The organism is Bradyrhizobium sp. NAS80.1 (assembly GCF_001908205.1).
GTDB lineage: Bacteria > Pseudomonadota > Alphaproteobacteria > Rhizobiales > Xanthobacteraceae > Bradyrhizobium.
Genome location: NZ_LGHL01000211.1, coordinates 1 through 57671, shown reverse-complemented (window position 1 = coordinate 57671; position 57671 = coordinate 1). Strand labels below are relative to the sequence as shown.

47 protein-coding genes, 1 other RNA gene and 1 pseudogene (1 of these 49 running past the window's edge) are annotated in these 57671 nt (G+C 65.3%); 14 read left to right on the top strand and 35 right to left on the bottom strand.

Annotated features, from left to right (window positions below; genetic code table 11):
- From recN to rsmH, 18 genes are all read right to left on the bottom strand, one after another.
- Nucleotides 1–20 carry the beginning of a DNA repair protein RecN gene (recN, locus tag AC629_RS36760; RefSeq protein WP_084809632.1) on the bottom strand. It extends 1654 nt beyond the left edge of the window, so 20 of the gene's 1674 nt are visible here — the first part of the coding sequence; its start codon is at nt 18–20; its stop codon lies off the left edge, out of view.
- Nucleotides 21–33: 13 nt separating this feature from the next.
- Nucleotides 34–936 carry an outer membrane protein assembly factor BamD gene (locus AC629_RS36755; protein ID WP_084809631.1) on the bottom strand — a complete coding sequence of 301 codons (903 nt, stop codon included), beginning with the start codon at nt 934–936 and terminating at the stop codon, nt 34–36.
- Between the two features lie 253 nt (nt 937–1189).
- Nucleotides 1190–2152, bottom strand: a complete 963-nt coding sequence (lpxC, locus tag AC629_RS36750) for a UDP-3-O-acyl-N-acetylglucosamine deacetylase (RefSeq protein ID WP_084809630.1) — start codon at nt 2150–2152, stop codon at nt 1190–1192.
- Nucleotides 2153–2514: 362 nt separating this feature from the next.
- Nucleotides 2515–4302: a cell division protein FtsZ gene (gene ftsZ / locus AC629_RS36745; protein ID WP_084809629.1), complete on the bottom strand. Its 1788-nt coding sequence runs from the start codon at nt 4300–4302 to the stop codon at nt 2515–2517.
- Between the two features lie 87 nt (nt 4303–4389).
- Complete coding sequence (gene ftsA / locus AC629_RS36740) at nt 4390–5712, bottom strand: cell division protein FtsA (protein ID WP_084809628.1); 1323 nt, start codon at nt 5710–5712, stop codon at nt 4390–4392.
- Nucleotides 5709–6731, bottom strand: a complete 1023-nt coding sequence (locus tag AC629_RS36735; protein WP_084809627.1) for a cell division protein FtsQ/DivIB — start codon at nt 6729–6731, stop codon at nt 5709–5711. The genes ftsA and AC629_RS36735 overlap by 4 nt, the downstream gene beginning before the upstream one ends.
- A gap of 349 nt (nt 6732–7080) precedes the next feature.
- The gene (locus AC629_RS36730; RefSeq protein WP_084809626.1) at nt 7081–8067 is read right to left on the bottom strand and encodes a D-alanine--D-alanine ligase family protein; all 987 of its coding nucleotides are present in this window, start codon (nt 8065–8067) and stop codon (nt 7081–7083) included.
- Nucleotides 8068–8189: 122 nt separating this feature from the next.
- Nucleotides 8190–9110: a UDP-N-acetylmuramate dehydrogenase gene (gene murB, locus AC629_RS36725; RefSeq protein ID WP_084809625.1), complete on the bottom strand. Its 921-nt coding sequence runs from the start codon at nt 9108–9110 to the stop codon at nt 8190–8192.
- Nucleotides 9111–9297: 187 nt separating this feature from the next.
- Nucleotides 9298–10701: a UDP-N-acetylmuramate--L-alanine ligase gene (murC, locus tag AC629_RS36720; protein ID WP_084809654.1), complete on the bottom strand. Its 1404-nt coding sequence runs from the start codon at nt 10699–10701 to the stop codon at nt 9298–9300.
- A 121-nt stretch (nt 10702–10822) separates the two neighbouring features.
- Entirely contained in the window at nt 10823–11908 is a 1086-nt protein-coding gene (gene murG, locus AC629_RS36715) for an undecaprenyldiphospho-muramoylpentapeptide beta-N-acetylglucosaminyltransferase (protein ID WP_084809624.1), read from the bottom strand.
- A gap of 188 nt (nt 11909–12096) precedes the next feature.
- Entirely contained in the window at nt 12097–13248 is a 1152-nt protein-coding gene (gene ftsW / locus AC629_RS36710; RefSeq protein WP_084809623.1) for a putative lipid II flippase FtsW, read from the bottom strand.
- Nucleotides 13249–13439: 191 nt separating this feature from the next.
- On the bottom strand, nt 13440–14840 hold the full coding sequence (gene murD, locus AC629_RS36705; protein ID WP_084809622.1) for a UDP-N-acetylmuramoyl-L-alanine--D-glutamate ligase: 1401 nt from the start codon (nt 14838–14840) through the stop codon (nt 13440–13442).
- 10 nt (nt 14841–14850) lie between these two features.
- A complete protein-coding gene (gene mraY, locus AC629_RS36700; RefSeq protein ID WP_084809621.1) occupies nt 14851–15954 on the bottom strand; it encodes a phospho-N-acetylmuramoyl-pentapeptide-transferase in 1104 nt (367 codons plus the stop codon).
- A 192-nt stretch (nt 15955–16146) separates the two neighbouring features.
- Nucleotides 16147–17526: a UDP-N-acetylmuramoyl-tripeptide--D-alanyl-D-alanine ligase gene (locus AC629_RS36695; RefSeq protein ID WP_084809620.1), complete on the bottom strand. Its 1380-nt coding sequence runs from the start codon at nt 17524–17526 to the stop codon at nt 16147–16149.
- On the bottom strand, nt 17523–18980 hold the full coding sequence (locus AC629_RS36690; RefSeq protein WP_084809619.1) for a UDP-N-acetylmuramoyl-L-alanyl-D-glutamate--2,6-diaminopimelate ligase: 1458 nt from the start codon (nt 18978–18980) through the stop codon (nt 17523–17525). Before AC629_RS36690 ends, AC629_RS36695 begins: the two co-directional genes overlap by 4 nt.
- Before the next feature lie 83 nt (nt 18981–19063).
- Nucleotides 19064–20818: a peptidoglycan D,D-transpeptidase FtsI family protein gene (locus tag AC629_RS36685; RefSeq protein ID WP_084809618.1), complete on the bottom strand. Its 1755-nt coding sequence runs from the start codon at nt 20816–20818 to the stop codon at nt 19064–19066.
- Nucleotides 20815–21207: a cell division protein FtsL gene (ftsL, locus tag AC629_RS36680; protein WP_084809617.1), complete on the bottom strand. Its 393-nt coding sequence runs from the start codon at nt 21205–21207 to the stop codon at nt 20815–20817. Before ftsL ends, AC629_RS36685 begins: the two co-directional genes overlap by 4 nt.
- A gap of 3 nt (nt 21208–21210) precedes the next feature.
- Nucleotides 21211–22200 (bottom strand): 16S rRNA (cytosine(1402)-N(4))-methyltransferase RsmH, encoded by a 990-nt coding sequence (gene rsmH / locus AC629_RS36675; protein ID WP_084809616.1) that lies wholly within the window; start codon nt 22198–22200, stop codon nt 21211–21213.
- Nucleotides 22201–22651: 451 nt separating this feature from the next.
- Here rsmH and AC629_RS36670 point away from each other — a divergent pair, with 451 nt between their 5' ends.
- Nucleotides 22652–23512 (top strand): N-acetylmuramoyl-L-alanine amidase, encoded by an 861-nt coding sequence (locus AC629_RS36670; protein ID WP_210419156.1) that lies wholly within the window; start codon nt 22652–22654, stop codon nt 23510–23512.
- Between the two features lie 113 nt (nt 23513–23625).
- Here the strand turns inward: AC629_RS36670 and AC629_RS36665 are convergent, their stop codons facing one another.
- Entirely contained in the window at nt 23626–24861 is a 1236-nt protein-coding gene (locus tag AC629_RS36665) for an RNA polymerase sigma factor (RefSeq protein WP_084809614.1), read from the bottom strand.
- Nucleotides 24862–24883: 22 nt separating this feature from the next.
- Nucleotides 24884–25237 carry a YciI family protein gene (locus AC629_RS36660; protein ID WP_084809613.1) on the bottom strand — a complete coding sequence of 118 codons (354 nt, stop codon included), beginning with the start codon at nt 25235–25237 and terminating at the stop codon, nt 24884–24886.
- A gap of 150 nt (nt 25238–25387) precedes the next feature.
- Here AC629_RS36660 and rnpB point away from each other — a divergent pair.
- Nucleotides 25388–25818: RNase P RNA component class A (gene rnpB / locus AC629_RS36655), an RNA gene on the top strand.
- A gap of 186 nt (nt 25819–26004) precedes the next feature.
- Here rnpB and AC629_RS36650 read toward each other — a convergent pair.
- The gene (locus AC629_RS36650; protein WP_084809612.1) at nt 26005–26469 is read right to left on the bottom strand and encodes a DUF983 domain-containing protein; all 465 of its coding nucleotides are present in this window, start codon (nt 26467–26469) and stop codon (nt 26005–26007) included.
- Between the two features lie 49 nt (nt 26470–26518).
- Between AC629_RS36650 and AC629_RS36645 the strand changes: the two genes are divergently transcribed.
- Nucleotides 26519–27889, top strand: a complete 1371-nt coding sequence (locus AC629_RS36645; protein WP_084809611.1) for an aminotransferase-like domain-containing protein — start codon at nt 26519–26521, stop codon at nt 27887–27889.
- A 4-nt stretch (nt 27890–27893) separates the two neighbouring features.
- Here AC629_RS36645 and AC629_RS36640 read toward each other — a convergent pair whose 3' ends face one another.
- The gene (locus tag AC629_RS36640) at nt 27894–28154 is read right to left on the bottom strand and encodes a hypothetical protein (protein ID WP_084809653.1); all 261 of its coding nucleotides are present in this window, start codon (nt 28152–28154) and stop codon (nt 27894–27896) included.
- 231 nt (nt 28155–28385) lie between these two features.
- Here AC629_RS36640 and AC629_RS36635 point away from each other — a divergent pair, with 231 nt between their 5' ends.
- Nucleotides 28386–29129 (top strand): sulfite exporter TauE/SafE family protein, encoded by a 744-nt coding sequence (locus tag AC629_RS36635; protein WP_084809610.1) that lies wholly within the window; start codon nt 28386–28388, stop codon nt 29127–29129.
- Between the two features lie 88 nt (nt 29130–29217).
- On the opposite strand, the gene AC629_RS36630 is transcribed toward AC629_RS36635, so the two are convergent.
- The 4 genes from AC629_RS36630 to AC629_RS36615 form a co-directional block, all read right to left on the bottom strand.
- Nucleotides 29218–30624 (bottom strand): MATE family efflux transporter, encoded by a 1407-nt coding sequence (locus AC629_RS36630; protein ID WP_084809609.1) that lies wholly within the window; start codon nt 30622–30624, stop codon nt 29218–29220.
- Between the two features lie 60 nt (nt 30625–30684).
- On the bottom strand, nt 30685–32484 hold the full coding sequence (locus tag AC629_RS36625) for an ABC transporter ATP-binding protein (protein WP_084809652.1): 1800 nt from the start codon (nt 32482–32484) through the stop codon (nt 30685–30687).
- A 478-nt stretch (nt 32485–32962) separates the two neighbouring features.
- Nucleotides 32963–34546 (bottom strand): DHA2 family efflux MFS transporter permease subunit, encoded by a 1584-nt coding sequence (locus AC629_RS36620; protein ID WP_084809608.1) that lies wholly within the window; start codon nt 34544–34546, stop codon nt 32963–32965.
- A 31-nt stretch (nt 34547–34577) separates the two neighbouring features.
- Nucleotides 34578–35900, bottom strand: a complete 1323-nt coding sequence (locus AC629_RS36615) for an HlyD family secretion protein (protein WP_084809607.1) — start codon at nt 35898–35900, stop codon at nt 34578–34580.
- A gap of 197 nt (nt 35901–36097) precedes the next feature.
- Here AC629_RS36615 and AC629_RS36610 point away from each other — a divergent pair, with 197 nt between their 5' ends.
- The 4 genes from AC629_RS36610 (at nt 36098) to AC629_RS36595 (ending at nt 39289) form a co-directional block, all read left to right on the top strand.
- Nucleotides 36098–36733: a TetR/AcrR family transcriptional regulator gene (locus AC629_RS36610; protein WP_084809606.1), complete on the top strand. Its 636-nt coding sequence runs from the start codon at nt 36098–36100 to the stop codon at nt 36731–36733.
- Between the two features lie 62 nt (nt 36734–36795).
- Nucleotides 36796–37137 (top strand): DUF6665 family protein, encoded by a 342-nt coding sequence (locus AC629_RS36605; protein WP_084809605.1) that lies wholly within the window; start codon nt 36796–36798, stop codon nt 37135–37137.
- A gap of 254 nt (nt 37138–37391) precedes the next feature.
- Entirely contained in the window at nt 37392–37826 is a 435-nt protein-coding gene (locus tag AC629_RS36600; protein WP_084809604.1) for a hypothetical protein, read from the top strand.
- A gap of 80 nt (nt 37827–37906) precedes the next feature.
- Entirely contained in the window at nt 37907–39289 is a 1383-nt protein-coding gene (locus AC629_RS36595) for a Dyp-type peroxidase (protein ID WP_143199725.1), read from the top strand.
- A gap of 35 nt (nt 39290–39324) precedes the next feature.
- Here AC629_RS36595 and AC629_RS36590 read toward each other — a convergent pair whose 3' ends face one another.
- Nucleotides 39325–43239, bottom strand: a complete 3915-nt coding sequence (locus tag AC629_RS36590; protein WP_245332108.1) for an ATP-binding protein — start codon at nt 43237–43239, stop codon at nt 39325–39327.
- 540 nt (nt 43240–43779) lie between these two features.
- Between AC629_RS36590 and AC629_RS36585 the strand changes: the two genes are divergently transcribed.
- The gene (locus tag AC629_RS36585; RefSeq protein WP_143199724.1) at nt 43780–44037 is read left to right on the top strand and encodes a hypothetical protein; all 258 of its coding nucleotides are present in this window, start codon (nt 43780–43782) and stop codon (nt 44035–44037) included.
- A 101-nt stretch (nt 44038–44138) separates the two neighbouring features.
- Here the strand turns inward: AC629_RS36585 and AC629_RS36580 are convergent, their stop codons facing one another.
- Nucleotides 44139–45341, bottom strand: coding sequence for an extensin family protein (locus AC629_RS36580; protein WP_084809600.1), 1203 nt, complete (start codon nt 45339–45341; stop codon nt 44139–44141).
- A gap of 560 nt (nt 45342–45901) precedes the next feature.
- Between AC629_RS36580 and AC629_RS36575 the strand changes: the two genes are divergently transcribed.
- Entirely contained in the window at nt 45902–46705 is an 804-nt protein-coding gene (locus tag AC629_RS36575; RefSeq protein WP_084809599.1) for a DUF2147 domain-containing protein, read from the top strand.
- Nucleotides 46706–47014: 309 nt separating this feature from the next.
- Nucleotides 47015–48526 (top strand): FecR domain-containing protein, encoded by a 1512-nt coding sequence (locus tag AC629_RS36565; protein WP_084809597.1) that lies wholly within the window; start codon nt 47015–47017, stop codon nt 48524–48526.
- Nucleotides 48527–48805: 279 nt separating this feature from the next.
- Here the strand turns inward: AC629_RS36565 and AC629_RS36560 are convergent, their stop codons facing one another.
- Together AC629_RS36560 and asd are read right to left on the bottom strand one after the other, a co-directional pair.
- Nucleotides 48806–49375, bottom strand: coding sequence for an NUDIX hydrolase (locus AC629_RS36560; RefSeq protein WP_084809651.1), 570 nt, complete (start codon nt 49373–49375; stop codon nt 48806–48808).
- A gap of 66 nt (nt 49376–49441) precedes the next feature.
- Entirely contained in the window at nt 49442–50305 is an 864-nt protein-coding gene (gene asd / locus AC629_RS36555; protein ID WP_084809596.1) for an archaetidylserine decarboxylase, read from the bottom strand.
- Nucleotides 50306–50340: 35 nt separating this feature from the next.
- Here asd and AC629_RS36550 point away from each other — a divergent pair, with 35 nt between their 5' ends.
- Nucleotides 50341–52005, top strand: a complete 1665-nt coding sequence (locus AC629_RS36550) for an aminotransferase class III-fold pyridoxal phosphate-dependent enzyme (RefSeq protein ID WP_084809595.1) — start codon at nt 50341–50343, stop codon at nt 52003–52005.
- A gap of 302 nt (nt 52006–52307) precedes the next feature.
- On the opposite strand, the gene AC629_RS36545 is transcribed toward AC629_RS36550, so the two are convergent.
- The 3 genes from AC629_RS36545 to AC629_RS36535 form a co-directional block, all read right to left on the bottom strand.
- Complete coding sequence (locus AC629_RS36545; protein WP_084809594.1) at nt 52308–52967, bottom strand: hypothetical protein; 660 nt, start codon at nt 52965–52967, stop codon at nt 52308–52310.
- Nucleotides 52968–53092: 125 nt separating this feature from the next.
- Nucleotides 53093–53782 carry a class I SAM-dependent methyltransferase gene (locus AC629_RS36540; protein ID WP_084809593.1) on the bottom strand — a complete coding sequence of 230 codons (690 nt, stop codon included), beginning with the start codon at nt 53780–53782 and terminating at the stop codon, nt 53093–53095.
- A gap of 33 nt (nt 53783–53815) precedes the next feature.
- On the bottom strand, nt 53816–54868 hold the full coding sequence (locus AC629_RS36535; RefSeq protein ID WP_084809592.1) for a glycosyltransferase family 4 protein: 1053 nt from the start codon (nt 54866–54868) through the stop codon (nt 53816–53818).
- Between the two features lie 271 nt (nt 54869–55139).
- On the opposite strand from AC629_RS36535, the gene AC629_RS36530 reads away from it, so the two are divergent.
- Nucleotides 55140–55847, top strand: coding sequence for a L,D-transpeptidase (locus tag AC629_RS36530; RefSeq protein ID WP_084809591.1), 708 nt, complete (start codon nt 55140–55142; stop codon nt 55845–55847).
- Nucleotides 55848–55913: 66 nt separating this feature from the next.
- Here AC629_RS36530 and AC629_RS36525 read toward each other — a convergent pair whose 3' ends face one another.
- Entirely contained in the window at nt 55914–56186 is a 273-nt protein-coding gene (locus AC629_RS36525) for a hypothetical protein (RefSeq protein ID WP_084809590.1), read from the bottom strand.
- Nucleotides 56183–56977: a DUF899 domain-containing protein gene (locus AC629_RS36520; protein ID WP_084809589.1), complete on the bottom strand. Its 795-nt coding sequence runs from the start codon at nt 56975–56977 to the stop codon at nt 56183–56185. The genes AC629_RS36525 and AC629_RS36520 overlap by 4 nt, the downstream gene beginning before the upstream one ends.
- 150 nt (nt 56978–57127) lie before the next feature.
- Here AC629_RS36520 and AC629_RS36515 point away from each other — a divergent pair.
- Nucleotides 57128–57671 (top strand): annotated as a pseudogene (locus tag AC629_RS36515) (helix-turn-helix domain-containing protein); the annotation flags it as partial.

The window sequence follows — 57671 nt, the reverse complement described above, 5'->3', positions numbered from 1 at the left end:
ATCGACAGACGCGCCAGCATGGAATCAGATTTCCTAGCCGAGGCCCATCTTCTTGAAGGTCCGGCTGATCCATGACCCCTGATTCTCGCTCGGTTCGAGACCGCCGGATTTTACAAGATTATATGCGTCCTTGTACCAGCGGCTGTCAGGAAAATTGTGCCCGAGCACGGCCGCCGCCGTCTGCGCCTCGCCGACGATGCCGATCGCCATATAGGCCTCGGTGAGCCGGAACAACGCCTCCTCGACATGGCGCGTGGTCTGGTACTGCGTGACCACAGCCTTGTAGCGGTTGATCGCCGCCGTGTAGTCGCGCTTCTGCGCGTAATAGCGGCCGATGTTCATTTCCTTGCCCGCGAGCTGGTCGCGCGCACCCTCGATCTTGGCCTTGGCGGAGGTCGCATATTCCGAGTTCGGATATTTGCGCACCACCTCTTCGAGCGCGGCGATCGCCTTCTCGGTGCGGCTCTGGTCCCGGCTGATGTCCGGGATCTGGTCGTAGTGGGATGCCGCGATCAGATACTGAGCATAGGCTGCGTCCGGGCTGCCGGGATGCAGCGTGACGTAGCGCGTGGCGGCGCCGATGCAGCCGTCATAGTCGCCGCTCTGGTAGGACGCATAGGCCGACATCAGCAATGATTTGCGGGCCCACTCGGAATAGGGATGCTGGCGGTCGACCTCCTCGAACTTCTTGTTCGCCGCCTTCATGTCCTTCTTCTCGTTCATGAGGTACAGGCCCTCATTGTAGATCTTGTCGGCGGGCTCCTCGACGAAGGTGTCGTCCTTGGCGGTGAACTTGTCCCAGAGCGAGCCGGTACCGCAGCCGGCCAGCGGCAGCGCCAGCACGATGAAGGTGGCGGCCTGAAGAAGCCTACGGGCACCGATCGAAGCCCTTGGCGAAACCGAAAGATATCCGCGCGTCATACGCTGTGCCGACATGAATTTAAGACCTGACGCCCTGTGATGCGGTGCCCGCCAGCCCATGAGCCATGGCGTGAGTCATGAACGCGAAATGTAACCGTGGTGCCTGCCAAGCGACCACGCAGGTGTAACCGAAAAACGATCGTCAACCCACCGGATAGGCAGGCATTCCGCCCGGATTAAGGCGAAATTGCCGCAATGCTAGCGGATCATGGTTACCAGGAGTTTCCCCGGGGGGTAAGTCGCGACCGACGCCTGCGACAACAGTCTGTCAGGATACGTCCGGTCCATAAGCCGCGGCGATCCGGCCGCCGACGATGCCGCGACCGACTTCGCCCACGGGACGCGCGCTACGGCGGGCCGCCTCGCCCTCGACCACCCGCCAGGCTGTACGGTCGGCCAGCAGCGCGGTCAGGACAGCGTGGTTGAGCTTGTGGCCGCCGCGCACCGAGCGATAGGCGCCAAGCAGCGGCAGGCCGGCCAACGCGAGGTCGCCGATCACGTCGAGCACCTTGTGGCGGGCACATTCGTCGGCGTAGCGCAGCCCTTCGGTGTTGAGCAGCCGCTCGTCGTCGAAAACGACCGTGTTGTCGAAGGAGGCGCCGAGTGCGTAGCCCGCGCTCCAGAGCCGGGCGACATCGCACATCAGGCCGAAGGTCCGGGCGCGGCCAACCTCGCGGCGGAAACGCTCCGGATTGAGGTCGAAAGTGTAGCTCTGCTGGCCGATGACGGGATTGGTGAAGTCAATCTCGACCTCAGCGCGGAACCCGGTGGCATAGGGCCGGATCTCACCGAAGGAGTCGCCGACCTTGGCCGAAACCGGCTTCAAAACCTGAATGAAGCGGCGCTGCGCCGGCTGGCTGACGATGCCGGCCTGATCGATCGCTGCAACGAAGGCTGCGGCGCTGCCGTCCATGATCGGCACTTCCGGCCCGTCGATTTCGATTGTGGCGTTGTCGACGCCCATGCCGCGCAGCGCAGCAAGCACATGCTCGGCGGTGGAGACCAGCGGCCCGTCGCGATCGCCGAGGACGGTGGCAAAGTCGGTCGCGACCACCTGCTCGGCGGTCGCCTGAACTTCGCGGTCGCTTCCCTCAAGGCCGGTGCGGACAAAAATAAAACCCGCGTCGACAGGCGCAGGCCCAAGCGTGAGTGTAACGGGAAGACCGGAGTGAACGCCTACGCCTGCCACAGAGGCTTGCGCACGAAGCGTTGTTTGCCGGCTAAACTTCATCAGGAACCGCCCCACTACGACCATCGCGACTTATACTGAACCCGCTTGGCCGGCCACTGCCGACGGTTGCGAATCTCCGTATCCCCAAGTCACGGCAGACCATAGTCACTGCCTCAAACAGCGCCAACTCACGCTTTTTTACCGATTGTTACCCCAAACCTGCCGTATTCGCGCCAAGGCTTAACCAAATTGCGCCGAAGTTCAGGGACCCTGTCGGCAGCTTTACTGAACCACCGAATATATAATTAATGATTTAAAATCAGTTGCTTGACCGCACCGTTCGGGCATTCCCGGGCCAAAAGGAAAGGTCCCGGCAAGCTTCCCGCCGGGACCTTTTTGCGTCTGCCTTATTGTAACAATCCTCAGGTCGCCTGACGCCGCAGGAAGGCCGGGATATCAAGATGGTCGTCGCCCTGTGGCGCCGGCGCAACAGGTGCCGGGCGGCCATGCATGTCCAGACCCTGCGGCGCGGGACGGCGGGCATACTCCGATACCGGTTCGCTGGCCGCGATCTGCTGCGCCACGGTCTTCTGCGGGCGGCGATCAGGCAGTGGCGGCATCGCGGGACCGGCGGCGCGGGTTGCGACCGGCGGCTCGCTCTCCTCTTCGCGACGGCCGAGGCCGACATTGGCGAGGCGTTGCAGTAGCGACAGGCGAGTCTTCTGGGGGGTCTCCTCCTCGACCTCGCCGCGGGCCTGGCGAAGCTCGGCCTGGGCCGGCATCGGCAGTTCCTCGAGACGCGGCATCCGCGGCGCACGAACCGGCGGACGCTCGGCCTGCGGCGGGATGAAGTTTTCGGGCGTCATCGGCTCTTGCATCGCGACCGAGGCCTGCTCCGGCTCCGGGAACAGGGTCGGCTTCTGTGCGATCGGGCGCACGGTGACGTCGCCGTAGGTCTGCATCGGCGCAGGCGCCTGCGGGGCGTCCGAGACGGCCGCGGCGATGGCGGCGAGCGCGGCGCGCTCAACGTTGGGGCGCGGCGCGGCGGCAGGAGCGCCGGCCGGGATCTGCGCTTCCAGCTTCTGGGCACGTTCGGCCAAACGCTGGTTGTCGGCACGAAGCCGCGCAGTCAGGTCGGCGAGACGGCTCTCGGCGGCAGCGGCCGGAGCAGCGGGAGCCTGTTGCACCTGCGGCGCGGCGTTCGCAACCGGGGCGCTGGAGGCCTGGCTGTTGCGGGCGATCGCGGCCTGCTCGATGCCGGTGGCGACGACCGACACGCGGATCAGGCCGTCGAGCGCTTCGTCGAAGGTGGCGCCGACGATGATGTTGGCGTCCTGGTCGACCTCCTCGCGGATGCGGGTCGCGGCTTCGTCGACCTCGAACAGGGTGAGGTCCTTGCCGCCGGTGATGGAGATGAGAAGGCCCTTGGCGCCCTTCATCGAGCTGTCGTCTATCAGCGGGTTGGCGATCGCAGCTTCAGCGGCGGTCAGCGCGCGCTTGTCGCCGGAGGCTTCGCCCGTGCCCATCATCGCCTTGCCCATCTCGCGCATGACGGCGCGGACGTCGGCGAAGTCCAGGTTGATCAGGCCTTCCTTGACCATCAGGTCGGTGATGCAGGCGACGCCCGAGTAGAGCACCTGGTCGGCCATCGCGAAGGCGTCGGCGAAGGTAGTCTTTTCGTTCGCGACCCGGAACAGGTTCTGGTTCGGGATGATCAGGAGCGTGTCGACCACCTTGTGAAGCTCGTTGATGCCGGCTTCAGCGGTGCGCATGCGACGGCCGCCTTCGAAGTGGAAGGGCTTGGTGACGACGCCGACGGTGAGGATGCCCATCTCGCGCGCGGTCTTGGCGATCACCGGAGCTGCACCGGTGCCGGTGCCGCCGCCCATGCCGGCGGTGACGAACACCATGTTGGCGCCGGAGAGATGGTCGCGCAGCTCGTCGATCACCTCTTCCGCCGCCGCCGCGCCGACGTTCGGCTGCGAGCCGGCGCCGAGGCCCTGCGTGACCGCCGTTCCCATCTGCACGATGCGCTGCGCCTTCGACATCGTCAGCGCCTGCGCGTCGGTGTTGGCGACCACGAAATCGACACCCTGGAGGCCCGCCGTGATCATGTTGTTGACGGCGTTGCCACCGGCGCCGCCGACGCCGAACACGGTGATCCGGGGCTTCAGTTCGTGAATATCAGGAACATTGATGCTGATGGTCATGGTTGCCTCTCGATCACGCGCGCGTGGGTTCGCCCCGGCCGGCGGCCGCGGGAGTTGGTGAAAATCGGGAATTGCGGAAAGGAGTCATCAGAAGCCCTCGCGTAGCCATCGTCCGACCTTTCCGAAATAACCGCCGGTCCCTGTCCTGACCTGCTGCCGCGTATGCCGCGGTTCGACATGTTCGAGGTGAACATATTGCGGGTAGACGAGGAGTCCGGCCGGCACCGCGAAGGCGGCGTTCTTCGCCTCATTGGGCAACCGGCCGAAACCGAGCGGGCGTCCGACCCGCACGGGCCGGCCGAGAATTTGCGTACCGAGTTCGATGAGGCCGGTGAGCTGCGAGGCGCCGCCCGAGAGCACGACGCGGCCGTTGGGCTCTGAGGCGAAGGGCGAATCCTTCAGCTTGTCCCGAATCATTTCGAAGACTTCCTCGGCACGGTGCTTGACGATATTGGCGATGGTAGCGCGGGAGACGATCTGCGGCAGATCCTGCTCGTCACCGGCTGTCGGTACAGACATCAGCTCACGCGAGTCCGATCCGCCGGTGATGACGGTACCGTATAACGTCTTGATTCGCTCGGCATCGGCAATGGTCGCGGAGAGTCCGCGCGCGAGATCCATCGTGATGTGTTGCCCGCCGACCGCAAAACCCGCCGCATGCACGAAGCGACCGCCGGAATAGACCGCGATCGTGGTGGTGCCAGCGCCCATCTCGACGACAGCGGCGCCGAGATCGGCTTCGTCGTCGGTCAGCACCGACAGGCCCGCCACATAGGGGCTCGCCGCCATGGCTTCGACATTGATGTGGCAGCGCTCCACCGCCAGCATCAGGTTCCGCGCCACCGTGGCGTCACAGGTGACGACATTCATGTCGACACCGAATTGATGCGCGACCATGCCGCGAGGATCGCGGATGCCTTTGACTCCGTCGAGCGTGTAGCCGACCGGCAGCGCGTGCAGCACGGTGCGGCCCTCGCCGGTGGCGTGGCGCATGCCGGTGGAGGTGACCCGGCTGACATCGGCCGGGGTCACCGCCCCGCCGCGGATGTCTGCTGCGGCTTCGACCAACTGGCCGGTAATCCGGCCGCCGGACACCGACAGCAGCACGGACTCGACCCGCACCTTGGCCATTTTCTCCGCAAGCCCGACGGCCTGACGCACCGCCTGCTCGCATTCGGCGAGATCGACCACCGCGCCGGCCTTCATGCCGCGCGACTGGATCTGGCTGTAGCCGATCAGTTCCACCGCGTGGGTGCGGCCGCGCAGGGCCTCACTCGGCGCCGACGGCTTCAGCCGTGCGATCATGCAGGCGATCTTGCTGGTGCCGATATCGAGGCAGGCGACGATGCCGCTGCGCTTGTGCGGCATCGGGCGCGTCTTCGGCGTCTGGGTGCGATCGATGCCGGTCATGCGGAATCCCCGGCCTTCTTCTTTTTCTTGTCCTTGAACTGATCCTCGCGCGCCTTGGCGGCGTCGTCGGACAGCTGCACCACCAGCCGATCGGGCAGGCGCATGTCGACGGCGACGATGTCGCGGGAGAACAGCTTGTCGTCCTTGTCGAGCTTGGAGAGCATCGCGAGCGCGTTGCCGACGTCCTGCTCGGGCAGGCGGATGTCGAGGCCATCCTTGAGCCTCAGGTTCCAGCGCCGCTCGCCGACGAAGATTGCAGCCTTGGTCACCGAATTGACCTGCGGATAGCGGGCCAGCAGGGCGAGGAAGTCGCGGGCCTGGGTTTCGGCGCCCTTGCCGACCACGAGCGGCAACGACAGGAACCGGCGGGAGACATAGGGTTCGAGCACGGCGCCGTCGTCGGCGATGACGGAGAGCCGGCCGGCCTCCTGCCACAGCGCGAACGCCTTGCGCTCGGTGAGTTCGATCATGAGCTGGCCCGGATAAAGCTTCAGCACGGTCGCATCCACGATCCATGGATTGGCCTTGAGCTTGTCGCGCACGGCGTCAGCATCGAGGAAAAGCAGCGAGGAGCGGCCGCTGACGCCGCCAATCGCGAGGATCTCGTCCTGAGTGAGCTGCTTGCGGCCGTTGATCACGACCGAGGTGATGCGGAAGCCGGCGGAATTGGCCATCGCGTTCCGGGCGTCGCTGACCGCGGTGATGAAGTCCTGGAGATGGCCGCCCTTGACGATGCCGAAGCCGCAGCTTCCGATCAGCAGCAGCACGGTCATGCTGATTCCGACCCGGCGCGGCAGATAGCGTTCGACCAGCGCGACGACGCGCGGCGGCGGCTCGCGTTCGATGACGGCTTTGGCCCTGGCCTTGGTCCTGGCCTGGGCGGCAGCGCGCGCCTCAATGCGCTTGTCCTGCACCCACTCGCGCAGAAGCACGACCGCTCCAATAGCGGCCGCCTTCAGGTCAGCTTGGGGCCTCAGCGATCTGAAAAGCGACCGGGGGAGGCTTCCTGCACGATCCATTGCACGAGCTCGTCAAGAGTTTGCCCGCGACATCGCGCGGGACCTGGCGAACATGACGTGTCGAACTTGCCGGGCCGGGTGCTGGTCTTCAGCAGAAGAAGCCACTCCCCTTCAAAGCGTGCGCTGGAGGTGACATCACCCACGACAGCTCACGCGCCGGCAGCCAAAACGCCATATGCGCCGCCAGCGTTAACCTTCGGACGTCCTGGTAAACAAAAGGTAAACTTCGTTAACGTCCGGCGCTTTTTGCCCCGCAATTTGAGGCCTTTATGCCGCGATGACCGGCATTTTCCCGGTTTTGGGCCCCAAAGCGGGCCCTTTCCCCCGTTTGGCCGTTAACCAGTCCTAATTATTTCCGCACCCGCTGTTCCGCGAGTTCGACCAGGCCGCGCAGGAAGTCGACGAACTCGATGCCCTCGGCTTTCAGCGCCTTGGGGTAGAGCGAGGACTTGGTCAGCCCGGGCAGCGTGTTGGTTTCGAGATAGACCAGGCCCTTGTCCGAGACGATGAAGTCCGAGCGGGAGTAGCCGATGCAGGACATCGCGCGATGCGCCAGCATCGCGTGCTCCTTCAGCGCGGCGGTGATCTCGGGCGCGAAACGGCCGGGGCAGATCTCCTGGGTGGACTTCAAAAGATATTTCGCCGCGTAATCGAAATTGCCCTCGCCCGGAATGATCTCGATCGGCGGCAGCGAGACGATCGATCCATCAGGCCGCTCCAGCACGCCGCAGGTCGCCTCGACGCCGGCGATGTAGGGCTCGATCACATACTCTTCGTGCTTGGCCGCATTGCGGACGGCGACGAGATCCTGCTTCGCATTGACGAAGATCAGGCCATAGCTCGACCCGTCGCGCGCCGGCTTTGCGATCAGCCGCCCGTATTCGGCGAAGGCCTCGTCGATCTTGTCCAGAGCAACGTTTGCCGGTGGCGTCACGCCGCCGAGCGCGGCGAACCGCTTCGCGGCGATCTTGTCGAAGGCGAGATGCGAGGAGGCCGAGCCCGAGCCGGTGAAGGGCACGCCGCGCGCCTCGCACATCACCTGCAATTCGCCGTTCTCAGCACGGCCACCATGCAGGCCAAGCACCAGCACGCGGTCTTCCGCCTTGGCCCGGTCAAGCGCCTGCTCCAGCGGAATGCCTGATGTGCCGGGCTTGAACTCGTCCTCGAACGGACGGGCGTGTTCGAGCAGCTGCCTGGACTGAACGACATGCACCTTGTCTTCGACGTCCCACCACCAGAGCTCAGCCTCAGGCAGCGCCTGATGCAGCGCCTGGGCTGACGCGACCGAAACCAGACGTTCGCGGTTGGAGCCGCCGAAGAGGATGGTGATGCCCATGTTCTCAGTTACCTATCTGCTTCGCCATTCCGGGATGCGCGTAAGGCGCAGGCCCGGAATCCAAAACCACGATCGTGAGTATGGATTCCGGGCTCTCGCTTCGTGAGCCCCCGGAATGACACTCACGCGGAAACCCCGATCCGCTTGATTTCCCAGTGTAGCTCAATTCCGGAATTCGCCTTGACGCGTTCGCGCACGGTCTCGCCGAGCGTCTCGATGTCGTGCGCGGTGGCCTCGCCCGTGTTGATCAGGAAATTGCAGTGCATCTCCGACACCTGAGCGTCGCCGACGCGCAGGCCCCGGCAGCCAGCGGCGTCGACCAGCTTCCAGGCGGAATGGCCGGGCGGATTCTTGAAGGTCGAGCCGCCGGTCTTTTCGCGGATCGGCTGCGCCGTCTCGCGATGATTTTGCACTTCGGCCATGCGCGCGCGGATCGCCTCCGGATCCCTGATCTCGCCGCGGAAGCGCGCGGAGGTGAAGATGATCGAGGGATCGACGCCGCTGTTGCGGTAGACGAATTTCATGTCGGCGTTGGAGAAGACGTGCTTCGTGCCGTCGCGCCCGACGCCTCGCGCCTCAATCAGCACGTCCTTGGTCTCACCGCCATTGGCGCCCGCATTCATGCGCAGCGCGCCGCCGATCGTGCCGGGAATGCCGAAATAGAATTCGAGCCCGCCGATATTGGCCGAAGCCGCCACTTCCGCCACGCGCTTGTCGAGCGCGGCAGCGCCTGCAGTGACGATATCGCCGCTTGCACTCGCCTCGCCAAAGGCGCGCGGCGCGAGACGAACCACGACGCCCGCGATGCCGCCGTCGCGCACGATCAGATTGGAGCCGACGCCAACGACATAGACGGGGATGTCGCTGGCGAGATGCGCGAGGAAATAAGCGAGATCGTCCTCGTCCGCCGGCGTGAACAGCACCTGCGCGGGACCGCCGACGCGAAACCAGGTGAGCTCGGCGAGCGACTGGTTGGCGAGCAGGCGGCCGCGCAGCTCCGGCATCGCGGCTTTGAGATCGGGCGTGATGTCGGGGAAGCTCATGCGGCATCCTCAAGTGAGGAAGGCACAATCTCTCCGTTCCCTCCCCCCTTGTGGGGGAGGGTCAGGGAGGGGGGTAGCCACAAACTCAGACTTCGCTCGGGGCTACCCCCCTCCCCCCACCCTCCCCCACAAGGGGGGAGGGAGCGCGATGTGCCGTGTGGCAATCGATGCGATCAAAGTCACCACTTCACCCCAGAGCCTTCAATTCGCCCGGCAGCGCGTACGCCCACTGCGTGATGTTGCCGGCACCGAGGCACACGACGAGATCGCCAGACTTCGCAAGTCCCTTGACGATGCCCGCGAGCTCGGAGGTCGACGGCAGCGGGATCACCTCGCGATGGCCGTGCGCGCGCAGGCCCGCGACGAAATGATCGCGGTCGACGCCTTCGATCGGGGCCTCGCCTGCGGCATAGACGTCGGCGACGATCACTGCATCAGCATCGTTGAAGCAGGTGCAAAATTCCTCGAACAGCGATTGCAGGCGGGTGTAGCGATGCGGCTGCACCACGGCGATGATCTTGCCGTTGGTGGATTCCCGCGCCGCCTTCAGCACTGCCGCGATCTCGACGGGGTGGTGGCCATAATCATCGATCACGGTGACGCCGTTCCATTCGCCGGTCTTGGTGAAGCGGCGCTTGACGCCGCCAAAGCCCGCGATCGCCTTGCGGATGGCCTCGTCGGAGACGCCGAGCTCGCGCGCCACTGCAATCGCTGCCGTCGCGTTGGAGGCGTTGTGGCGGCCCGGCATCGGCAGCATGAGGTCGGCGATCTCGTGCACCGCGCCAGTCTTGCGATTGCGGAACGCGACCTTGAACTTCGATCCGCCGCCCATCGGGGTCAGATCGACCAGCCGCGCATCGGCCTGCGGATTTTCGCCATAGGTGATGATGCGGCGATCCTCGATCTTGCCGACGAGGCTCTGCACCACGGGATGATCGATGCACATCACGGCGAAGCCGTAGAACGGCAGGTTCTCGACGAAATGGCGGAATGCGTCCTGCACGGCGTCGAAGGTCTTGAAGTGATCGAGATGTTCGGGATCGACATTGGTGACGATCGCAACATCCGTCGGCAGCTTCAGAAACGTGCCGTCGCTCTCGTCGGCCTCCACCACCATCCATTCGCCGGCGCCGAGCCGCGCGTTGGAGCCGTAGGCGTTGATGATGCCGCCGTTGATCACGGTGGGATCGAGGCCGCCGGCATCGAGCAGCGTTGCAACCATCGTCGTCGTCGTGGTCTTGCCATGCGTGCCGGCGATGGCGACGCAGCTCTTCAGCCGCATCAGCTCGGCCAGCATCTCGGCGCGGCGCACCACGGGAATGCGCTGCTCGCGCGCCGCCATCAATTCCGGATTGTCCCGCTTGATCGCGGAGGACACCACGACGACCTCGGCACCGTCGACATTCTCCGCCTTGTGGCCGACCGAGACCTTTGCGCCCTTCTTGCGCAGCCGATCGAGATTGTAATTGTCGGAGGCGTCCGAGCCCTGCACGGCATAGCCGAGATTGACCAGCACCTCGGCAATGCCGCTCATGCCGATCCCGCCGATCCCGACGAAGTGGATGGGTCCGATCTCGCGCGGCAGTCTCATGCTCTGTTCCCTGACATCGCCGCCCGAAGGACGGCGTCTGGCGAAGATCACGGCCAAATCAGCCGCGCCTTTCGTACTGGATGCCCCGCTTTAGAAGGCGAAGACAAGGGCTTTTTTCGCGTCAGATTCCCGCGACTTTGACCACCAAATCGGCCAGCCGTTCCGCCGCGTCGAGCCGGCCGGCGCCGCGGGCAGCCTGCGCCATGGTCGCGAGGCGCGCAGACTCGGCGGCAAAGTCAGAGATCTCGGCAGCCAGACGATCCGAGGTGAACTCGGTCTGCGGGATACGGATCGCACCGTCGACCTTGGCCAGCACGCCGGCATTGGCGAACTGGTCCTGGTCGATCGAGCCCGGCAGCGGCACCAGGATCGAGGGCCGTCCGATTGCGGCGAGCTCAGCCACGGTACCGGCGCCGGAACGCGACACCACCAGATGGTTGGAGGCGAGCCGTGCCGGAAGATCCGTGAAGAACGGCGCGAGTTCCGCATTGATCTTGAGCTTGTCGTAGACCGCGCGCACGCGCGTCATGTCCTCATCGCGCACCTGCTGGGTGAGGATGAGCCGGCCCCACAGTGCAGGCTCGAGGCGCTCGATGGCGCCCGGGACGATGTCGGCCATGATGCGCGCGCCCTGGCTGCCACCGACGACGAGCAGGCGCAGCGGGCCGTTCACTTCAGGCGCGGCATATTTCACGGCAGCCGCGGCGAGGATTGCCGGGCGCATCGGAGTGCCGACCGTCGTGGTCTTGCCGGCCAGCGCCGGATCGCGGTCGAGCACGCCGGGCAACGACGTCGCAATGGCGCGGACGCGGCTCGACAGGAACCGGTTGGCGCGGCCGAGCACCGCATTGGCCTCGTGAATGATGCTGGGCACGCCGGCGAATTTCGCCGCGACCAGTGGCGGCAGCGTCGGATAGCCGCCGAAGCCGACGACGGCGACAGGCTTTAACCGCTTGATCAGGCGATACGCAGAAAGCGTGCCGGCGGCGAGCGTGAGACCGGCATAGGCGAGCTGGAACGGATTGCGGCCGCGCGCGGTCTCGCTCGAGACGACGTCGATCATCTCCTTGCTGAACAGCCCGCTATAGCGCAGCGCCCGGTCGTCCGTGACGAGCCGGACTCGAAAGCCGCGCCGGATCAGTTCGACGGCAAGCGCCTCGGCCGGAAACAGGTGGCCACCGGTGCCACCCGCGGCGAGAAGAATCAGGGGGGGACGTGTCCATGGCTCTCTTGTACAGGGCCTCCGCGGTCATTGCGAGCCACGCGAGCGGCCCGTCAGCTCCTCATCCTGAGGAGCGCGGAACGCGCGTCTCGAAGGATGAAGGCCCGGCCCAAAACTTCCACTTGGCCTCGCCCTTCGAGACGCCGCGCGAGCGCGGCTCCTCAGGGTGAGGATCACGCGTAGCTGCGCATCGCATCGGCGTGGCCACTCGCCTCGACCTCGGTGCGCGGGCGCAGCCGCGTCAGGGCCAGCATCATGCCGACGCCATAGGCGAGTGACACGATCGAGGAGCCACCATAGGAGATGAAAGGCAGCGTCATGCCCTTGGCGGGAATGAGCTGGAGGTTGACCGACATGTTGATCGCCGCCTGCACGCCGAACAGGATCGCAAGGCCGGAGGCCGCGAAGCGCGAGAACATGTCCTCATTGGCATAGGCGCGCGACAGCGTGCGGATCACGACGAAGGCGAACAGCGCCAACATCGCAAGGCACAGGATGATGCCGAACTCTTCGGCGGCGACCGCGAACACGAAGTCGGTGTGGCTGTCCGGCAGGCTGCGCTTGGCGATGCCCTCGCCCGGCCCGAGCCCGAACCAGCCACCGTTGTAGAAGGCTTCCATCGCTGTATCGACCTGGAAGGTATCGCCGGAGGCCGGATTCATGAAGCGCTTGATGCGGCCGGCAACGTGCGGAACGAACAGATAGGCGCTGAACAAGCCGGCCGCCGCGGCGCCCGCAAGCCCGAACACCCAGATCATCCGCATGCCCGCGATGAAGAACAGCGAGCCCCACACCATCAGGATCAGCATGGTCTGGCCGAAATCGGGCTCCATCACCAGCAGCGATACCAGCATCAGCAGCAGCACCAGCGCCATCGAGGTCGCCGGCATCTCCGGCCGCTTGGTCGATTCCGCGAACAGCCAGGCGGCGATGACGACGAATGATGGCTTTGCGATTTCGGAGGCCTGGATGTTGACGCCGAGCAGCGTGATCCAGCGCCGCGAGCCCTTCACCTCGGGGCCGATCGCAAGCGTCACCACGATCAGGATGATGCTGACCGCGAAGATGATCAGCGCGCTTCGGCGGATCGATCGCGGCGACAGGAAGGACACCCCGAGCAGCACCATGCAGGACGGCGCCAGGAACATCACGTGACGGCTGAAGAAGTGGAAGGGATCGAGTCCGATGCGGGTCGCAACCGGCGGGCTCGCCGCCAGCGACAGGATCACGCCGGTCAGCATCAGCGCCAGGATGGCGCCCATCAGCGGCTTGTCGACGGTCCACCACCACTCGGAAAAGGGGGTGCGTTCTTCACGGGAGAGCATGGGCGGCCGCTTTCGGACAGAGGTCCGACCATTGGTCGCCGAGGTTGGTTACCGGGAGGTTAATGAATCGTTCAAGTTTTGAAGAGTCTCGTGTCCCGGACGCGGTGCGGCACGAAGTGACGCTCTGCAGAGCCGGGGCCCACGAACCGCAATGGGCCCCGGCGCTGCGCTACGTCCGGGGCACGAGAGTTTCACACCACCGGCTTCACACCCGGCAGCGCCTGCACCAGATCGCGAAACGCAGCGCCGCGGATTTCGAAATTGCGGTATTGGTCGAAGGAGGCGCAGGCCGGCGACAGCAGCACGACCGTGTCGGTCAAGCCTGAAGCTTCCGCATCGCATGCGGCGTGCTCGACCGCAACATCGAGCGTCTGGCTGATCTCGTGCGCCACCTGCGTGCCGAGCGTGCCGGAAAACTCCTGCGCGGCCTCGCCGATCAGATAAGCCTTGCGGATGCGCGGGAAGAAGCCGGTGAGGCCCGTGATGCCGCCCGCCTTCGGCTTGCCGCCGGCGATCCAGAAGATGTCGGCGAAGGAGGACAGCGCATGCGCGGTGGCGTCCGCGTTGGTGCCCTTGGAGTCGTTGACGAACAGCACGTTGCCGCGGCGGCCGACCTGCTCCATGCGGTGCGCGAGGCCCGGAAAGCTGCGCAGGCCGTTCTGCAGCACATCAAGGCTGATACCCATTGCAAGCGCGGCGGCGGCGGCGCAGGCCGCGTTCTGCGCATTGTGCTGGCCGCGCAGCGAGCCGATGCCGCCGAGCATGGCGACTTCGCTGCGGGCGCCGCCCGAGGCGCGCACGATGGTGCCATGCTCGACATAGATGCCGCTCGCCAGCGGATTCCGGACCGAGATGCGCTCGACCTTCTTGCCGGCGCGGTCGAGACGGTCGGCGATGTTACGGCACCAGCCGTCGTCGACGCCGACGATCGCAGTACCACCTGCCTGGACACCGGCGACGAGGCGCTCCTTCACCGCGGCGTAGTGCTCGATCGTGCCATGACGGTCGATGTGGTCCTCGCCGACATTGAGCAGGATGCCGACAGAGGGATCGAGCGACGGCGTGAGGTCGATCTGGTAGGATGACATCTCGATGACGTGGACACGGCCCATGCGCGGCGGCTCCAGCGACAGGATCGCAGTGCCGATATTGCCGCCCATCTGGGTGTCGTAGCCGGCAACTTTGGTCAGATGCGCGATCAGCGCCGTCGTGGTCGACTTGCCGTTGGTGCCGGTGATCGCAACGAACGGCGCGTTCGGCGCATGCCGCCGCCGCTCGCGGCAGAACAGCTCGATGTCGCCGATCACCTCGACACCGGCCTCGCGCGCTTTCAGCACGCTCCAGTGCTGCACCGGATGGGTCAGCGGTACGCCGGGCGCGAGCACGAGGGCAGCAAAATTCGTCCAGGAGACGTTGCGCAGATCCGCGGTGATGAAGCCCGCCTGCGCCGCCTTGGCGACATTCTCTGCATTGTCGTCGGCGGCGATCACCTCGGCGCCGCCGGCCTTCAAAGCGTGACAGGAGGCGAGCCCCGAGCCGCCAAGGCCGAACACCGCGACCGTTTTGCCGGCGAAGGAAGTGACGGGAATCATGGGGTAACCGTTACCGCAGCTTGAGCGTCGACAGGCCGGCGAGCGCCAGCATCACCGAGATGATCCAGAAGCGGATCACGATCTGCGGCTCGGTCCAGCCGAGCTGCTCGAAATGGTGGTGGATCGGCGCCATCCGGAAGATGCGCTTGCCCGTGAGCTTGAACGACACCACCTGCACGATGACGGAAACAGCCTCCAGCACGAACAGGCCGCCGATCACCGCAAGCACGATCTCGTGCTTTACCGCGACCGCGATCGCGCCAAGCATGCCGCCGAGCGCGAGCGAACCGGTGTCGCCCATGAAGATCGAGGCCGGCGGCGCGTTGAACCAGAGGAAGCCGAGGCCTGCGCCCAGCAGCGCGCCGCAAAGCACCGCGAGCTCGCCGGTGCCGGCGACATATTTGATCTGGAGGTAGTCGGCGAACACCGCGTTGCCGGCGAGATAGGCGATCATCGCAAAGCTCGCGGTCGCGATCATCACCGGCACGATGGCAAGACCGTCGAGGCCATCGGTAAGATTCACCGCATTGCCGGCCCCGACGATGACGAAGGCACCGAAGACGACGAAGAACCAGCCGAAATGCAGCACGGTGTCCTTGAGGAAGGGAATCGTCAGCGCAGTCGACGCGGGATCGCGATTCAGCCGCACCAGCGCATAGCAGGCGACGAGCGCGATGGCCGCCTCGATCAGCAGGCGAAGCTTGCCGCCGAACCCGCTCGTGGTCTGCTTGGTCACCTTGAGATAGTCGTCATAGAAGCCGACGAAGCCGAAGCCGAGCGTCACCGCGAGCACGATCCAGACGTAGGGGTTGAGCGGATTGGCCCACAGCACCGTGCCGACCGTGAGGCCCGACAGGATCATCAGCCCGCCCATGGTGGGCGTGCCCTTCTTGGCAAGATGCGATTGCGGGCCATCGGCGCGGATCGGCTGGCCCTTGCCCTGGCGGATGCGCAGATGGTCGATGATCCAGGGTCCGAACAGGAACACGAAGAGCGCGCCGGTGACGACGGCGCCGCCGGTGCGGAAGGTGATGTAGCGGAAGACGTTCAGAACGGTGCGAACTGCACCGTAACCCGGAAATGTGTTGGAGAGCTCGATCAGCCAGTAAAACATTCAGACGGTCCTATGGCGCCTTTCGTACGCGGCCCTGGTCTCGATCTTCGCATTGATCTTGGCATCGACCTTGGCCTCAACGTGCCTCACGCGCATTCGCTGGTCTTCATCACGGGGCCAGGCGACCTCTATGAAACCGGTCGGCTTCGCGCCGCAAAGGGTGGGATTCGGGAACAGCGCCTTCCAAGCAGTTTACGCCTTTGCCTGCAAGGCGGCCACTAGGCCCGGCACAAACTTGTTGACCCAGAACATCTTTTTGCTGCCCTTGACAACCACGACATCGCCAGACTTCAGCAGATTTGCGACCTCACCCGGCTTCAGCGTGGCGGGATCGTCGTGCCAGCCGAGGCCCTTGCCGGCGGGCAGCACGTCATAGAGGTGGCGCATCAACGGCCCGACGCAGTAGACGCCGTCGATGCCGTCGAGATGCCTGGCGAGGCCGGTGTGGTAGCTTGGCGCGTCGTCGCCCAGTTCCAGCATGTCGCCGAGCACCGCAATGCGGCGGCCGTCGGTCACGTTGCGCGCCTGCAGGCTTTGCAGCGCAGCAGCGACACTGGCCGGATTGCCGTTGAAACTATCGTCGATCACGGTGACGCCGCCGACCGCCTGCTCGACGCCGCGGCCGGTCATAATGCCGACCCGGTCGAGCTTGATCGCGAGCGTCGCGGCATCGAGGTTCGCCGCGCGGATCGCGGCGAGCGCGGCCAGCGCGTTCTGCACCCGATGCGGTGCCCCCGGCGTCAGGCTGAACGCGATCTCCTTCTTGCCGACCCGAGCCACGACCTGCCAGCTGTCGCCATGCGGCGCGTGCTTGACCTCGTGCACTTCGGCATGCTCGCCGAAGCGCACGACCTTGCCTTTCCATTCGGCCGCCTTGATCCCGGCCGGCAGCACCAGCACGCCGTCCTCGGGCAGGCCGAGCGCGATCGACACCTTTTCGTGCCTGATGGCTTCGAGCGAGCCGAGCTTCTCCAGATGCACGGGCTGGACGTTGACGACGAGCGCAACCGTCGGCCGCGTCAGCTCGCTGAGCCGTGCGATCTCGCCGGTCTGGTTCATGCCCATCTCGACGACCCAGAGGCTGGCATCAGGCCGCGCGTTGCAGAGCGTCAGCGGCACGCCCCAGAAATTGTTGAAGCTCGACGGGCTCGCATAGGCATTCGGATAGGCGGCCAGAAATTCCTTGGTGCTGGTCTTGCCGGCACTGCCGGTGAGCCCGATCACCGGTCCGTTGAAGCGCGCCCGGGCGGCGCGGGCGAGGCCCCAGAGACCATCGATCAACGTGTCCTTCACGACGATCTGCGGGATTCGAATGCCGGCGATCTCGTGCGGCACGATCATCGCGACCGCCCCTGACGCTTCGGCCTTGTCCGCGAACTCCCAGCCGTCACGCGCGCTGGCGAAGGCCGAGATGAAGCCACCGCTCGGCGTGCCGCTCAGCGCGACGAACAGGCTGCCCGGCTTTATCAGACGGCTGTCCTGGGTAACGAACTCGACCGGCGTGTCCGGGAACGATCCGGCAGCGCCAAGCGCTCGCGCCACTTCGGCAACGGTCCATATCGGCGCGCTCATGCAATCCTCGACGCTAATGCGGCGGCGACCGCCTCGTGATCACTGAAGGGCAGCACCTGGCTGCCGACGATCTGCCCGGTCTCATGTCCCTTGCCGGCGATCAGCAGCGCATCGCCCTCTTCCAATTCCTCGATCGCGGCGCGAATCGCTGCGGCACGGTCGCCGATTTCCCTGGCGCCCTTGGCGGTCGCAAGGATCGCGGCGCGAACGGCTTCCGGCTTCTCGCTGCGCGGATTGTCGTCGGTGATGATGACGCCGTCGGCATTCTCCGCCGCGATCTCACCCATGATCGGACGCTTGCCGGCATCGCGATCGCCGCCGGCGCCGAACACGACGACCAGCCTGCGCTTGGCGTAGGGTCGCAGCGCCTGCAGCGCCTTCGCCAGCGCATCCGGCTTGTGCGCGTAGTCGACGAAGATCGGCGCGCCATTGCGCTCGCCAACACGCTCGAGCCGACCTTTCGCACCCTCGAGATGCTCGAGGCTCGCAAATACATTGGCGGCATCGCTACCGGTGCCGATCGCAAGACCGGCCGACACCAGCGCGTTCTCGATCTGGAACTCCCCGACCAGCGGCAGCCGGATCGCATGGCGCTTGCCGCGATGCTCGACCGCGAGCACTTGCGAAAAACCTTCGACCTCGGCGCTGGCAAGACGGATGCCCTCGCCTGCGCCGTCGCCATTGCGGCCCACCGCCATCACGCGCAGGCCGCGCGATGTCGCCGCCTCGATCGCCTCCGCCGAACAATCATGATCGGCCGAGATCACAGCTGGGCCGCCCGACTGGACCAATTCGCGGAACAGACGGAGTTTTGCGGCGAGATAATGCGCGACGGTCGGATGGTAATCCATGTGATCGCGCGTGAGATTGGTGAAGCCGCCGGCGGAGACACGCACGCCGTCGAGGCGATACTGGTCGAGCCCGTGCGAGGACGCCTCAAAGGCGAGATGCGTCACGCCCTCGCGCGCGATCTCATCGAGCTGCCGGTGCAGCGCGATCGGATCGGGTGTCGTCAATGAGCCATAGACGGTACGCTTCGGCGAGACGAGGCCGATGGTTCCAATGCTGGCCGAGGCATGGCCAAGCCGCTCCCAGATCTGGCGCGTGAACGCAGCCACCGAAGTCTTGCCGCTGGTGCCGGTCACCGCGGCGATGGTTGCAGGCTGCGCAGGGAAGAATCTCGCCGCGGCCAGCGCCAGCGAGCGGCGCGGATTGGCGACGGCGACAAACGGCACCGCGGCTCCCGCGGGCGCATGGTCGCCGACCACCGCGACCGCACCGGCGGCAATCGCGGCATCGATGAAGCGCGCGCCGTCGGTCTTGCTGCCCGCGAGTGCGAAGAACAGATCGCCCGGCTTGACCACGCGGCTGTCGAGCGCAATCCCCGTCACCTCGAGCGCCGCGGCAGCGGGCTCGATTGCGGCATCATTGCCTAGGACGTCACGCAGCTTCATGGTCTTCCAGTCGACATGCCGCGCCGGAGAGCCGAACCTTCGGAAAAATCCGACTCAGCAGCGGCAATGGCCTACCCCGTTGATTACTGGGTTGTCCTGGATGCTGCAAGAATAAGGCGGTCGGACGGCGGCAGGTCAAACCGCGGTTCGACGCCCAAAAGCGGCGCAATCCGCTCGATCACCTTGCCGCCGGTCGGCACCGCGTTCCAGCCCGAGGTGATGAAACCGTGCGTTTCAGGCAGCGCCTGCGGCTCGTCCAGCATGATCAAGATGTGATATTTCGGATCGTCGCATGGCATGACCGCCGTGAAGGAGTTGAGCACGCGCTTCTTGGCATAGCGGCCGTTGATGACCTTCTCGGACGTACCGGTCTTGCCGCCGACGTAGTAGCCCTTGATGTCGGCGGTCTTGGCGGTACCGACTTCGGCATTGAGCCGCATCAGGTACCGCATCTTGTCGCTGGTGTCCTGTTTGATCACGCGCTTGGCCAGCGCCGCCGCTTCCGCTTCGCTGCGCTTCATGAATGTCGGCGGAATCAGGTAGCCGCCGTTCACCAGGGCGTTGATGCCCATCACTGCCTGCAGCGGCGCGACGGAGAGGCCCTGACCGAACGCGGCGGTGACCGTGTTCAGCTCACTCCAGCGGCGCGGGATCAGCGGCGCCGCGCTCTCGGGCAGCTCGGTGCGCAGCCGCGTCAGCTGGCCCATCTTGGCGAGGAACGCCTTGTGCGCCTCCACGCCCTGGCCGAGCGCGATCCGTGCAGCGCCGATGTTGGACGAATAGGTAAACACTTCCTTGGTGTTGATGAAGCGTCCGAGCGGATGGCTGTCGTGGATGGTGAACTTGCCATAGTGCAGGTTTCCGCGCGCATCCCACGACGAGTTTAGATTGATCTTTCCAGAATCGAGCGCCATCGCCAGCGTGAACGCCTTGAAGGTCGAGCCCATCTCGTAGACGCCCGTCGTCAGGCGGTTGATGCGGTCGGGGTCGTGCGCTTCCTTCGGATTGTTGGGATCGAAGTCCGGCAGGGAGACCATCGCCACGATCTCGCCGGTCTTCACATTCGAGACGATGCCGGAGGCCGCCTTGGCGTGGAACTTCTCCTTAGCCTTCAACAATTCGTCGCGAAGCGCGTGTTCGACGCGCAGATCGACCGAGAGCTCGATCGGCTTTTGTAGCCGGTCGGTGGCAAAGCCGGCGCGGTGGAGGTCGGCGAGCCCTTGATTGTCGAGCCACTTCTCAATGCCGGCGATGCCCTGGTTGTCGATGTTGACGAGACCGATGAGGTGGGCAACCTCGTTGCCGGTCGGATAGACGCGCTTGTTCTCGCGCAGGAAGCCGATGCCGGGAATGCCGAGCTTGTGAATGTCCTGCTGCTGTTTCGGCGTGATCTCGCGCTTCAGCCAGACGAACCCCTTGCGCGACGACAGGCGCTCGCGCACCTCGGCCTCGTCGAGGTCGGGCACGGTGGCGGTCAGAAGCTCGATCGCCTCGTCCTTGTCGATGATGCGGCGCGGCTCGCCGAACAGGCTCGAAGCCTTGACGTCGGTCGCGAGGATGGCGCCGTTGCGGTCGACGATGTCGGGCCGCGCGGTCGCGACCACCTCCTGCGACGCCGCACGGCGCGCGCCGTGGGCGTCCGCGCCGATTGCGAACATCACGAGGCGGCCACCGATCAGGGCGTAGACCGAGGCGAAGGCGAGCATCGCAAGGCCAACGCGCGCGCGCGCCTTCGCGGCGCGATCGACATTGCGCCCGTAGAGCAGGCTGCGGATCAGTCGCTGCCGCCAGGGCTCAGCTGGCCGCGCGGTGGGTTTGGCCGGAGTCGGAGCGCTCATTGCTTGTCCTCGGGCTGAGGCACGGAGCCCGTCACACTATCCGGATCGCTCGCGGCTTCGATGGTGTTGAGCATGGCCCCGATCGGATCGGGCTCGCCCGGCCTGAACATTCGCGGCGGACGCTCGGGCAGGTTCTTCAACGAGTCGTATTGCGTGCCGTTGACCGGCTTGAGCCGCAGATGCCGCTCGGACAGGCCTTGCAGGCGCAGGGGCGCATCTAGCTTGGCCCATTCGGAGCGCAGCGAGGCGATCGCATCGCGCTGCTCGCGGATCTCCGCATGCAGCCGCAGCACTTTTTCCACGCGCGCCGTGGATTCCATCTTGATCCGGTAGACATAGGCGGCCGCGAAGATCAGCGCGCCGATGACGAGAAGGTGGACGATGCGCATGCGCTAGCCGCCCCTCATCACGTCGGAGAGTTTTGGCCAGGGTGACGGCTCGCCGTCGTGATGCGCAGGCGCGCAGGTGCGCTCGGCGGCACGAAGTTTTGCGGAGCGCGCGCGTGGATTATGCGCGACCTCGTCCTCACCCGCGATCACGGGCCGCCGCGTCAGCAGCTGGAAGCTTGGCGGAACCTGCGCCACTTCCGGCAGATGCCGCGAGCCGCCGCCGGTCTTCGAACGTTCAGCGAGGAAATTCTTGACGATGCGGTCTTCGAGCGAATGGAACGAGACGACAACGAGGCGGCCGCCGGGCTTGAGCACCCGTTCGGCCGCGGCCAGCGCGGTCTGGAGCTCCTCGAGCTCTTCGTTGACGAAGATGCGCAGGGCCTGGAACGTCCGCGTCGCGGGGTGAATGTCCCCGGGTTTCGAGCGAACCACCCTGGCGACGAGATCGGCGAGCGCGCGCGTGGTCGTGAACGGCGTCTCCTGCCGGTCCGCCACGATGGCGCGGGCGACGCGGCGCGAATGCCGCTCCTCACCCAGGAGATAGATGATGTCGGCGAGATCGCCTTCCGAGGCACGCGCGACGACATCGGCGGCGGTCGGCCCCGCCTGCCCCATCCGCATGTCGAGCGGCCCGTCGAGGCGGAAAGAAATGCCGCGAGTGGCCTGGTCGAGCTGCATCGAGGACACCCCGACATCCATCACGACGCCGTCGACGGCATCGACGCCCTGCGCCGCGCAAACCTCGGCGAGATTGGAGAAGCGGTCCTCGACCAGCGTCAGCCGGCCTGCGGAACCTTCGACCAGCTCGGCACCGCCAGCGATAGCGGTGCGGTCGCGATCGATCGCGATCAGACGAGTTCCCGGCACATCGAGAATCGCGCGGCTGTAACCGCCGCCGCCGAAGGTGGCGTCGACATAGATACCGCCCTCGCGCGGAGCGAGATGGTCGACCGCCTCGCGGCCAAGAACGGGGATGTGTGGAACCGAGCTCATGCGAAACGCCTGCCGAGCACCCAGCCTGACGCCCATGCGAGATCGGGGACGAACAAGCCCATAACGCCTCGAATTATTACACGTCGCGCCGGTTCCACGACCCAACCCTTGTCCAGCACGGTTACCAAGCCCGGTCGTCCCGGGCCGCAAACCCAGTGTTCCCAGTGGAATTTGACGGGCAGCCATGGGATTTCGAGCCAAAATACGCTTTGGCCGCCTCCGGACGCGGGTCGGCTCTTCATGTCTCAGTAACGGCCCTTAGCGTTAAGAAAGCGTTGATCGACTCGTTACAAGTCGAAAAGGTGACGGGAACGGTGATGCCGCATCCACACACATGCGCCAAAATGCATTGGTTAACCGCGCCGCGCGATTGCGTACGCGGGAGGGTAAAGGAATAGTAAAGAAAAGGGCTTGCTACCCTTTCTGTCTGCCTGTCTGCCTTGAGCTGCCTATGTCGTCTGGTTCGTCCAAACCATCTGGATCTGATTCGAAGCGTCAACGCGTTCTCCCGGTTCCCAAGGCCGCGGCGAACATGCGGACGTTCGAGCCGGATTCCTCGATCGTCTCCGACATCATCCCCTCGCCGAATCATGGCGAGCGCAACAAGGGACGGCTGCCGGACATGATCGTGCTGCACTACACCGGCATGCCCGATGTCGAGGGTGCGCTGGCACGGCTGTGCACGGCGGGCACCGAAGTGTCGGCGCATTACGTCGTGCTGGAGGACGGCCGCATCGTGCAATGCGTGCCCGAAGCCAAGCGCGCCTGGCACGCCGGCGTGTCGTCCTGGGCCGGCGAGGATGACGTCAACTCCTGCTCGATCGGCATCGAGATCATCAATCGCGGCCATGACTGGGGCTATCCGGAGTTTCCGCTGCGCCAGATCGCCGCCGTGATCGCGCTGTGCCGCGGCATCATGCTTCGCCGCAACGTGCCGGCACACCGCGTGCTCGGCCATTCCGACGTTGCGCCCGCCCGCAAGAAGGACCCCGGCGAAAAGTTTCCATGGCATTCGCTGGCCAATTCCGGCGTCGGTCACTGGGTGACGCCCGCGCCGGTCGTGCGCGGCGAGACCCTGATGCTCGGCACCATCAGCGACGAGGTGCTGAGCCTGCAGCAGGCGCTCGCCAAATACGGCTACGGCGTTCCCCTCAACGGCAAATACGACGCTGCGACGATGGAAGTCATCACCGCCTTCCAGCGCCACTTCCGCCCGGTGCGGCTCGATGGCGTCGCGGACCATTCCACGCTGTCGACGTTGCAGGCACTGCTGGCGAGCTTGCCGGCGGAGACGACCGTGGCTTCGAAGTGACGGCGCAGCCGTCATTCCGGGGCGCACGAAGTGCGAACTATGGTGCGCAGTTGCGCACCTGAGAATCTCGAGATTCCGGGTTCGATGCTTCGCATCGCCCCGGAATGACAGTACTAGTTGTCCATCTCCCTCACCCGCCGCGCATACAGCCGCCGCAACGGCTCGAGCTGCGTCGCCTCCGTCGCCGCGCGATAGGCCTTGCGCGCTTCGTCCTTGCGGCCGAGCCGCCGCAACAGATCCGCGCGCACCGCCGGCAACATCTCATAGCCCTCCAGCCCGCCGCGCGCGGTGATCGCATCGACCAGATCCAGCGCGCGGGCCGGACCGTCGACCATCGATACTGCGGCAGCGTGATTGAGCTCGATCACCGGCGACGGGCTGATGCGTAGCAGCACTTCGTAGAGTCCGGCAATCTGCGGCCAGTCGGTCTCTTCGAAACTCGGTGCGCGGGCGTGCAGCGCCGCGACCGCCGCCTGCACCGCATAGGCGTGCGGACGTCCGGGCACGCGCAGCGCATCGTCCACCAGCCGCGAGCCTTCCTCGATCTGCGCGCGATTCCAGAGCGTGCGGTCCTGCTCTTCCAGCAGGACGATGTCACCGGCCGCGGTCTCGCGCCCGGCGCGCCGCGCATCATGCAGCAGCATCAACGCGAGCAGGCCCTTGATCCCCGCGCGGTCAGGGATCAGCCGGTCGAGCAGACGGCCGAGCCGGATGGCTTCGACCGCGAGGTCCGGCCGCATCAGGTCCGCGCCAGAGGTTGCGACATAGCCTTCGGTGAAAACGAGATAGATCACGGCGAGCACGCCATCGAGCCGCGGCGCCAACGCGGCGCGCTCGGGCACCTCATAGGGAATGCCTGCGAGCCTGATTTTCTGCTTGGCGCGGACCAGCCGCTGCGCCATCGCATCCTCACCGACGAGGAAGGCGCGCGCGACCTGCGCGGTCGAGAGGCCGCAGACGGTGCGCAGCGTCAGCGCAACCTGGACTTCCGGCGCGAACGCGGGATGGCAGCAAGTGAAGATCAACCGCAGCATGTCGTCGTCGAGCATCGCCGGCGGCTCGTCAGGCGCTTGCGCATCGAGCTCCAGCTCGTGCAGGAGCGCCTGTTGCTTGCCGCGAAAGGCGGCCTGCCGCCGGATGCGGTCGATCGCCTTGTTGCGGCCGACATTGACGAGCCAGGCGCGCGGATTGTCGGGCAGCTCGCACGTCGACCAGCGTTCGAGCGCAACCGCGAAGGCATCCTGCAGCGCGTCCTCGGCGAGATCGAAATCCCCGACGAGGCGGATCAGCGTGGCCAGCGCCCGCCCCGCCTCGTCGCGGAAGATCTTGTCGATGTCGCCCGGGGTCATGCGTCGATGCGCGGCCCGGCCGTCACTTGTCGTAGACCCAGATCGGCCGCACCTCGATCGAGCCGATGCGCGCGCTCGGAATGCGCGCGGCAATCTCGATCGCCGCGTTCAAATCCTTGGCTTCGATCAGATAGTAGCCGCCAAGCTGCTCGCGCGTTTCCGCAAACGGGCCGTCGGTCGTCAACATCTTGCCGTCGCGCACGCGGACCGTCGTCGCGGTCGTGGTCGGCCGCAGCCGATCGCCGGCCTTGAAATTGCCGCTCTGGATGATGCTTTGGGTAAAGGTCTGATATTCGGCTAACAGCTTCTGGGCCGTGGCAGCATCGTTCTTCGCGTATTCGACCTCGTTCTGGTAGATCATCAGCAGATATTGCATCGCTTAACTCCTGTTGTTCGGCTTCATCGCCGACATCCTGTCGGACGGGGCACGCTCCAAACGACATCTTCAGGATAAATTATTTCGGGCAGATCGTGCGCGGCGATATCGCCTTGACGAAACCGTCACAAATGCTCCATGCGTAAGCCGTCAGTCGGCCGGACGGCCGCTCCGGCAGGTGCCGAAAGGCCGCCGGGGAGGAAAGTCCGGGCTCCCTTGACATGCGGTGCCGGATAACGTCCGGCGGGGGCAACCCCAGGGAAAGTGCCACAGAGAACGAACCGCCCGCCGTCGCCCCTTCGTGGCATGGCGAGGTAAGGGTGAAAAGGTGCGGTAAGAGCGCACCGCGGCTGCGGCAACGGAGCCGGCATGGTAAACCCCACCGGGAGCAAAACCGAATAGGGACGGCTTAAGCGGGCTGTTCGCGAAAGCGATAACGCCGCGGGGCGATGTCAGGCCCGCCGTCCGGGTAGGTTGCTCGAGGCCATGTGCAAACATGGTCCCAGAGGAATGGCCGTCACGTATCGTTCGCGCAAGCGGACGGTGCCCTACAGAACCCGGCTTACAGGCCGGCTGATATCTTGCAACGAGGGGTTCGGTGCTGACGCATCGGACCCCTCACCATTTTTGGCCACCGTCATTCCGGGGCGATGCGCAGCATCGGACCCGGAATCCATCGGGCCGCAGAGTCAGTGGAGGAATGGATTCCGGGCTCTCGCTTCGCGAGCCCCGGAATGACGGAGAACACTAACCGACGCCGCGGCCGCTCAGGCGGCGCGCGTGTCCGCTTTGACCAGCACCGGCGCAAGCTCACCGCCTTCGCGGCGACGCTTGCTCGCCTCGAAGCCATGCATGCCGACCTGCCATTGCAGTCCGACGATGGCGCCCTTGGTCGGTTGCAGCAGCCCGAGCGATGCGAACAGCGTCACCGGCAGCCACACCGCCAATTGCAGCCAGATGGCCGGCGCATAGGCGGTCTCGACCGCGAGGATCGCAGGCACCACGAGATGGCCAACCACGACGATGACGAGATAGGCGGGAAAGTCGTCGGCACGCTGGTGAAACAGCTCCTCGCCGCAATGGTCGCAGGTGTCGGCCACTTTGAGGAAACGGCCGAACAGATGTCCTTCGCCGCAGTTCGGGCACTTGCCGCGAAAACCGCGCCACATCGCCTTCGCCAGAGAGATCGACCCGGTCGCCATGACCACACCTCTTCCTTTTCGACGATCCATACAATAATATCTTGTATCCATACATTCAAAGGATATGGGCCTAAATTGCATGGACTGGACCCCTACAATCTCGGAGCTGAGCGGGCCGCGCTACCAGCGCATCGTCGAGGCCATGGAAGCCGACATCGCCGCCGGCCGGCTGGTGCGCGGCCAGCAGCTGCCGACGCAGCGCGCCCTGGCCAAGGCGCTCGGCATCGACCTCACCACGGTGACGCGCGCCTACACCGAGGCGCGGCGCCGCGGCATCATGGAGGCCCGCGTCGGACAAGGCTCGTTCGTGTCGGAGACCAGCGCGCGCCGCGCGGTCGACCTGCCGCATCCCGTCGCGATAGACCTCTCGATGAACGTGCCGCCGCATCCGCTCGAAGCGCAGCTTGACGAGCGCATCATCGCCGGAATGGAAGCCATTCGCGCGCAATCGGGCCTGACCGCGTTCCTGAACTACCAGCCGCCCGGCGGCAGCGCGCATGAACGCGAGGTCGCGGCGCGCTGGATGCGCGCACGCGTTCCGCACGCGCACGCCGACAAGCTCGTGATCTTTCCCGGCGCGCAAACGATCCTGTTCAATCTGCTCGCTCATCTCGCGCGGCCCGGCGACGTCGTGCTCACCGAGGCCCTCACCTTCCCCGGCATCAAGGCCGCCGCAGCGCAACTCGGCGTCAAGCTCATCAGTGTCGCCATGGATGACGGCGGCATCCTGCCCGATGCGCTGGCGAAGGCTTGCGGCACGCACAGGGCGAAGGCCGTCTATCTCATTCCGACGCTGCACAACCCGACCACCGCGACGCTGTCGCCTGAGCGGCGCAGCGCGATCGCAAAGATCATCCGCGATGCCGATACGATGCTGATCGAGGACGATGCCTACGGGCTGCTCGACCGCTCGGCATCGCCGATCGCCAACCTCATTCCGGAGCGCACATATCTTGCGACCACGCTGTCAAAATGCATCGCACCCGCGCTGCGCGTCGCCTATCTGCTGACGCCCGACAACGCAGTGCAGCTTCAGATGCGCAGCCATTTGCAGGCGACGGTGCAGATGCCGGCGCCGCTGATGGTCGCGCTGGTGACGCATTGGATCGAGAACGGCATCGCCGACCGCATCATCACTGCCATCCGCAACGAGGCTGTCGGTCGCCAGCAGCTCGCGCAGCGAGCGCTGAAGGGCTTTCAATTCCTGGCCAAGCCCGCGGCCCATCATCTCTGGCTGCGGCTGCCGGAGGGGCGACCCGACATCGCGGCGCATCTCTTGCGAAACGGACTCGCGGTCGTCGCCGGCGATGCCTTCACAGTCGACGGGACACCGCCGCATGCGGCGCGGGTCTCGCTCGGGGCGGCACGGAACAGATCGGAATTGACGGAGGCGCTGCGCATCCTGGTCGGCGCGCTGCACAAGCCCGCCGAGACGAGGCAGATCGTCTAGGCGGCTATTGGTGGTGACGGCGATGGCGGGGGCGCACGACCGGCGCAACGGGCGGCGGATAGGCCGCGTAGGCATCACTCGACATCACCGGCTCGCCGCGGGCCGCGCGCGCCGCAGGCGTGAGCTGGCCGCCATTCAGCACGTCGCGATCAGGATGGGCGGCCTGATAGGCCGCAGGCTCGGAAAACTGCGCCTGCGCGAAAGTCGGCATCAAGGCCGCCGCCGACAGCAGCGCGGCCGCGACGGCCATGTTCGTACGGATCATGATCATGCTCCATCATCTCATCGGGGACAGACCAACCAAAGCGCGACGTGGCTTGCCGCGGGGCCCCAAAAATGCTGTTCGACCATGATGTAGGCGCGTCTTCCGCAAACGCCCGTCCTCGGGCATCACGCTTGCGTGCGGTTTTGAAATTGCCCTTCCCGGCTGCATCTGTGCTATGCGCCGAACGGCGGTCGACACCTGGACATCGCCGGCAACGACAGGAATTCACTGGTGGAAACGATCACTTACGCGCTGCTGTTGTTCGGCGCGCTGGCCGGCGGCTTCGTCTCGGGGCTGGCCGGATTCGGTACGGCGCTGATGGCGCTCGGCATCTGGCTCTACGTCCTGCCGCCCTCGCTCGCGGTGCCCCTGGTGCTGATCTGCTCGGTGATCGCGCAGACCTCGACGCTGCCGTCGATGTGGAAGAGCTTTGATCTCTCGCTGGTCTGGCCGTTCCTGATCGGCGGACTGATCGGCGTGCCGCTCGGGACCACGATGGTCGCCTCCGCCGATCCGAAAGTGTTCAAGCTGAGCGTCGGCGTGCTGCTCCTGATCTTCTCGAGCGCGCTGTACCTGAACAAGAGGCCGCTTTCCTTCAAGTTCGGCGGCCGGATCGCCGATGGGGCGATCGGCTTTGCCGGCGGCATTCTGGGTGGGCTTGCGGGACTATCGGGTCCGCTACCGATCCTGTGGGCCAACATCCGCGGCTGGAACAAGCACGAGCGGCGCGGCATCTTCCAGCTCTTCAATTTCACCGTGCTCGCCGCTGCGCTGGTGTTGCAGACGGCCTCTGGCCTCGTGGCGTTCAACGTGGTCTGGCTCGCGCTGGTCGCGTTTCCGGGCACGCTGATCGGCGCATGGGCCGGCGCGCGCGTCTATCATGCGCTGAGCGACAAGCATTTTGGCGATGTCGTGCTCGGCTTGCTGTTCCTGTCGGGCCTCGGCCTCGTCTGGAACAGCATCGGTGCGCATTAGCGCGTTTTCGAGCGAAGTGCGAGCACTCCTTCGGCCATCCCCACGGCACCGCAATCAACCGGAGCCGTGGGGATGCAACAAGCTGTCGCTACGCAGGCTCGCGAGCGCGAGGCGCAACCGGCTCCGGGGCCGCCGGCTCCGCAGCCTTCTCCTGCGGCGGCAACACAAGGCGCTTCCCGAATTCGCGATGTAACAACCACAAGCTCAGTACGGCCTGCAGCGTCGTTGCCGCGTTCGACAGGTACCATACGTGCTCCATCCGGAAGCCAGGCAGCGTCGAGAGCCAGATCGCCGGCAGCGAATACGTCAGGACTCGCGTCGCCGAACTCCACAACACCGGCTTGGTGTTGCCGAGCCCCTGGAACATGCTGGAGCAGGTGAAGATCAGCCCCTGTGCGACCATGTTGAACGAGATGATCCGCAGGAACAGAAACGCGACCGTCATGGTCTCCTGGTCGTTCGAGAAGCCGGCCAGCAGCAGACCCGGTGTGAACTGCGCAAGAAGCAGGAAGACGATCATTACGGCCGTGACGATCAACGCCGCCTTGACGAAGGTTTCCCGCACCCGCGCGCCGTTGCCGGCGCCGAAGTTCTGGCCGGCGATCGGTCCTGCGGCGAGGGCCACCGCGAGCGCCGGCATCTGGATCAGGCCGAGGACGCGCGTGCCGATGCCAAATCCGGCCTGGGCTGCCGGGCCGAAATCGCTCAGCACGTAATAGACCACGGCCATGAAGATGAAGATCATCGCGAACTCGCCGCCCGCGGGCAGGCCGACATTGAGGATCCTCCTCCATTGCGCAAGCTGCGGACGCCATTGTGCGGGATGGAATGCGACATAGCGCTCCAGCTTCCGGAAATACGCGAGCAGCATCACCACGCCGACGAAGACGGCGATCGAGCTTGCGAGCCCCGCACCGGCAACACCGAGCGCATGACCGGTGCCCCAGCCCAGGATCAGGACCGGCGCCAGCGCGATGTTGATGACGACGGCAAGCGCCTGCACCAGCATGGTCGGCCGCACGATGCCGGTGGCCCGCAACGCAGACGCCATTACCTGCGTGGCGAATTGCAGTGCCAGCGCCGGCATGAACCAGAGAAGATAAATCGTGCCAGCCTCGATCGTGGCCTCGTCGGCCGCGATCGCGCGCATATAGGCGCGCGACAGCGCAAAGCCCGCCGCCAAGGTCAGCAACCCGAACAGCACCGACAGGACGACCGACTGGTTGAAGACGAGGTTGGCATCGTCGTGGTCTTTGCGTCCCACGGCATGCGCCATCAGCGCAACCGTGCCGACACCGAGCACCTGCATCAGGGCATTGACGAGAAAGCCTGCGTTGCCGGCCGCAGCGACGCCGGCAACGGCTGCATCGCCGAGGCTCGAGACGAAGTACAGGTCGACCAGCTGGCAGATCATGATCGTGATCATGCCGACCACGATCGGAGGCGCCATGCTGAGGATGTGGCTCACGATGGAGCCGCGTGTCAGGTCCTTCATCTCATTCCATTTCCGGCGACGTAGCCTCCGGACATTCGTCCGTCAGCCACGCGCCATTCCTCATTCCGCTGCTGCGATGTGCCCGAGCTCCACCACCTGGCGCTCGAACAGGCCGCGATAGATGCCGCCGGGCTTGCCTGCGAGCACGGCGTGGGTGCCCTGCTCGACGATCTCGCCACGGTCGAACACCATGATGCGATCGAGGCTGCGCACCGTCGACAGCCGGTGCGCGATCACGATCGAGGTGCGGCCCTTCATCAGCCGCTCCATGGCCTGCTGGATCAGCGCCTCCGATTCCGAATCGAGGCTCGAGGTCGCCTCGTCCAGGATCAGCACCGGCGCATCGGCCAGGAAGGCACGCGCCAGCGCCACGCGCTGCCGCTCGCCGCCCGACAGTTTCACGCCGCGCTCACCGACGAGCGTGCCGTAGCCCTTCGGCAGGCGCAGGATGAAGTCGTGCGCATTGGCGAGCCGCGCCGCCTGCTCGATCGCCTCCAGGCTGGCGCCGGGCCGGCCATAGGCGATGTTCTCCGCGAGCGAGCGGTGGAACAGGATCGGGTCCTGCTGCACGATCGCGATCTGGCTGCGCAGCGACTGCTGCGTGGCCATCGCGATGTCCTGCCCGTCGATCAGCACGCGGCCGCCCGAGACGTCGTAGAGGCGCTGCACCAGCTTGACGAAGGTGGTCTTGCCGGAGCCGGAGCGGCCGACGAGGCCGACCCGTTCGCCGGCACGGATTCTCACCGACAGCCCGTCATAGAGCGGCGCGCGATGGCCGCCGTAATGGAACGTGACATCGTCGAACACGATCTCGCCGCCCTCGATCGCGATCGGCCGCGCGTCGGCCGCGTCACTAATCCCGATCGGCTCGTCATGGATCGCCACCAGCTCCTCCATGTCGTTGACGGAGCGCTGGAGGTTGTTGATGTGCATGCCGACGTCGCGCAAATAGGCGTGGATGACGTAGTAGCTCGTCAGCACATAGGTGACGTCGCCGGGCGAGGCATGCCCGGACATCCAGAGCAGCACCGAGCCGCCGATCACGGACGCACGCAGGCACAGCAGCAGCGAGAGCTGCGACATGGCGGTGTAGTTGTAGCGAAACCAGGTTCGCCGCACCCGTACGCGCCAGCGGTTGATCACTCGGGCAAGCCGCGCGTCCTCGCGCGCCTCGGCGCCGAAGGATTTCACGACGGCGTTGCAGGTCAGCGCGTCGGCCAGCGTGCCGCCGACCTTGGTGTCCCAGGCATTGGAGACGCGCGCCGCCGGCGCGATGTAGCGCGTCGAGAACAGCACCGTCATCGTGACATAGGCGAGCGCGCCAAGCACGATCACCGCGCCGAGCGAGGCCCAGTGCACGCCAAGCAGGATCATCGATCCGATCAGCACGACCAGCGAAGGCAGGAGCGCCAGCAGGATGGTGTCGTTCAGGAGGTCGAGCGCCCACATCCCGCGCGTGATCTTGCGTACCGTCGAGCCCGCAAACGAGTTGGCATGCCAGTCGGTCGAGAAGCGCTGCACGCGCATGAAGGCATCCTGCGCGACCTCGGACATGATCTTCAGCGTGAACGGCACGATCGCCTGCAGGCCCGCGAGCCGCAGCACCATCGAGGCCGCACCCAGCGCCACGATGGCGCCGAACGCAACGAGTGCCGCATGACGCGCATCGGGATCGGATGGGCCGCGCGTCAGCGCATCAACCAGATGCCCGGAGAATACCGGCATGAACAGGTCGGCGACTGTCGCGCCTAACAGGCCGCCGCCGACGACGAGGCCGCGGCCCGGCTGCTTCAGCCAGTGCCGAAACACGAAGGGCAGCACCACGCTTATTGCCGCGGGCTTTTTGGACAGAGCAGTCATGACATCATCCGGCTGCATCTGGCGCAGGCCGGCTCCATCGATGGACGCAGTCGGCCGCGAGGGCCGAGACGGCGTCACTTAAAGTTGGCTTTGACTTGGGAAGCGGAGCGATCGGGCGCTGGAGCCCAATCGAAGCTGGCGGAGGTGGCCTCTAACAGGCCGAGCACATACCGAGCCGGAACATCATCGAGCGCGGGCGTGCGATCTGCGAATGCGACGAAATCATGCAAATCTCTCCCCGGTTCGATTGAATGAGGCGCGCTTTATAGATGTGCCGCTTGCGATTTGCAACGGGGCTTGTGCGAGATCACGGACGAGTGTTGCAATTTGGTTCGCGACACTGCTGACCCAATCTCCGGTGTCGTGCCCGGCTTGACCGGGGCATCCAGTACGCCGCGGCTTCTCCGTAACCGGCTGACGTCTCTAGAATACTGGATCGCCCGCCTCCGCGGGCGATGACGGAGCGTATGCCGTTCTCCTAATGAGCGTCGCCGCCGCCGGTCAGCGAGGCCGGCTTCTTCAAGAGCATGACCACCAGGCTGAGGCCGAGATAGAACACCGTCAGCAGGAAGAAGGCATCGCCGAAGCTCATCACCACGGCCTGGCGGTGTACGATCTGGCTGAGCTGCTTCATTGCCATCAGCGTGGAGTCGCCGAGCCCCTGGAACTTCTGCATGAGCATGGTCAGGGTTTCGGTCGCGGTCGCATTGCCCCAGGTCACGCGCTCCTGCAGGCGCGTGATGTGGAGGTCGGTGCGGTCATTGAGCACGGTGTTGATGACGGCGAGGCCCACGGCGCCGCCGAGATTGCGCATCAGGTTGAACAGGCCGGAGGCGTTCTTCACCCTATCAGGCGCCAGCGTGCCGAGCGCGATGTTGTTGGTCGGCACCATCGCGAACATCATGCCGATGCCGCGCAGGATTTGCGGCACGAGCAACTCGTAGAAATCGAAGTCGCGCGTGATCCAGGTCATCTGGTAGGAGCCGATCGCGAACACGACGAGGCCGAACGCGATCATGTAGCGCATGTCGATCTTCGCCATGAGACGGCCGACCAGCGGCGCGACCAGGAACATGGTGATGCCGGAGACGAACATGGTCTCGCCGATCATCAGCGCGCTGTAGCCGCGCACTTCCGCGAGATAGCGCGGATAGATGTAGGTCATGCCGTAGAGACCGATGCCGATGCAGAACTGCAAGAGGCAGCCGATCGCGAAATTGCGATTGGAGAAGGTGCGCAGATTGACGATCGGCTCGGCCACCGTGAAGACGCGCCAGAAGAAGGCAATCGCCGAGATTGCGCAGATCCAGGCGCTGATCGCGACGGAAGTGTCCTGCAGCCATTCATATTGCGGACCTTCCTCCAGCACATATTCCAGCGTGCCGAGGAAGCCGGCCATGAACAGCAGGCCCCACCAGTCGAAGCGGTCGAGCAGTTCGAAATGCGGCTCGTCGAAGTCGACCAGCGCCAGCACACCGAGGGTGATACCGATGCCGGGCACGATGTTGATGAAGAACAGCCAGTTCCAGGACATCAGGTCGGTGATGTAGCCGCCGACCGTCGGCCCGATGGTCGGCGCCAGCGTCGCAACGAGGCCGATGATGGGTCCGACGACGTTGAATTTCGAGCGTGGGAAGACGGTGTAGGCCGAGGCGAACACCGTCGGGATCATGCCGGCGCCGAGAAAGCCCTGGAGCGCGCGCCAGAGGATCATCTCCTCGATCGTCGTGGCGAAGCCGCAGAGCAGGCTCGATGCGGTGAAGCCGGCCGCCGAGATCGCGAACAGCAGCCGCGTGCCGAAGGCGCGCGATAAGAATCCCGACAGCGGGATCGCGATGACTTCGGCGATCAGATAGGCGGTCTGGACCCAGGAGACTTCGCTCGAGCTTGCCGACAGACCGGCCTGGATTTCGCTCAAGGAGGCCGAGACGACCTGGATGTCCAGGATCGACATGAACATCCCGAACACCATGATGATGAAGGCGATCAGCCGCTTGGGCGCGATGCGCTCCGAAGCGGGGTCGGCCATCATGGCAGGTGAAGCGGTCGTGGCATTGGCCATGGTCTGACCTCGCAGCGCTCGAGAGGCGCGCTTACTGCGGATGGATCATGGTGGGATCGTCGAGATCGATCTCGCTGTCGGCGTCGGCCGCGCCCTTGTTGGTGTCGACGGTTGCATAGACCGACATGCCGGCGCGCAGCAGGTTCTGCCTGGTGACCGACTTCGGCACGCGGATGCGGATCGGCACGCGCTGCACGATCTTGGTGAAGTTGCCGGTGGCGTTGTCCGGCGGCAGCAGCGTGAACACCGAGCCCGAACCCGCCGCGATGCTGTCGACGACGCCGCTGAACTTGCGCATGCCATAGGCATCGACCTTGATGGTCACCGGCTGGCCGGGACGGATGCGCTTGAGTTGGGTTTCCTTGAAGTTGGCGTCGATATAGACGTCGTCGAGCGGCACGATGTTGCCGAGGCGCTGGCCGACTGCAACGAAATCGCCGGCGCTGACGAGGCGGTTCGAGAATGTGCCGTCGACCGGCGCGCGCACCGCGGTGAAGGCGAGATCGCGCTCGGCCTTGGCGAGCGAGGTCTTGAGTTCGGCGAGTTGCGCCTGTGCTTCGGCCTGCTGCGCCTTGGCGACGTCGACATTGCTGACGGCGACGTCGTAGGCGGCCTGCGCGGCCTTGACGGCGGCGGCGCCCTGGTCGCGACCGGCTTCCGAGGTTTCGAAGGTGGCGCGCGAGGCAAAGCCCTTGCTGCTCAGCGCCTGCTGACGCTCATAGTCGAGATCGGCACGCTTGAGGCCCGCTTCGGCGGAAACGAGCTGCGCCTTGGCCTGAGCGACCTGGCTGTCGAGCGCTGCGACCTGGCGGCCGATGCGATCGATGGTGGCCTGCTGGGTCGCGATCCTGGTCTTGGCGGCATCGACCGCAATCTTGTAGTCACCGTCGTCGATACGGAAGACGATGTCGCCGGCCCGTACCGTCGTGTTGTCACCGGCGAGGATCGAGGAGATGTGGCCGGCAACGCGGGCGCCCAGCATGGTGTTGTTGGCGCGGACATAGGCGTCGTCGGTGGAAACGTAGAAGCGGCCGACCAGCGTGTAGTAGCCGGCATAGCTCGCGGCCGCGAGCGCCAGCACCAGGCCAACGCCCATCAGGACGAATTTGCGCTTGCCGGATTTCGGCGCGCCGGCGGTGGGCGGCTCCGGCGCAGGTTCGGCCGGCTTGTCGGACACAGGCTTCTCCGGCGCCTCGCTGGTGCGGCGCTTGCCTTCCTCGGTCACGTGAGAGCGCAACTGCTCGGCGAGGGCTGGAGATTTCTCGGCTGCGGCCTCGCCGCCCGCCAGCAGCGGCGTCGTCTCCACCGCTTCCTCGCGAAGGACGCGCGCAGCCTGGTCTCTCGATACGGCCATAAAGGCCTCCCCAACAACAAAAGCGCGACCAAGGACGACCGCCGCGCGGCCGGTTTCCTGTCGCCATCCCAAATACCATTGACCGAACGGTTCGGTCAATATACATAATATTTCCGGCCGGAACCTAGTGGCCCGAATCCTTTATTTGGGTTTCATGGTCCGGGACCCGATCCAAAACCTTGCGAGACGCTAAACCAATGGTTGCAGCAGGCCGCGAACATCTGCATGTCGTCTCCGAAGAGGACAGCTCGAAGCGTCGCCAGATCCTGGACGGCGCCCGCAAGGTGTTCATGGATCTCGGTTTCGACGGCGCCAGCATGGGCGAGATTGCGCGCGCCGCCGCGGTTTCCAAGGGCACGCTCTATGTCTACTTCGCCGACAAATGCGCGCTGTTCGAAGCCATCCTCGAGGAGGAGGCACTCCAGCACGGCCAGGTCGTGTTCAATTTCGATCCCGCGCGCGACGCGGAGACGACGCTGAAGGATTTCGGCCAGGCCTACATTCACCTGCTCTGCCGGCCCGGCGGCGGATCGGCGATCCGCACCGTGATGGCGATCGCCGAGCGCATGCCCGATGTCGGCCGCCGCTATTATTTGCGCGTGCTGGACAAGACCATCAACCGGCTTTCCGACTATCTCAAAGCGCATGTCGCCTCCGGCGATCTAAGGATTGACGATTGCGTTCTTGCCGCCTCGCAGTTCATGGAACTGTGCAAGGCCTCACTTTTTCTGCCCTTCATCTTTCAGGCCGCGCCGCCGCCGTCGGAAGAACGCATGACCGAGGTGGTCGACAGCGCAACGCGGATGTTTCTGGCGGCGTACCGGGCGAAGTAGCGCAGCCCCGGAACCGGTCCCGCGCGTTGCGCATACGGATTCCGCGGCGCTATATTGACGCCATGTCCCGTGATCGTCTCCCGCCTGTCGATGTCCTCCACTATGAGATCGTCCAGGAACAGGCCTCTGCGCTTGGACGGATGGGCCGCACACTCGAACGAGCGCTTGCACGCTTGCGCGAGTTCGACGCTGCCCACGTGCGCGAGGAGACGCCGGCATCGGCACAGCCGGCCAGGAGCAAGCTGGTGACAGAGGCTGGCCATGCGCTCTGGATGTTCGTGGTGCAACGTGAGGCGACTGGCCTTCGCGACAGTCGTCACATCATGCGAACCTACAACGTCCCCGGCGAGGTGCAGCGGTGCATGGGACTGGTCCCCACGCCGTCAAAGCCGACTTCGACATGACTTGCTAACTCCGCAGAGCTACGCCCGATCTCTTCCATCTTGCACCACCCATGCAGGACACGACGCCCGTCCCGGACGAACGCAAGCAGTTGCCACGTCCGCGGCTTGACTCGCGATAGTGCAACTGACACGTTTGCGCTTTAAGAGAAATCAGTTGTCTTAGGGATTGCGCCCGTAGCGGCACGTGATGTGGGCATCCCGATCCGATCGCCAAAAGATCACGTGGTGCCCTTCAGCCTCATGGGAGCAGTCCAATGGCCAATCCGCTCACGCTCTACATCCCGATCAAGCAGGATCCGGCGATCCAAAAAGCGGCCCAGGAGGCGCACGATCATTTCGTGACCCTGCACAAGGAGCAGCTCGATCGTTTCGTGGACGTCCACTATGCGCGCTTCGTGTTGATTCCCAATCCCGACGGGAAAGGCATTCAGGCGATCTGCGTGATCACGACGTTCGACGGCCCGATGCTTCCCTATCTCAGGTTTTTCTGGGAAGACCCGGAGCTTCGGAAGCTGTTCGCGGGGATCACCGCCATGGCGCTCCATCCCCCTGCCTCGCCGCTCAAGACCCTCACCGAGTTCGCGAATTTCATCGAAGCAAACAATCTGAGCGGCGGGTCAGATGATCTTTATCAGGCATACGGCCAGACCGTACGCCAGATCAAGGCTGCCTTCCCGCCATCTGCGTAGCGCCGCAGGCAACAGTGCCCTGCGTCGAGGCGGCCGCTGACGCGGTCGCCGATGACGACGGCAATCGGAATCGGTTCAGCATGACGACCAGCCCCGCGCCGCCGTACCAACCGGGCAACGTGCAAGGCCTGATCCTGCGCGGCTATACCCATCCGCATTCATGCCACCTGATGTTCTCGTTCACAGGCCGCCGGGGTGCGGCCGGATTCGTCCGGGCACTGCTGCCTTACGTCCAATCCGCAGAGGCCTGGAGCGACAAGCCGGAGCGAATGCTCAATATCGGCCTTACCTTCAACGGGATCCTGACCTTCGAACCTGCCTTCGGGCGTCAATTTCCGCCCGAGTTCGAGGCCGGTCCCTGGTCCGAAGACTCGCAACAATCGCTGTACGACACGGGCGCGAGCGATCCGGCCAGGTGGTGGAACAGCCAGGACAAGCAGGCCATCCACTGCATCGTCCATGTCTACGGGATGACCCAGGACGCGTTGGACGGCCTGGTCGCGCTGGTGTCGCAGGCGGCTGCGAACAATGGGCTGCGCGAGATTCTGCCGCTCCGTCCCGAGAGCGGCCAGAGCGGCCGGCTGCAACAATACGCTCCGCTCGAGAACTTCATTCACTTCGGCTACCGCGACGGAATCGACAATCCTGATCTCGGCTGGCCTGCCGATCCCTCAACCACCGACCCGGGCGACGCCAACAACTTCCTGATCGGCTATCCGGGGTCGGCATTCGGTCCAGGGCCGGACGTCGGACAGGCGGGCGAATTCGCCAAGGATGGATGTTACTGCGCCTTTCGCGTGCTCTATCAGGATGTCGGGGCTTTCGACCAGTTTCTGGCCAACACCGCGCCCGAGGTCGTCGCGGCGATCGGCGGCTCGGAAGATCACGCGCGCGAATGGCTGGCGGCCAAGTTGGTCGGCCGCTGGCGCAACGGCTCGCCGCTCGCGCTGTCGCCTGATGCGCCGGATCCGGCGACGGCGGGCGCAACCGATTTCCGCTATGAGCCGGATGATCGCCCTGGGCTGCGATGTCCGTACTCGGCCCACACGCGCGTGGCGAACCCGCGCGACCAGGCGGTGTATGCGTCGGACGCGCCAGTGCCCCGCCTGATCCGCCGCGGTGTGCCGTACGGTGCGCCGCCTGCGCCACCGAATTACGAAGGCGAGCGCGGCCTGGTCGGCCTGTTCCTGTGTGGCGCGCTGGCCGGCCAGTTCGAACTGCTCTACGGGTGGATCAACACCAATAATTTCAGCGCGGTGTTTTCCCCCGGCCTGAATACCCAGGACGCCTTGCTTGCCAACCGCGGAGCCCCCGGCATCGATCCATCGTTCACGATTGCGATTACAAAAGAGAAGAAAATCAGGATTCCGAAGCTGCCGCAATTCATCGTCACGCGCGGGACGGCGTATTGCCTGCTGCCAAGCTTGAAGACACTGCGGCGCGTTGCGGGGCTGTCGGCATAACGAAGCATCGGCCCGCCGCGCTCCGGTGGCCGGGGCTACGGTCGAGCCAGCAACGCTTCCGCCTGCACCAGCCAGTGCGTCATGCCCATGCCACGATACATCGTCGCCGCCGTCGCGACATGCACTTGCGCCTGCTCGTGCGCGCCGCTGCGCAATCGGATTTTGGCGAGACCGAAATGGCAATGCGCGATCATTGGCGCCATGTCGAGCCGCTCGGCAAGCGCCAGCGCGTAGTGATAATGAGCTTCGCCTTGCTCGGCATCGATTCGATCGGGATGGGTCGCTACATCGCCGAGCAGATGCCGCGCATGGGCCTCGAAGCCGGGTTGGAGCGTGCAGAAGTCGAGCGCACGGTAACCGAGGCGCCTCGCCTCGTCGAGCCGGCCGAGCAACAGGCAAGCGCGCGCGACCGAGCAATAGAACCAGACGAGAGACGCACGGATTCGGCCCGCGGCCAGGCGTTCGAGGAGCGCCTCGGCCTCCGTGATCCGGTTTGATGCTTCGTTCTGTTCGCCGAGTTGCGCTGTCGGCCAGCATGAAGCGGCGACACCCCAGGACAGATGGAACGAGAATTTCCCCGTTCGGGCCAGCGCGACCCAGCGTTCGATCCGTGAGTGCGCCTCGGCCCAGTCGCCTTTGATGATGTGGAGCACGCTGGATGCGAAATTGGCCATGCTGATCGTAAAGGAGTGCTGGCTCAGCTCGGCGAGACGGAGCATCTCGGCCTCGTGGCCGGCCGCCTCGGCAAATCTGCCGCGCTCGGCAAGGCTCTGGACCAGACAGCCCCGATCCCAGACCGAGGGTGGGCCACCAAGGCCAAGGGTTTCATGGACCCATTCGCCGGGCAACGCAGCCAGATTGCCGGTCGCGAGCTCGATCACCTCGTCATAGTGCCCCATGGCGTGGTGCACCTGCAGGAGAAGGCTGGTGGCGACGATACGAAGCCGCAGATCGTCCAGGCGCCCTGCAACCTCCAGTGCGCGCGAACCGGCCGCGAGCGCCTGGTCGAGCTCGCCGGCCAACGAATAGACCACCGTCATGAATCCATAGACGCCGCCCCGCCGGCGGTCATCGTTTAGCTGATCGGCGAGCGCCTCTGCCTCGCGCAGGCACTCCAGCATTTGCGCGCCTCGGCCGAGCTCGAGCAGCACCGGACGCAGCTCGAGACGGACATCGTAGCCCTGCTCCAGCCTGGAGCGGCTCTCGGGCAATGTGTCGATGAGGCTCCGCGCCCGCTCAAGCGAGCTGACGGCCTCGCGATTGGCGGATCGCGCGGATGCGAGCCGACCCGCCTTGAGCCAGCAGGCGATCGCCTCGACCGTGAGCCCCGCCTCGGTGAAGTGATGGGCTACGACTTCAGGCAGGCTTTCGGCCAGCGCCGGAAACCGCTCGACCAGCCCTTTGGCGATGCTCGCATGCAGCGGTCGCCGCCGGCTCCTGATCATCGTGTCGTAAGCAGCATCCTGCACCAGCGCATGCTTGAACGTATAGGTCGCGTCCGGCGGCGTTCCACGTCGGGCAATGAGGCCGGCTTCCGTCAACCGCTCGAGCGCCGCATCGAGGTCGTTCGGGGCGAGAGGCGACACCGCCGCGATCAACTCGTGGGAGAATTCGCGTCCAATCGCGGCACCGATCTGCGCCACATCCTTGACCGAGGCGAAACGATCGAGGCGCGCCAGCAGCGAGGCCTGCAAGGTCGTCGGGATGGCGAGCTTCGGGAGTTGCCCGTCGAGCTCGTAGCCGGCGGCCGTCTCGCGGAGAGCTCCGCTCTCGATCAGGTTGCTGGTCAATTCCTCGATGAACAGCGGCACGCCATCCGTGTGCGAAAGCACCTGCTCGACGACCACGTCGGGCAGCGCCTTGTCCCGGGCGACGCCGGCAATGATGGCCGAACTGTCGCGGCGGCCGAGCCGGCTCAGGGCCAGCATCGAGACTTGCGGCTCGCCGACCCAGCTCGGCTTGAGCTCCGGCCGGACCGTGACGACCAGCAGCACCGGCAGACCGGCGATGCGGGCGACCATTCGATCAAGCAGATCCTGTGAGGTCGGATCGATCCAGTGAGCATCCTCGAATACGATCAGCAGGGGGCGCAGCGCCGCCGCCCCTGCGACCAGGTCGAGCAGTGCCGCGAGAGTCATCTCTCGTTTCTGCTGAGGACTGACGTCCAGGGCCGGATAGCGTTCGTCCGCCGGCGTTCCAATCAGCTCGGCGACCAGCGCAACGTCGCGTCGCAGATCTTTCGACGTCGGCCGGAGCATGACCTCCAGTTTGTCGAGCTTCGCTTCGGGGGAGCTGCCGGGTTCGAATCCGGCAGCTTGCTCGAGCTGCGTGATCAGCGGGTAGAGTGGACTCTGCGTATGATGGGGCGAGCAGAAATAGCGAAGACGCGCATGCGGCTGATCGCCCAGTTCAAGCAGGAGACTTTCAGCGATACGCGACTTGCCGATGCCGGGCTCGCCGGAAAGCACCACGACCTTTCCCTCGCCAGCCTTGGCCTGATCCCAACGGCGGAGCAGCAGCTCGATCTCGTCCCGCCGGCCGACGAGCTTCGACTGCCCCCTGGGGCGCCGCGCTTCGAAGCGACTGACACCTGCCGCCTCGCCGCGCACCTTCCACGCCTCGACCGGCTGCGACAACCCCTCCACTTCAATCGCAGCCAGTGCGCGGCAGTCGAACATCCGCCCCACCAGCCGATGCGTGCTGGCGGCGATAACGACCTCGCCGGGCGATGCCAGGGCCTGCAACTTCGCCGCAATGTTTGGCGCCTCGCCGATCGCGACCTGTTGCCTTTTGTCCGGCCTCTCGTCGACGACGACGAGACCCGTGGCGATGCCAACGCTCGCCCGCAGGGTCACGGCGGACGACGTTCTCAGGGTTTCCACGATTTCGATGATGGCAGCACCCGCCCGCACGGCCTGCTCGGCGTCATGCTCGTGAGCCGCCGGGTAGCCGAAATAAACACGCACCCCGTCGCTGAGATACTGGGCGACAAACCCGCCAAATCGCGACGCCGTGTCGGCGACCGCTTTATGGAAGAGGACGATGAGATCGTGCATGTCCTCAGGGTCGAGCCGCGTCGAAAGCGGCACCGACCCGATGATATTGCAGACCAGGACTGTCAGCGGCCGCCGCTCCGGTCCAGAGCGGACCATCGTCGCAGATGATGCCTCGTCGCCTCTCGCAACGTTGCTCTCGGTGCCGGCGGGGTGCTCAGGGCCCGCGCCCATATCAACGAACGGAAGCACCGGCTCGGGCTGTGTCGGCGCGATCTCATTGACCGCGGGCGATCCGCCGGGCGGCTGGATGTTGCGCAGCTCGGCGGCGAGCGACCTGGTCGCTGCGTCAGGCTCCGTGTTCAGCTCGCGTTTGAGGAACTCGACGAGGTTTTGATAATGCTTGAGCCCCTCGGCCTTCCGTCCGGTGGCGGCCAGCGCTCGCACGACCAATCGATGGGCGTCCTCGCGCATGTCGTTCAGCGCAATGGCGCGCTGGCCAGCCTTCAAAGCATGTTCGGCGCGGCCTACCGCCAACTCCTGATCGCCGAGCCTCACCATGGCACCAAGGGCGAGCTCATCCAGCCGCTTACGTTCGCCCGAGAGCCACTCGTTCCAGCCCTCTTCGCCGACCGTCAGGTCCTCGATCAGCCGGCCTCGATAGAGGTCGACCGCCGCGGTCAGCGCGTCACGGCTGCCCTCGCGGATCAAGGCCTCGAACTGCGCGACATCGCAGAAAACCGCTGCCGGATCGAGCGATACGACCTCGCCGTCACCTCCCATCGCATCCTGGCCGAGCACCTTGCGCAGCCGGAAGAGGGCCTGACGCAGGTTCTGCCTGGCCTGCGCGTCAAAGTAAGACCCCCACAGCAACGCCGACAGCTTCTCGCGCGGTGACGGCCGGGAGGCATTGCAAGCCAGATAGGCCAATACCCCCGCAAGCTTCTTGCTGGACAAGTCAACAACGCCGTCTGGCCCGACGAGCTCGAATGCCCCCAGCAACTTCAGGCGGAATCTCGGAGAAGGTGCGCCGTTCGTCATCAAATCCAAGGCTTTCCTGAAATCCAAGGCCTTCCCGCAGGCTTCCAGCGCGCTCCGAAAGCCACGTTACATGTTTTTGCGGAATCGCGAGCAGTTTTTACGCTGCAATAACGGTGGATTCACGCGGCCACTAACGTCGCCTGGCCTATTCAACAGCAGGAATTGATCTGGCGGGCGGCGCAAAACCCGGTCACCGGCGTCCTTGGGATTTCAAGGAGACCACCTTGTCTGCGCGAACTGTCCTGGCATTTGCTGTTTTCGTCGCACTCGCGGCCTTGGGGCAGTTGCAGCAAAGCGGGGCCTCAATTCGTCCTACGGGCTCATTGCCCACAGTTAACGTGCCCTGATCGCAGCGGCCGATCGGCCCGATTCATTTTTGACCGTTGATGATCTGCCTTTTGCAACGAGCTGAAAATTCGACAGGCCCTTTCTGGCCGATCAACATTGGAGGACAAAATGATTACCAGCACTCGTTCTTCTCCCGAATCCGTTCGTCACGCTTGCGGGTTGCTCGCAAAATCGGAGCGGCCGGGATTCTTCGCTTTCATCCTGTCGGCGTTTCACACGTCGCGGTGCCGTTCTGCAGCCCGGGTCCTGCGCCGGTACGAACACCTGATCGCGCGTTATGGGCAACGCGGTGGCGACGGCCACCGCGCCGATCCCGTACAGAAGCAAGTGCCCGGCGACGAGATCACGCAAAAAAGGATTGACTAACTGAGGCCCGTTACAGAAGCCCGCATGAGCGCAGCGATATGCGGGAATGCTATCCCGGATGTCGCTGCGCTCATCCGGGCTACAAGGTACGTTGGGTCCACTTAATCGTCCGCGTACTCGTCTTCTTCGTGCTTGCGCGTCATGCCCTTGCGGCCGAGCGATCCGGTCACGAAGGGATCGCGCGCATTCGCGTAAGGACTGCGCGATCGCCCGCGCGCGGCGACCTCTTCGCCGGAGACGGCGGCCGGCTGGCAGATCAGGCGGCGGCTGGCACGGCGCATCAGATCCACATGGATGTGATCGTAGTGATAGACGTTGGAGCCCGGCGCGAGCACGGTGGTGAAATGCGCGCACGCGCCCGACTGCACGTCGCGCAAAAATCCCTGCTCTTCCGGCATGCCGCGCCATCCGTCCTTCACGGTGACGCGACGGCCATCGGCGAGCACGAAGCCGGCGATATCGAGCGCGTTGCCGAAGGCGTGCTCGGAGATGTGAGCGTGCGGATTACCGTTCATGCCGCGGCAGGAATAGGCGGAGATCTGCTTGATCTCGACGACGCGGACGCCGAACCAGCGCATCGCCGACGGCTGCACGGTGTCGGCAAGCCAGCGGTCGAGCTCGGACACGATCGGGCAGGCCAGCGTCGCGGTCGGCTTCACCGCGACGGTGCCGACGGCGGTGACGGGATTGCCTTGCGCCGGACCAAGACGCGGCGGCGGTTGCTGCGCGGGCGCCTGCGAGTAAGGCGCCGGCCGCGCCGGATAGCTCGGCGCATTCATGTAGCGCGCCGCGCCCGCGGCATCGGTGCCCTCGGGCGGCAGGTCGATCTCGTCCTCCTGCGCCGCCACGCCGGGCGCATTCAGCGACATCGGGCCGGGCGAGGCGCCGTAACCGGAGGGCTGGCGCACCGCGCTCTCAGGATAGTTCGGCTGTTGCGGATAGGACGACGCCGGATAGTTCTGGCTCTGCGGATAGTTCGACCGCGGCTGCGTCACCGGCCAGCGCGGCTGGTTGCCGACGTTCCCCGGCGGGCGCAACTCCTCGTCGGCAAAGCCATAGCTGCCCGAGGCTTCACCAATGGCGGCGACCTTCAGCGGAAAGTCGGCGCCGCACATGCCGGGCCCGGAGATCGGGTCGATCCGGACGAGATCGGGCCCCTCTTTCACTGCGCCCGATTTCAGGCATGCGGCTTCCGCCTCGGCCCGCCACGGTTCACGTTCGGCCTGGAACCAGCCACGTCCGCAACCCGCAAGCGAAACAAGGACGATGGAGCCGACGAGATACAAACGAACTCCGCGCGTCATGCGCGCACGTTCGGTGAATTTGCTTAAAGACTCTTCAACGGGTTGATTTCAGTGTTTTTTAACCATGATGGCCCGCGCACCTGCCCGGGATGCGCGACAGCAGGGCTGACTTTTACGGACGGAGACTCTCTGTTAACCATAACGGTTCGCTCAAAGCGGCCGAACATAGGGAGCGACCTCATGACGTTCGCCGGGAAACTGAGCGTTGTCGCCGCGTACCTCGCAATGGCCTTCGTCGGCGCCATCGTGCTCGGCATGATCTAAGTCCAGCAACCGCATCACACCATCGCCCGGCCCCGCGCGATGCGCGCTCGCGCTGTTGGCTTAGCCATCCCGTTCGCGAGAAGCACGATCGCTACCGCGATCCAGACATCCCGCATGATGGTGCCGCGATTTACGCCCATGAACCGCGACTGAATGTCCGCTGGCTCACCCAGGCGGCGGTGGGGCCGTTGTGACGTCTATCACAGAAGGTGGGAGGGACCCGGCATAGGGTCGAACCACGCTCGGGACTTCACCGACTTCGGTCTGTACCCGGACCACGCATTTGGGAGGTTGTCATGAACAGGCTCTACATCGCCACCACCGCGCTCTTCCTAGCTTCGACCGCCGTCGCGCATGCCGGCAACTCGATCTCGTTCCAGATCGAGGGCGAGCACATCCGCATCGAGACGCCGCGCAACTGCGCTTCGCTGAACTGCGTGACCATCGTCGCGCCGGGCCTGTCGAACAAGCCGATCAAGCTGAACAACATCAACATCAACCTCAACGGCCTCGGCGGCTCCAAGGACGATGACGTCGACACCGCGCCAGCTCCGGCGAACACGATCGCGCAGCCAGTGCCGGCTCCACTGCAGCAGCAGCAGCCCGTGCAACCGGCGCCGGTCCAGGCAACCGCGCCGGCCGCGCCTGCGGTTGCCGCTCCAGCTGCGACCGTCGCAGCCGCTCCATCCGTCAGCCCCGATTCGACGACGCAGCCGGCGCCTGTTGCAGCCCCTGCCCCCGCTACTGCGCCCGCACCGGTCGCAGTCGCGCCCGCGCCCGCTCCGGCTCCGGTTGCCGCCGCGCCTGCTCCGGCAGCAAACACACCGATCGGCGTGTGGGCGACCGAAGAGAACAAGGGCAATGTCCGCGTCGAGCAGTGCGGCGCCAATCTCTGCGGTTACGCCGAGAGGACCAACGAGCGCATCCTGATCAACATGAAGCCCGAGGGCTCGAAGTGGAGCGGCCGCATCCACGATCCCAACTCCGGCCGCAATTACGACTCGACCATCGCGATGAAGGGCCCGAATGCGATGCGCGTGCAGGGCTGCGCCTTCGGCGGCATGTTCTGCGGCGGCCAGACCTGGAAGCGCGTGAGCTGACGCCGAAGGCGTCATCCTGAACGATCATTATCCCGGGCGATGCAAAGCATCGGCCCGGGACTACGCGCGACAACCTCACTTTATCTCCTCACCCTGAGGAGCCTGCGCAGCAGGCGTCTCGAAGGGCGAGGCCCGGGTCTGCATGGTTCGAGACGCGCGCAAGAGCGCGCTCCTCACCATGAGGGGAGAGAGCGTCGTTTGAACATTCGCTGCTCCCGTGCGACACACGTTCATCCGCCATTCAGCTGCCCCCGGCTGAAATCTGCCGATCTCGCCTCGCATTCTCTCCGGGACCTCCTTGTGATTTTGATGGTAGCCTGGCGCCGCGTCGTCTTCGCGCTTCCGCTGCTGGCCTTGTCGCTGGCCGGCGCAAGCGCGGCATCTGCTTCCGATACAATCGAGCTTGCCCAAGCACAGCCACAAGCACAGCCACAAGCGCAGCCGGTGCCCGCCGCCTCCCCGACACCCGCATCGTCCCCGACGCCTTCGGCCTCGCCGACCCCCGCGACCGACGCGCAACCCGCCGTCGAGCCGATCGGCAACGTCGCGACCGTGACGGGGATCGCCACCGTGATCCGCGACAGGAATTCGTATCCACTCAAGGTGCGCGACGACATCTACCTCAACGACGTCGTGCAGACCTCGTCGAACTCTTCGCTCGGCATCACCTTCAACGACGCGACCACGTTCAACCTCTCCGCCAGCGCCAAGATCACCATCGACACTTATGTCTATGAGGACGGCGGAAAGCAGAATTCGGCGATCTTCGACATCGGCAAAGGCACGGTCGCCTTCGTCGCAGCCGCGGTGGCGAAGACCGGCGACATGAAGATCGCGACCCCGACAGCGACGCTCGGCATCCGCGGCACCACCGGCGTTGTCGACGTTCCGGAAGGCGCGGCCGCAAACAGCACCAACAACGTCAACATCAAGCTCTATCCGGATGCCGACGGCCGCGTCGGGCACATCGACGTCGACGACCGCGCCAGCGGTACACGGCTCGGTGCGCTGACGCAGGGATCAAGTGGCTTTGCGATCCGACCGGGCGCAGCCAGTCCCGGCGGTGTCATGCGCTTTGCCGCGGTGCCGATCACGATCCCGCCGCAGCAGATCGCGCGTGACCGCGGCTTCGTCAGCCAGGTGCATCTGGCTCAGACCGCGGGCCGGCAGATCGTCACCGAGCAGCGCGACTTCCGCCGCGCCAATCCGACCGCGAGCCCGCGCATCCCGCGGCCGTTCCAGCCGCAGCAGCAGCAATTGCGGCCGAACACGGCGCCGGGTCAGCAGCCGCAGCGGCCGAACGGCCAGCCCGACCAGAACAACCGTCGGGGTCAGCAGCAGCCGGGCGCGCCGAACCGCCAAGGTGCCCAGCCGCCGCAGCGACAGGGACAAGGAGGCGCGACGCAGCCGGGTACGCCGCGCGCGGGTCAGGGCCAGCAGCCACGAGGCCAGCAGGGACAGCAGAAATCCGGCCAGCAGCAAGGTGCTGGACGTCCAACAGACGCGCCGCGTGCTGGACAAGGCCCTCAACAAGGTACCCAGCCGAACGGCGCGCCGCAAACCCCGCCGCACCGCGGTGGACAGATTCCAGCACAGCCGGGCGGAGCCGTGCCGCCGCAGCCGGGCGGGACCAATCCGCAGCAGCGCGGCCCGCAGCCGCAACAGCCGCGCACCGGCATGCAGCCGGGTCAGCCGCCCGCGGCGCAACAGCCAGGCATGCAGCGCCCAGGCGGATTCCAGCAGCGCCCGCCTGGCGTGCAACGCCCTGCGGCGCCGCGAAGGCCAGCGCCGGCTCCGAAGGAAAAGAAAGAGCGGCGGTAGAGCATGGAGCACGCCGCGTTGCCGGTGCGGCTCCCTCACCCCGTTGTTTCGGGAAGAGGTTGAAGTGAGAGACTGCTTCCGCGGAAATAGTGCGAAAGAAGCTCGCTCAGCCTCCTCCCCTCCGTCATTGCGAGCGCAGCGATGCAATCCAGAATCTTTCCGTGGAGGGACTCTGGATTGCTTCGCTGCGCTCGCAATGACGACCTGGAACGAGCTGGCGTTCTCCCAAACGCATTAACGCGTGGATGCTGCCTCACGCACAAGCGGCGCGACGAGACCTCACGCCTCGCCCCGCAGCCACGCCCTGACCTTTTTCAACAAGCCCTGCCGAAATTCATCGACCGAGACGGCGGCGGCCGGTGTCAGGGTCTGCAAGGCTGCATCGATGTCGTCGGTTGCTGGCGAACGCGTCGGCTTGCGAACGGGTGAAGGCGCCAGCCCTGCGGCTGCGAGCGCGATCGGGCCGACCTCGATCAGGAACGCGCGCTCATATTCGCGCGACAGGCGTCCGATTGCGTCGTCCAGCGTCAGCCAGTCGACCGCCTTGATGTCGTTCATCAGCTTGCGGACGGGACCGCCCTCGGCCTCCATGCGCCAGAAATGCACGACTTTCGAGCGCCCGCCGGACTGATAGACGAGCGTGCCCAGGAATTCGTGCATGGCAACGTCGTGGCCGGTCTCCTCCATCACCTCGCGGTGAGCCGCTTCCTTCGGAGTCTCACCGGCGTCGAGCTTGCCCTTGGGCAAGACCCACTCGTTGCGCTTGCGCTGGCGCACGACCGCGATCAGCGGCGAGGCGCCACGCCGCAGCACAATACCACCCGCTGCCATAACCGGCGCCCGTGCCATCATCAAATCCGTGTCGTCGAATCGTCCCCGCCGTCGACATAGGCGGCGGGCGCGGCGGATTGAAGGTTACCTTCTCCTTAGCAGTGCTTGACCTGCGCGAATACGCGTGCCTTCGGCGATACCGTCGCAAAAGGTAAAATCGCCCGGCGCCAGAATGATGATGGTCGAGCCGTGCTCGAACCAGCCAAGCTCCTCGCCCTTGGTCACGTTGACGTCGCAAGGAAAGTTGACCGGTCCCTTGGTCTGCGCGTTCAGCACCATGTCGAGGAAGTGCAGGCGGATGCTCGCAACCAGGATCGCGGCAACCGGCACCAGCGTCACGGCCTCACCGGTCGGCAAATGCGTACGGATCACCGCGCGCTCGTTCTTGCAGAACAGACGCTCCACCCTCTTCAGCGCGATCGGATTGACGTTCCAGACGTCGCCATGGATCAGCGTGACGCGTTCGATATGCGCGTCATAGGGCGCGTGGAAGCGGTGATACATGCTCGACGTCAGCCGCAGCGTCACGAAGGAGCCGTTGCGATGCTGATTAACCAGCGCGGAATCGCCGACGAGGTCGAGCAGCGAATAAGGTGCGCCCTTGACCTGGAACAGCTCGGTGTCGGCGATCCGGCCATGGGCGCCGACAATACCGTCGGACGGGCTAGAGACGACCGCAGGATCGGGATCGAACGGGCGCAGGCCCGGTTTGAGCTCCCGGGTGAAGCAATCGTGCAAGCTCTTGAAATGGTCCTTGCGCGCCTCGGACAGATCGAGGTCGGAGAACAGCTTCCACAGCGCGATCGAGCCGTCCCGCACGAGCGGGTTCTCGATCTTGGAAAACCAGCCCATGAAACGGGTCAGGGCCGCGCGGGGGATGCGGTTGGTCAACAGGAAGTTGAGGTCTTCCTGCTGGGTGAAAGAGGCGATGAGGGCTTTGACTGTCATGAATCTGTCAGCTCGCAAGGTTAGCGCTTGTTGTCATGGAAACGACACTCCCGATTCTCTCATTTTCCGTGGCCGCCGCAGCGTCCGCTGCCGCCGCCTTCCCGAAGCTGAAAGCGCGGATTGAGTTGTCCCGCGCCAAACACCGATCGCTCTCCGGGCATTCCAAGATGTCGCGCCGGGTGGCGCGGCTGATCCCGTTCTACGAGTTCGGAGACAACGACTACTTTTCCTGCGACGGGGCGCCGGCGAACATCGCGGCGCAACGCAAGGACGGCTTCTTCCGCCTCGCCAGCCTTTACGCCGAGCGCTACCCCAAGGGCCGCGCGATGACGAAGGAAGCGGCAGAGAAGATTTCCGATCTGAACTTCACCGAGACCTACCGCGTGCCGTTCCAGTTCTCGCGCCTCGTCCGCGAGCACCTGGGCACCTCGACCTTCATGGAGTCCTCGAGCGGCGTCACCGTCACGGATGTCGACGGCAACACCTCCTACGACCTCACCGGCTCTTACGGCGTCAACATCTTCGGCAACGACTTCTACAAAGAGTGTATCGAGGGATCCGAGAAGCGCGCACATGCGCTCGGACCGGTGCTCGGTCCGTACCATCCCGTCATTCTCGAGAATGTGACGCGGCTCTGCCAGATCTCCGGCCTTGACGAGGTCTCCTTCCACATGTCCGGCACCGAGGCCGTGATGCAGGCGGTGCGGCTCGCGCGCTACCACACCAGGCGCACGCATCTCGTCCGCTTCGCCGGCGCCTATCATGGCTGGTGGGGCGACGTGCAGCCCGGCGTCGGCAACCCGATCGCCGCGCACGAGACCTACACCCTCGCCGAGATGTCGCAGAAGACGCTGCACGTGCTGCGCACGCGCCGCGACATCGCCTGCGTGCTTGTCAATCCGCTGCAGGGCCTGCATCCGAACGCCAACGCGCCCGGCGATTCCTCGCTGGTCGATTCGTCCCGCGGCGGCAATTTCGACCGCGCGGCCTATACCGAGTGGCTGAAGAAGCTGCGCGAGGTCTGCACCGAGCGTGGCATCGTGCTGATCTTCGACGAGGTCTTCGTCGGCTTCCGCCTCGCCGCCGGCGGCGCCCAGGAATATTTCGACGTACGCGCCGACATGGTGACCTACGGCAAGAGCCTTGCCGGCGGCCTGCCGGTCGGCGTGGTCTGCGGCAAGAAGGAGTTGATGCGCCGCTTCCGCGACGACCGGCCCGCCGACATCTGCTTCGCCCGCGGCACCTTCAACTCGCATCCCTACGTCATGACGGCGATGGATGAGTTCTTGAGCCGTCTCGCCAGCCCGAACTTCCGCGCCGTCTATGACGGGCTGGAGGCGACCTGGAACGGCCGTGTCCAGAAGCTCAACCAGATGATGACCGATGCCGACCTGCCGGTGCGGTTCGCAAACTTCTCGTCGATCTGGACGGTGAAATACACCACGCCGTCCCGCTACAACTGGATGCTGCAATATTACCTGCGTGCCGAAGGTCTGTCGCTGAGCTGGGTCGGCACCGGCCGGCTGATCTTCAGCCTCAACTACACCGACGCCGACTTCACGGAAGTCGCCGAGCGCTTCGTCCGCGCAGCCAAAAAGATGAAGGCCGACGGCTTCTGGTGGCACGATGGCGTGCTCACCAACAAGACCATCAAGCGACAGATCCTGAAAGAGATGCTGGCCAAGCGCTTCGGGCGCTGAGGCGCTTCCTTCAACCACATTCACCGTCGTTCCGGGGCATGACCTCTCCTCCCCCTCTCCCCGCCTGCGGGGAGAGGGTTGGGGTGAGGGGGACTCTCCGCGGGCGCGGTGAGGGTTAGCGGACAATCCGTTGGCAACGCCCCCGCGGAGACTCCCCCTCACCCGGATCGCATCTGCGATGCGCTCCGGCCTCTCCCCGCGCGCGGGGAGAGGCGAAGGAGCCCCCAAGACGTGGATGCCCGGCACAAGGCCGGGCATGACGTAACCAATCGACATCGGAGTGTTTTGTGTGAGCGGCGCGCTCAGGCGTGCTGCTCATCGAGCGTGGGCTCGCTGATCAGGCCCAGCGTGTGCTCGGGGTTGAGGTGCAGGCCGGGATCCATCAGCTCGCCGCGCATCAGCGCCATCGGCGCATTGCGATAGAGCATCAAATCGTGGAACGGGTCGGTCAGGATCTTGGTCATCCAGACGAGGCCGGTCTCGACGTCGCGGATGAAGAACAGGTGCACGGTGCGGAACAGAAGACCGCCGGCACCGACCGCGAGCCAGATCTTGGCAACCTGCCGCATGAAGTCGGTCGCGCTCGCCCAGGGCGTGAACAGGCCGAACAGCGTCGGATCGGCGACCAGCACCAGCGGCGACAGCGCCCAGATCGCCATCAGCACCACCTTGCGCTGAAGGTTGTAGCCGACCTTGATCTCTTCCTTGTGCTCGTGGGTCGCCTGATTGATGTGGTCGTAGCCGTGCGGCTCGAAGAAGAAGTGACCGGCCTGGCGCGAGGTCATCGAGACCAGCCAGCCGACCAGACCCGAGATCACGGGATCGATGAACAACCAGACATAGGCGAAGAGAAAGCTCAGCGCACTAACGAAGTGCAGGCTCTGATTGATGCGGCTGTGGTGATAGTAGCGATGGTCATCCCAGCGCTGGATCCGCAGCTGCTCGAGATAATTCTTGATCATGCTCTCCCCCAAAATGCTTTCGGGTACGGGATTACAGGGATTCGATGTACGCCGTGTGACATCATCATTTTGTCATATGACAATGTGCAGCGGCGCGATGACGCACGCGACGCGTGAGCTTCGGATCAAGCCGCCTTGGCGACGTCGACCTTGCGGAAGCGCACCAGCGAGAAATGGCCGAGCGGCGGAATCAAGCGGCGCTCAGCGAGCTCGATGCCGTTGGTACCGGCCAGCCACTTCGCATAACGCGACCAGGCGAACTCGGCGGTGCGGAAGCCAAGCGGACGCACCACCGGCTGAAGCTTCTGCTCGATGAAGCGGCGCATGCCGGTGTCGGCACTGACGCGGGTGAGGATGATCAGCTCGCCGCCCGGGCGCAGCACGCGGGCGAATTCGTCGAGCGCCTTCTCCGGATTCGGCACCGCGGTGACGACGTACTGCGCCATCACGACGTCGAAGGAGTTGTCGGGGAATTCGAGCTTCTCGGCGTCCATCACCGCGAGGCCCTCGACGTTCTTCAGCTTCTGCGCCGTCACGCGGCGGCGCGCCTTGTCGAGCATCGCCTCCGAAATATCGGTGCCGAAGATGCGCAGGTTGGGTGCATAGAGCGGCAGCGAGATGCCGGTGCCGACGCCGACCTCGAGCACACGACCACCGATCTTGTTGGTGGCCGCGATCGCGGCCTGCCGGCCCTTTGCGAACACGCCGCCGAACACGAGATCGTAGACGGGCGCCCAGCGGTCATAGGCCTGCTCGACCGTGCCACGGGTGAGGTCAAGCTGCTGGGTGCCGTCAAGGTTCATGATCTTAGCCATCGATGAGGTTCTCGCTGTGGGTCAAAGGTACGGTCAACCGCGCACCGGCCGCCGCGCCATGACCGGCGAGGCGCGCAGGATGCGGCTGGGCTGAAGTGACGTGAGATTTCCGACGAACTGGCGCGCGCTGTTTTCCCAGGAGCGCTCCAGCGCGAAGTTACGGCAAGTCTCGCGCGACATGGTGAGCGCGCGCAGGCAAGCGGTACGCAGATCATGGTCGATCGCGCCGATCGGATGATCGGCGATGACATCCTTCGGTCCCGTGACCGGAAAGGCCGCAACCGGCGTGCCGCAGGCGAGCGCTTCGAGCTGCACCACGCCGAACGTGTCGGTCAGGCTCGGGAAGACAAAGACGTCGGCAGCCGCGAGATGCGCCGTGAGATCCGCGCCCTTCTTCTCGCCGAGGAAGACGGCGTCCGGATATTTCTTTTCGAGCGCCGCCTTCTGCGGACCGTCGCCGACGACGACCTTGGTACCGGGCAGATCGAGCGAGAGGAACGCTTCGAGATTCTTCTCCACCGCCACGCGTCCCATGGTCATGAAGATCGGTCGCTGCAGGTCGAGATTTGCCGGAGTGTCGGGGTGGAACAGCTCGGTGTTAACACCGCGCGTCCAGAAGCCGAGCCGCTTGAAGCCGCGCTCGGAGAGCTCCTGCCGCAGCGAGGGCGTCGCCACCATGGTCATCGCGGCGGCATCGTGGAAGTGGCGCAGCACCGCGTAACCAACGGCGGCCGGGATGCCGGTTCGCACCGAGACATACTCCGGAAAGCGCGTGGTGTAGGAGGTGGTGAAGGCGAGTCGGTTGCGGCGGCAATAGGCGCGCGCGGCCCAGCCGATCGGGCCCTCGGTCGCGATGTGGAGCGCCTCGGGCGCGGCCTTCTCGATCCGCCGCGCGATCTCCTTAGCCGTGGGCAGCGCGATGCGCAGGCCCGGATAGGTCGGCAGCGGCCAGGACGGAAAGCCCTCCGGGTTGAGGAAGTCGATCTCGACATCGAGGGCCTTGGCCGCGTTCGCCAGCGACGTCAGCGTCCGCACCACACCGTTAACCTGCGGATGCCAGGCGTCTGTCGCGATTAATACCCGCATGGGGAATCCCGAGAGTTTGATGATTCTCGGGTTAGGACCATCAACGAAGGATATTTCAGGCGTGTGACGTCACAGAAGTGTCGGCCCACTGTTTTGTTCGTTAACGAGCCCGCGCGGCCACGAAACTGTCATGAAACAATCCTTTCCGCGACGAAACCGTTTTCGGCTTTTCGCGCAAACGTCCCGAAACTTCTTGCCGTTAGTGACTTGGGCAACGGAGCATCGAAACGGTGCCGGGTGACCAAAAACACCGCGCAAACAGGGGCGATCAATGTTCAATCTGGACACGTTCAAGACGTATTCGCGCGCCGTTGCTTTTGGCGCAGTTGCAATCTCCGCAATCGCATTCGCCGGTCCGGCCAAGGCCGCGCCCGTGCAGCTCTTCCCCTTCCTCCAGCCGCTGCCGCCGATGGCTGCGCCGCAACCTTACCAGCCCTATCAGGCGACGCCCTACCAGGCCGCGCCCTCCGAGGATCAGGACACGGTCGAGATGCCGGCCCGCTTCCGCCGCCAGACCGTCTCTTATGCGACGCGCGAAGCGCCGGGCACCATCATCATCGATACGCCCAACACCTATCTCTATTATGTGCTCGGCAACGGCCAGGCCATGCGCTACGGCATCGGCGTCGGCCGCGACGGCTTCACGTGGTCCGGCACGCAGTCGGTGACCAAGAAGGCGGAGTGGCCGGATTGGACCCCGCCGCCGGAGATGATCGCCCGCCAACCCTATCTGCCGCGCCACATGGCCGGCGGTCCCGGCAACCCGCTCGGCGCGCGCGCCATGTATCTCGGCGGCACCATCTACCGCATCCACGGCACCAACGCGCCCGACACCATCGGCAAGCACGTCTCCTCCGGCTGCATCCGCCTGACGAATGAGGACGTCACCGACCTCTATTCCCGCGTCAATGTCGGCGCCAAGGTGATCGTGCTGCCGATGACGGAACGCCGCGCGGATCTCGGCGGCGCCACGCGCTGAGTTTCAAACAGGTTCGAGTGTTGAGCGGCCCCGACGAAATCGGGGCCGTTTTCATTTGGCAGGCGCTTATCGACCGACGACGCGCCGCTCCGCAATCAGCTTCAGCCACGCGGTCGAATGAAACGCGCTCATCAGGAGATACATCGGCACCATCCCGCTCAGCAAAGACCCGTGTTCGCCGGAGCAGAGCATGTCCGCCGGACCGCCCAACACGGCCGTCAGCAGGGCCATGATCGCGAAGGTCGGCGCGGCCGCGAGGCCGAGCCACCTCGCGATGTGACGCGCGGCCACGACGCCGTCGCGGCTGACGCCGGCGGACACGCTGACAGGACTGGTCACTTCCTTGCGCCCGCGGACTCCTCGCGGAACGCCTTCTCGCCGGCGTCCGAGATCTCCACCCACTTCTTGTCCGGCGCCGCGCCTTCCGCGTAGCTGTCGTGCCAGTTCCACCATTTGTAGGTCGGCGTCTGCGGATAGCCCTTCGGCGAGTCCTCCCACACCTCCTGCCGGCCGAGCGGCGTGATGTCGAGATAGTTCCAGGTGCCGCCCATCTGCTCGTCGCCACGGCTCTTGACGAAGTAGGTACGGAACACGCGGTCGCCGTCGTGGTAGAACACGTTCGTCCCGTGCCATTCGTCCACGCCGAAGTCGGCGTCGAAGCTGTCGGTGATGGTCACCCACGGCATGGTCCAGCCCATCCGCTTCTTCAGCCTGATGATGTCGGCCTGCGGCGCGCGCGAGGCGAACACGAGCGTGGTGTCGCGGGCGTTCAGGTGCGAGACATGGGCGACCTGGTCGGCCACCATGGAGCAGCCCCGGCAGGCGTGATCGGGCCAGCCGAACACGCCCGGCTCGAAGAAGGCCCGGTAGACGATCAACTGCCGCCGGCCCTGGAACAGATCGAGCAGACTGACCTTGCCGCCGGGCCCCTCGAACGCATAGGTTTTGTCCACTTCCATCCACGGCATGCGCCGGCGTTCGGCAGCCAGGGCGTCGCGGGCCCGCGTATGCGCCTTTTCCTTCACGAGCAGTTGCTGACGGGCTGCCTCCCAGTCCTGCGGCGATACCACTGGCGGTGTTTGCATGGCGGTCTGTCCGTCGTTTCGTCCGTTTTGCGCTGATGTCGTCATGGCTCTTGAAACCTCTTGCTTGGGCGGGAGTTCCGCGCCTCGCTGTGACAGACGCGAATTCACTCGCGCCTCGCCGCACATCGTCGGCCGTGAGCTATTTGTGGCACCGGACGATCGACGTGCGGGAGTAACAAGTGTGGCGGGATTGTCATGGAGTCGCTGATCACGGCGGCAGCACGCGCGCTCGAAGCCGGCGATCCGCTCGGCGCGCTGAACCGCGTGGCGCTGCGCAACGATGCGCCGTCGCTGGCGCTGCGCGGCATCGCGATGGCGCAGCTCGGCGATCTCGCGAAGGCGAAGACGCTGCTGCGGAGCGCCGCACGCGCGTTCGGTCCGCGCGAGGCGGTCGCGCGCGCCAGATGCGTGGTGGCCGAAGCCGAGATCGCGCTCGTCTCACGCGACCTGAATTGGCCGGCCAAGACGCTTGCGGGCGCGCGGGCGACGCTCGAAAAGCACGGCGATCTCGCCAATGCGGCGCATGCGGGCCATATCGAGGCCCGCCGTCTTCTCCTCGTCGGACGCGTCGACGAGGCCGAGCGCACGCTGGCCGAGCTCAAGGCCTCCCCGCTCCCGCCTGCGTCTCAGGCCGTCCGCGAGCTCGTCGTCGCCGGCATCGCGATCAGGCGGCTCAGAACGAAAGATGCGCGCACGGCGCTCAGCCGCGCGGCTCGCGCAGCGCGGCAGGCGGGCATCC

Bases quoted from the DNA above. Each gene is read 5' to 3' on its own strand.
- AC629_RS36585 (WP_143199724.1), top strand. From the start codon at position 43,780: ATGATTACCAGCACTCGTTCTTCTCCCGAATCCGTTCGTCACGCTTGC.
- AC629_RS36735 (WP_084809627.1), bottom strand. From the start codon at position 6,731: ATGGATCGTGCAGGAAGCCTCCCCCGGTCGCTTTTCAGATCGCTGAGG.
- AC629_RS36690 (WP_084809619.1), bottom strand. From the start codon at position 18,980: ATGAAGCTGCGTGACGTCCTAGGCAATGATGCCGCAATCGAGCCCGCT.
- murD (WP_084809622.1), bottom strand. From the start codon at position 14,840: ATGATTCCCGTCACTTCCTTCGCCGGCAAAACGGTCGCGGTGTTCGGC.
- AC629_RS36565 (WP_084809597.1), top strand. From the start codon at position 47,015: ATGGTAGCCTGGCGCCGCGTCGTCTTCGCGCTTCCGCTGCTGGCCTTG.
- AC629_RS36640 (WP_084809653.1), bottom strand. From the start codon at position 28,154: ATGATCCGTACGAACATGGCCGTCGCGGCCGCGCTGCTGTCGGCGGCG.
- AC629_RS36580 (WP_084809600.1), bottom strand. From the start codon at position 45,341: ATGACGCGCGGAGTTCGTTTGTATCTCGTCGGCTCCATCGTCCTTGTT.
- asd (WP_084809596.1), bottom strand. From the start codon at position 50,305: ATGACAGTCAAAGCCCTCATCGCCTCTTTCACCCAGCAGGAAGACCTC.
- AC629_RS36605 (WP_084809605.1), top strand. From the start codon at position 36,796: ATGTCCCGTGATCGTCTCCCGCCTGTCGATGTCCTCCACTATGAGATC.
- AC629_RS36550 (WP_084809595.1), top strand. From the start codon at position 50,341: ATGGAAACGACACTCCCGATTCTCTCATTTTCCGTGGCCGCCGCAGCG.
- mraY (WP_084809621.1), bottom strand. From the start codon at position 15,954: ATGTTTTACTGGCTGATCGAGCTCTCCAACACATTTCCGGGTTACGGT.
- AC629_RS36540 (WP_084809593.1), bottom strand. From the start codon at position 53,782: ATGGCTAAGATCATGAACCTTGACGGCACCCAGCAGCTTGACCTCACC.
- AC629_RS36695 (WP_084809620.1), bottom strand. From the start codon at position 17,526: ATGAGCGCGCCGATATGGACCGTTGCCGAAGTGGCGCGAGCGCTTGGC.
- lpxC (WP_084809630.1), bottom strand. From the start codon at position 2,152: ATGAAGTTTAGCCGGCAAACAACGCTTCGTGCGCAAGCCTCTGTGGCA.
- AC629_RS36665 (WP_084809614.1), bottom strand. From the start codon at position 24,861: ATGACCCCGGGCGACATCGACAAGATCTTCCGCGACGAGGCGGGGCGG.
- AC629_RS36625 (WP_084809652.1), bottom strand. From the start codon at position 32,484: ATGACTGCTCTGTCCAAAAAGCCCGCGGCAATAAGCGTGGTGCTGCCC.
- AC629_RS36630 (WP_084809609.1), bottom strand. From the start codon at position 30,624: ATGAAGGACCTGACACGCGGCTCCATCGTGAGCCACATCCTCAGCATG.
- AC629_RS36685 (WP_084809618.1), bottom strand. From the start codon at position 20,818: ATGAGCGCTCCGACTCCGGCCAAACCCACCGCGCGGCCAGCTGAGCCC.
- AC629_RS36600 (WP_084809604.1), top strand. From the start codon at position 37,392: ATGGCCAATCCGCTCACGCTCTACATCCCGATCAAGCAGGATCCGGCG.
- AC629_RS36560 (WP_084809651.1), bottom strand. From the start codon at position 49,375: ATGGCACGGGCGCCGGTTATGGCAGCGGGTGGTATTGTGCTGCGGCGT.
- murB (WP_084809625.1), bottom strand. From the start codon at position 9,110: ATGAGCTTCCCCGACATCACGCCCGATCTCAAAGCCGCGATGCCGGAG.
- ftsZ (WP_084809629.1), bottom strand. From the start codon at position 4,302: ATGACCATCAGCATCAATGTTCCTGATATTCACGAACTGAAGCCCCGG.
- AC629_RS36755 (WP_084809631.1), bottom strand. From the start codon at position 936: ATGTCGGCACAGCGTATGACGCGCGGATATCTTTCGGTTTCGCCAAGG.
- ftsL (WP_084809617.1), bottom strand. From the start codon at position 21,207: ATGCGCATCGTCCACCTTCTCGTCATCGGCGCGCTGATCTTCGCGGCC.
- AC629_RS36660 (WP_084809613.1), bottom strand. From the start codon at position 25,237: ATGCAATATCTGCTGATGATCTACCAGAACGAGGTCGAATACGCGAAG.
- AC629_RS36620 (WP_084809608.1), bottom strand. From the start codon at position 34,546: ATGGCCAATGCCACGACCGCTTCACCTGCCATGATGGCCGACCCCGCT.
- AC629_RS36545 (WP_084809594.1), bottom strand. From the start codon at position 52,967: ATGATCAAGAATTATCTCGAGCAGCTGCGGATCCAGCGCTGGGATGAC.
- AC629_RS36535 (WP_084809592.1), bottom strand. From the start codon at position 54,868: ATGCGGGTATTAATCGCGACAGACGCCTGGCATCCGCAGGTTAACGGT.
- rsmH (WP_084809616.1), bottom strand. From the start codon at position 22,200: ATGAGCTCGGTTCCACACATCCCCGTTCTTGGCCGCGAGGCGGTCGAC.
- AC629_RS36645 (WP_084809611.1), top strand. From the start codon at position 26,519: ATGGACTGGACCCCTACAATCTCGGAGCTGAGCGGGCCGCGCTACCAG.
- murC (WP_084809654.1), bottom strand. From the start codon at position 10,701: ATGAGACTGCCGCGCGAGATCGGACCCATCCACTTCGTCGGGATCGGC.
- ftsW (WP_084809623.1), bottom strand. From the start codon at position 13,248: ATGCTCTCCCGTGAAGAACGCACCCCCTTTTCCGAGTGGTGGTGGACC.
- AC629_RS36615 (WP_084809607.1), bottom strand. From the start codon at position 35,900: ATGGCCGTATCGAGAGACCAGGCTGCGCGCGTCCTTCGCGAGGAAGCG.
- AC629_RS36730 (WP_084809626.1), bottom strand. From the start codon at position 8,067: ATGGGCATCACCATCCTCTTCGGCGGCTCCAACCGCGAACGTCTGGTT.
- AC629_RS36575 (WP_084809599.1), top strand. From the start codon at position 45,902: ATGAACAGGCTCTACATCGCCACCACCGCGCTCTTCCTAGCTTCGACC.
- AC629_RS36595 (WP_143199725.1), top strand. From the start codon at position 37,907: ATGACGACCAGCCCCGCGCCGCCGTACCAACCGGGCAACGTGCAAGGC.
- ftsA (WP_084809628.1), bottom strand. From the start codon at position 5,712: ATGACCGGCATCGATCGCACCCAGACGCCGAAGACGCGCCCGATGCCG.
- AC629_RS36610 (WP_084809606.1), top strand. From the start codon at position 36,098: ATGGTTGCAGCAGGCCGCGAACATCTGCATGTCGTCTCCGAAGAGGAC.
- AC629_RS36520 (WP_084809589.1), bottom strand. From the start codon at position 56,977: ATGACGACATCAGCGCAAAACGGACGAAACGACGGACAGACCGCCATG.
- AC629_RS36530 (WP_084809591.1), top strand. From the start codon at position 55,140: ATGTTCAATCTGGACACGTTCAAGACGTATTCGCGCGCCGTTGCTTTT.
- AC629_RS36670 (WP_210419156.1), top strand. From the start codon at position 22,652: ATGTCGTCTGGTTCGTCCAAACCATCTGGATCTGATTCGAAGCGTCAA.
- AC629_RS36650 (WP_084809612.1), bottom strand. From the start codon at position 26,469: ATGGATCGTCGAAAAGGAAGAGGTGTGGTCATGGCGACCGGGTCGATC.